Source organism: Agromyces sp. Marseille-P2726, assembly GCF_902809835.1.
Lineage (GTDB): Bacteria > Actinomycetota > Actinomycetes > Actinomycetales > Microbacteriaceae > Agromyces.
Genome location: NZ_CADDWM010000010.1, coordinates 56836 through 114506, shown reverse-complemented (window position 1 = coordinate 114506; position 57671 = coordinate 56836). Strand labels below are relative to the sequence as shown.

Annotated in this window: 49 protein-coding genes and 1 tRNA gene (2 of these 50 only partly in view); 12 read left to right on the top strand and 38 right to left on the bottom strand. The window is 70.4% G+C overall.

The features are described from left to right. From HUS56_RS03610 to HUS56_RS03570, 9 genes are all read right to left on the bottom strand, one after another. Positions 1-1686, bottom strand: partial view of an FtsK/SpoIIIE domain-containing protein gene (locus tag HUS56_RS03610; protein WP_173922025.1) — the 5' portion only. Its footprint begins 1218 nt before the window's first position; 1686 of the gene's 2904 nt are visible here — the first part of the coding sequence; the start codon lies at positions 1684-1686; the stop codon falls past the left edge of the window. Between the two features lie 111 nt (positions 1687-1797). After that, positions 1798-2220, bottom strand: a complete 423-nt coding sequence (locus tag HUS56_RS03605; RefSeq protein WP_173922024.1) for a hypothetical protein — start codon at positions 2218-2220, stop codon at positions 1798-1800. A gap of 155 nt (positions 2221-2375) precedes the next feature. After that, on the bottom strand, positions 2376-4694 hold the full coding sequence (locus HUS56_RS03600) for a transglutaminase domain-containing protein (protein WP_173922023.1): 2319 nt from the start codon (positions 4692-4694) through the stop codon (positions 2376-2378). Then, positions 4691-6013: a DUF58 domain-containing protein gene (locus HUS56_RS03595; RefSeq protein ID WP_254431269.1), complete on the bottom strand. Its 1323-nt coding sequence runs from the start codon at positions 6011-6013 to the stop codon at positions 4691-4693. Before HUS56_RS03595 ends, HUS56_RS03600 begins: the two co-directional genes overlap by 4 nt. After that, on the bottom strand, positions 6010-6981 hold the full coding sequence (locus HUS56_RS03590) for a MoxR family ATPase (protein ID WP_173922022.1): 972 nt from the start codon (positions 6979-6981) through the stop codon (positions 6010-6012). Before HUS56_RS03590 ends, HUS56_RS03595 begins: the two co-directional genes overlap by 4 nt. A gap of 13 nt (positions 6982-6994) precedes the next feature. Beyond that, positions 6995-12889 (bottom strand): fibronectin type III domain-containing protein, encoded by a 5895-nt coding sequence (locus HUS56_RS03585; RefSeq protein WP_173922021.1) that lies wholly within the window; start codon positions 12887-12889, stop codon positions 6995-6997. Continuing rightward, the gene (locus tag HUS56_RS03580) at positions 12886-14319 is read right to left on the bottom strand and encodes a serine/threonine-protein kinase (RefSeq protein WP_173922020.1); all 1434 of its coding nucleotides are present in this window, start codon (positions 14317-14319) and stop codon (positions 12886-12888) included. Before HUS56_RS03580 ends, HUS56_RS03585 begins: the two co-directional genes overlap by 4 nt. 125 nt (positions 14320-14444) lie before the next feature. Continuing rightward, the gene (locus HUS56_RS03575; RefSeq protein WP_254431268.1) at positions 14445-15272 is read right to left on the bottom strand and encodes a PP2C family serine/threonine-protein phosphatase; all 828 of its coding nucleotides are present in this window, start codon (positions 15270-15272) and stop codon (positions 14445-14447) included. A gap of 25 nt (positions 15273-15297) precedes the next feature. Continuing rightward, complete coding sequence (locus HUS56_RS03570; RefSeq protein WP_173922019.1) at positions 15298-16380, bottom strand: FHA domain-containing protein; 1083 nt, start codon at positions 16378-16380, stop codon at positions 15298-15300. 128 nt (positions 16381-16508) lie between these two features. Between HUS56_RS03570 and HUS56_RS03565 the strand changes: the two genes are divergently transcribed. From HUS56_RS03565 to HUS56_RS03555, 3 genes are read left to right on the top strand one after another with little or no spacing between them, the layout of a single operon-like run. Further along, positions 16509-16991: an Lrp/AsnC family transcriptional regulator gene (locus HUS56_RS03565; RefSeq protein ID WP_173922018.1), complete on the top strand. Its 483-nt coding sequence runs from the start codon at positions 16509-16511 to the stop codon at positions 16989-16991. A 24-nt stretch (positions 16992-17015) separates the two neighbouring features. Further along, a complete protein-coding gene (locus HUS56_RS03560; RefSeq protein ID WP_173922017.1) occupies positions 17016-18488 on the top strand; it encodes an aspartate aminotransferase family protein in 1473 nt (490 codons plus the stop codon). A gap of 8 nt (positions 18489-18496) precedes the next feature. Continuing rightward, positions 18497-19939: an FAD-binding oxidoreductase gene (locus HUS56_RS03555; protein ID WP_254431267.1), complete on the top strand. Its 1443-nt coding sequence runs from the start codon at positions 18497-18499 to the stop codon at positions 19937-19939. Here the strand turns inward: HUS56_RS03555 and HUS56_RS03550 are convergent. Both HUS56_RS03550 and HUS56_RS03545 read right to left on the bottom strand, forming a co-directional pair. Next, positions 19926-21101: a DUF4192 family protein gene (locus HUS56_RS03550; RefSeq protein ID WP_173922015.1), complete on the bottom strand. Its 1176-nt coding sequence runs from the start codon at positions 21099-21101 to the stop codon at positions 19926-19928. The two genes, HUS56_RS03555 and HUS56_RS03550, sit on opposite strands and share 14 nt — an antisense overlap. Before the next feature lie 92 nt (positions 21102-21193). Continuing rightward, the gene (locus tag HUS56_RS03545) at positions 21194-22162 is read right to left on the bottom strand and encodes an aldo/keto reductase (protein ID WP_173922014.1); all 969 of its coding nucleotides are present in this window, start codon (positions 22160-22162) and stop codon (positions 21194-21196) included. Between the two features lie 150 nt (positions 22163-22312). Here HUS56_RS03545 and HUS56_RS03540 point away from each other — a divergent pair, with 150 nt between their 5' ends. Next, the gene (locus tag HUS56_RS03540) at positions 22313-22804 is read left to right on the top strand and encodes a methylated-DNA--[protein]-cysteine S-methyltransferase (protein ID WP_173922013.1); all 492 of its coding nucleotides are present in this window, start codon (positions 22313-22315) and stop codon (positions 22802-22804) included. Continuing rightward, positions 22801-23412 carry a DNA-3-methyladenine glycosylase I gene (locus tag HUS56_RS03535; protein WP_173922012.1) on the top strand — a complete coding sequence of 204 codons (612 nt, stop codon included), beginning with the start codon at positions 22801-22803 and terminating at the stop codon, positions 23410-23412. The genes HUS56_RS03540 and HUS56_RS03535 overlap by 4 nt, the downstream gene beginning before the upstream one ends. A 25-nt stretch (positions 23413-23437) precedes the next feature. On the opposite strand, the gene HUS56_RS03530 is transcribed toward HUS56_RS03535, so the two are convergent. The 15 genes from HUS56_RS03530 to HUS56_RS03460 all read right to left on the bottom strand — a co-directional run bounded on the left by HUS56_RS03530 (position 23438) and on the right by HUS56_RS03460 (position 36124). Continuing rightward, on the bottom strand, positions 23438-24199 hold the full coding sequence (locus HUS56_RS03530) for a YaaA family protein (protein WP_173922011.1): 762 nt from the start codon (positions 24197-24199) through the stop codon (positions 23438-23440). Next, positions 24200-24772, bottom strand: a complete 573-nt coding sequence (locus HUS56_RS03525; protein WP_173922010.1) for an ATP-binding protein — start codon at positions 24770-24772, stop codon at positions 24200-24202. It lies immediately after the preceding gene. A gap of 10 nt (positions 24773-24782) precedes the next feature. Beyond that, positions 24783-25043, bottom strand: coding sequence for a F0F1 ATP synthase subunit epsilon (locus HUS56_RS03520; protein WP_173922009.1), 261 nt, complete (start codon positions 25041-25043; stop codon positions 24783-24785). Between the two features lie 2 nt (positions 25044-25045). After that, positions 25046-26506 (bottom strand): F0F1 ATP synthase subunit beta, encoded by a 1461-nt coding sequence (gene atpD / locus HUS56_RS03515; RefSeq protein ID WP_173922008.1) that lies wholly within the window; start codon positions 26504-26506, stop codon positions 25046-25048. Between the two features lie 20 nt (positions 26507-26526). Beyond that, a complete protein-coding gene (locus HUS56_RS03510; RefSeq protein ID WP_173922007.1) occupies positions 26527-27423 on the bottom strand; it encodes a F0F1 ATP synthase subunit gamma in 897 nt (298 codons plus the stop codon). 40 nt (positions 27424-27463) lie between these two features. After that, on the bottom strand, positions 27464-29104 hold the full coding sequence (atpA, locus tag HUS56_RS03505; RefSeq protein ID WP_173922006.1) for a F0F1 ATP synthase subunit alpha: 1641 nt from the start codon (positions 29102-29104) through the stop codon (positions 27464-27466). Positions 29105-29164: 60 nt separating this feature from the next. Then, complete coding sequence (locus HUS56_RS03500; protein ID WP_173922005.1) at positions 29165-29956, bottom strand: F0F1 ATP synthase subunit delta; 792 nt, start codon at positions 29954-29956, stop codon at positions 29165-29167. Positions 29957-29959: 3 nt separating this feature from the next. Then, positions 29960-30526 carry a F0F1 ATP synthase subunit B gene (locus tag HUS56_RS03495; protein ID WP_173922004.1) on the bottom strand — a complete coding sequence of 189 codons (567 nt, stop codon included), beginning with the start codon at positions 30524-30526 and terminating at the stop codon, positions 29960-29962. Between the two features lie 29 nt (positions 30527-30555). After that, positions 30556-30792, bottom strand: a complete 237-nt coding sequence (gene atpE / locus HUS56_RS03490; protein WP_173922003.1) for an ATP synthase F0 subunit C — start codon at positions 30790-30792, stop codon at positions 30556-30558. A 44-nt stretch (positions 30793-30836) separates the two neighbouring features. Then, the gene (gene atpB, locus HUS56_RS03485) at positions 30837-31613 is read right to left on the bottom strand and encodes a F0F1 ATP synthase subunit A (protein ID WP_254431266.1); all 777 of its coding nucleotides are present in this window, start codon (positions 31611-31613) and stop codon (positions 30837-30839) included. Between the two features lie 184 nt (positions 31614-31797). Beyond that, a complete protein-coding gene (locus tag HUS56_RS03480) occupies positions 31798-32277 on the bottom strand; it encodes a hypothetical protein (RefSeq protein ID WP_173922001.1) in 480 nt (159 codons plus the stop codon). After that, positions 32258-33529, bottom strand: a complete 1272-nt coding sequence (locus HUS56_RS03475; protein ID WP_173922000.1) for an MraY family glycosyltransferase — start codon at positions 33527-33529, stop codon at positions 32258-32260. The genes HUS56_RS03480 and HUS56_RS03475 overlap by 20 nt, the downstream gene beginning before the upstream one ends. Further along, positions 33526-34317: an L-threonylcarbamoyladenylate synthase gene (locus tag HUS56_RS03470; protein ID WP_173921999.1), complete on the bottom strand. Its 792-nt coding sequence runs from the start codon at positions 34315-34317 to the stop codon at positions 33526-33528. Before HUS56_RS03470 ends, HUS56_RS03475 begins: the two co-directional genes overlap by 4 nt. A gap of 98 nt (positions 34318-34415) precedes the next feature. Next, on the bottom strand, positions 34416-35210 hold the full coding sequence (locus tag HUS56_RS03465; protein ID WP_173921998.1) for an ABC transporter permease: 795 nt from the start codon (positions 35208-35210) through the stop codon (positions 34416-34418). 5 nt (positions 35211-35215) lie between these two features. Continuing rightward, a complete protein-coding gene (locus tag HUS56_RS03460) occupies positions 35216-36124 on the bottom strand; it encodes an ATP-binding cassette domain-containing protein (RefSeq protein WP_173921997.1) in 909 nt (302 codons plus the stop codon). A gap of 131 nt (positions 36125-36255) precedes the next feature. Here HUS56_RS03460 and HUS56_RS03455 point away from each other — a divergent pair, with 131 nt between their 5' ends. Then, positions 36256-37254, top strand: a complete 999-nt coding sequence (locus HUS56_RS03455; protein ID WP_173921996.1) for a TetR/AcrR family transcriptional regulator — start codon at positions 36256-36258, stop codon at positions 37252-37254. Between the two features lie 20 nt (positions 37255-37274). Here HUS56_RS03455 and prmC read toward each other — a convergent pair whose 3' ends face one another. Next, complete coding sequence (gene prmC / locus HUS56_RS03450) at positions 37275-38147, bottom strand: peptide chain release factor N(5)-glutamine methyltransferase (protein ID WP_173922164.1); 873 nt, start codon at positions 38145-38147, stop codon at positions 37275-37277. A 103-nt stretch (positions 38148-38250) separates the two neighbouring features. On the opposite strand from prmC, the gene cysK reads away from it, so the two are divergent. Both cysK and epsC read left to right on the top strand, forming a co-directional pair. Then, positions 38251-39186 (top strand): cysteine synthase A, encoded by a 936-nt coding sequence (gene cysK, locus HUS56_RS03445; RefSeq protein WP_173921995.1) that lies wholly within the window; start codon positions 38251-38253, stop codon positions 39184-39186. A gap of 4 nt (positions 39187-39190) precedes the next feature. Continuing rightward, positions 39191-39769 carry a serine O-acetyltransferase EpsC gene (gene epsC / locus HUS56_RS03440; RefSeq protein ID WP_173922163.1) on the top strand — a complete coding sequence of 193 codons (579 nt, stop codon included), beginning with the start codon at positions 39191-39193 and terminating at the stop codon, positions 39767-39769. A 114-nt stretch (positions 39770-39883) separates the two neighbouring features. Here epsC and HUS56_RS03435 read toward each other — a convergent pair whose 3' ends face one another. The 10 genes from HUS56_RS03435 to HUS56_RS03390 form a co-directional block, all read right to left on the bottom strand. Further along, entirely contained in the window at positions 39884-40858 is a 975-nt protein-coding gene (locus HUS56_RS03435; RefSeq protein WP_173921994.1) for a hypothetical protein, read from the bottom strand. Positions 40859-41096: 238 nt separating this feature from the next. Then, positions 41097-41594 (bottom strand): GNAT family N-acetyltransferase, encoded by a 498-nt coding sequence (locus HUS56_RS03430; protein WP_173921993.1) that lies wholly within the window; start codon positions 41592-41594, stop codon positions 41097-41099. Further along, on the bottom strand, positions 41591-42667 hold the full coding sequence (prfA, locus tag HUS56_RS03425) for a peptide chain release factor 1 (RefSeq protein WP_173921992.1): 1077 nt from the start codon (positions 42665-42667) through the stop codon (positions 41591-41593). Before prfA ends, HUS56_RS03430 begins: the two co-directional genes overlap by 4 nt. Positions 42668-42671: 4 nt before the next feature. Continuing rightward, the gene (rho, locus tag HUS56_RS03420) at positions 42672-44978 is read right to left on the bottom strand and encodes a transcription termination factor Rho (RefSeq protein ID WP_256368773.1); all 2307 of its coding nucleotides are present in this window, start codon (positions 44976-44978) and stop codon (positions 42672-42674) included. A gap of 265 nt (positions 44979-45243) precedes the next feature. Beyond that, complete coding sequence (thrB, locus tag HUS56_RS03415) at positions 45244-46227, bottom strand: homoserine kinase (RefSeq protein WP_173921990.1); 984 nt, start codon at positions 46225-46227, stop codon at positions 45244-45246. Further along, complete coding sequence (thrC, locus tag HUS56_RS03410) at positions 46224-47321, bottom strand: threonine synthase (protein WP_173921989.1); 1098 nt, start codon at positions 47319-47321, stop codon at positions 46224-46226. The genes thrB and thrC overlap by 4 nt, the downstream gene beginning before the upstream one ends. Then, positions 47318-48628 carry a homoserine dehydrogenase gene (locus HUS56_RS03405; RefSeq protein WP_173921988.1) on the bottom strand — a complete coding sequence of 437 codons (1311 nt, stop codon included), beginning with the start codon at positions 48626-48628 and terminating at the stop codon, positions 47318-47320. The genes thrC and HUS56_RS03405 overlap by 4 nt, the downstream gene beginning before the upstream one ends. After that, positions 48625-50085 carry a diaminopimelate decarboxylase gene (lysA, locus tag HUS56_RS03400; RefSeq protein WP_254431265.1) on the bottom strand — a complete coding sequence of 487 codons (1461 nt, stop codon included), beginning with the start codon at positions 50083-50085 and terminating at the stop codon, positions 48625-48627. The genes HUS56_RS03405 and lysA overlap by 4 nt, the downstream gene beginning before the upstream one ends. 155 nt (positions 50086-50240) lie before the next feature. Next, the gene (locus HUS56_RS03395; protein ID WP_173921986.1) at positions 50241-51074 is read right to left on the bottom strand and encodes a DUF2993 domain-containing protein; all 834 of its coding nucleotides are present in this window, start codon (positions 51072-51074) and stop codon (positions 50241-50243) included. A gap of 12 nt (positions 51075-51086) precedes the next feature. Then, entirely contained in the window at positions 51087-52760 is a 1674-nt protein-coding gene (locus HUS56_RS03390) for an arginine--tRNA ligase (RefSeq protein ID WP_173921985.1), read from the bottom strand. A gap of 39 nt (positions 52761-52799) precedes the next feature. Here HUS56_RS03390 and HUS56_RS03385 point away from each other — a divergent pair, with 39 nt between their 5' ends. The 3 genes from HUS56_RS03385 to HUS56_RS03375 all read left to right on the top strand — a co-directional run bounded on the left by HUS56_RS03385 (position 52800) and on the right by HUS56_RS03375 (position 54772). Next, positions 52800-53423 carry an iron ABC transporter ATP-binding protein gene (locus HUS56_RS03385; RefSeq protein WP_173921984.1) on the top strand — a complete coding sequence of 208 codons (624 nt, stop codon included), beginning with the start codon at positions 52800-52802 and terminating at the stop codon, positions 53421-53423. 10 nt (positions 53424-53433) lie between these two features. Next, positions 53434-54630: an ROK family transcriptional regulator gene (locus HUS56_RS03380; RefSeq protein ID WP_254431264.1), complete on the top strand. Its 1197-nt coding sequence runs from the start codon at positions 53434-53436 to the stop codon at positions 54628-54630. A gap of 69 nt (positions 54631-54699) precedes the next feature. Further along, a tRNA-Arg gene (locus HUS56_RS03375) sits at positions 54700-54772 on the top strand. A gap of 22 nt (positions 54773-54794) precedes the next feature. Here the strand turns inward: HUS56_RS03375 and HUS56_RS03370 are convergent. Next, positions 54795-56195, bottom strand: coding sequence for an MFS transporter (locus HUS56_RS03370; protein WP_173921982.1), 1401 nt, complete (start codon positions 56193-56195; stop codon positions 54795-54797). Between the two features lie 231 nt (positions 56196-56426). Here HUS56_RS03370 and HUS56_RS03365 point away from each other — a divergent pair, with 231 nt between their 5' ends. Next, positions 56427-57671, top strand: the 5' portion of a protein-coding gene (locus HUS56_RS03365; RefSeq protein WP_173921981.1) for a TPM domain-containing protein. It continues 771 nt past the right edge of the window; 1245 of the gene's 2016 nt are visible here — the first part of the coding sequence; it begins with the start codon at positions 56427-56429; its stop codon lies off the right edge, out of view.

Here is a 57671-nt window from a genome sequence, read left to right as displayed (position 1 = left end):
CACGTCGGCGATGCCGCGTCCGGGAGTGTCGGATCCGATCGAGGCTGCGGCGTCGGTGCCGACGACCGCAACGCTGTCGGCGCGCTGCATCACTCGCAGCGACACGCGGATCGGGCAGTTCGCCGTCACCTGCTCGCGGACGACGCCATTCGGTCGTTGCGAGGCCAGGACGAGATGCACGCCCAGGGAACGCCCGCGGGCTGCGATGTCGGCGATCACCGTGCCGAGGTCGGGGAAGCGCTCGATCATCGCCTGGTACTCGTCGACGACGATCACGAGACGGGCGAGGTCGACGTCGGAGCCGAGGTCGACGATGTCGCGCACCCGTGCGTCACGGAGCACACTCTCGCGATGGCGCAGCTCGGCACGCAGGCTCTGCACGGCGCGCTCGGCCTCGGCCTCGTCGAGGTCGGTGACGATTCCGGCCACATGGGGCAGCTCGCGGAGCGGCTCGAACGCCGCGCCACCCTTGAAATCGATCAGGAGGAATGAGACGCGGCTCGGTCGATGGCTCGCCGCCATGGCCGCGACCCAGGCAAGGAGGAACTCGCTCTTGCCGCTGCCGGTCGTGCCTCCGACGATCGCATGCGGCCCCTTGGCGAGGTCGATCTCGAGCGGGCCGCGTGCGGTCATGCCGACCGCCGCCCGCAGAGACGATCGCGCTTCGGGCGATGAGACGGGCTGTGGCAGGTCGCCTAGTTCGCGGCCCCCCGACAGTGCACCGTCGTCGCGGCGGAGGCCCTCGCGCGCAGCCGCCGCGCCGACCGACCGCGCCCACGTCGCGGCCTCGGCCTCGGTGAGCAGCTCGGGCACCACGACCCGAGGGGCGATGCCGCGGAACTCGACGACGGCACGTCGCGGTCCGTGCACGACGACGACCGTCTCGAGCCCCGGCGGCAGTGCCACGAGATCGTCGGAAAGGGCGATCGTCGCGGCGTCGGGCCCGCGCGGGATCATGACCGTCGGGTCGACGACGCGGATGACACCACGATCATCGCGAGCGTGATGCGGAAGCAGGCCGGCCCACTCCCATGTCGACGTACCGGGGACCTCGACGCCGGCGCCGTCGGGACGGCAGCGGTGCGCCACCTGGACCAGCAGGGACCGGGCGAGCGCCTGGGCGAGCGGTGGCGGCCCGACGATGCCGATGCCCTTCGACGGCACGCCGAGCACCGGCGCGTCGAGCAGTCGACCCGCCGTCTCGAGCACCGCCCGATCGGTCTCGTCGACCGGTGCCCCGTCGATACGCAGGATGCTCGGCACCGCGCCACGCCCCAGCACGACCGGCCCCGACGAGCGGTCGCTCCAGTCGACCGACTGGCGCTCGACGATCGTGCGGGCCGACGGAGTACGCCGCCAGGCGTCGGCTCGCTCGGCCTCGTGTCGGGCAGCGATCGAGTCCCGCAACTCCTCGAGCCGCGATGCGCGCTCGGTCGCACCGCGTCGCTTCGAACGCCGCGCCTGCCGCCGGGCATCGAACACCGAGGCGACGGCGACGACCGGTCCGAGCGCGGCGAACGCCAGCGCGATCGGCGAACCGGTGACCAGCCACAACACCACCGCACCGGCCATCGGCGCGATGGTCGCGAGCAGCGGGAACGCGGCCGGCGCGGGAGCGGGCGGGTGCGGGGGCAGGGAGAGTGGGATGGCCGGAGCGGCGGGTTCCCGGAGCGGGGCAGGGTCCACTCCGTCATCCGACCACCGGGCGAAGAGGCGCGCGCTGCGTCATCCGTTCGGGTCTCACTCGCGCACGGCCGACTCCGGTTGGGGAGGATGAGTGCCCCGGGCCGTCCGCCCTCAGACGACGGTGAAGAACTGCTCCGCGAGTTCGACGCGGCTCCCGCGTGGGACGAGGTAGCGACGGCCGGGTTCGCATCGCAGGGCGCCGTCGTCGGGGCGACGGACGATGGTCCCGTTCCCGGAGAAGCGGTCGGCGATCCAGAGCAGCCCATCGTGCTCGCCGAACTCGAGATGGGTCTTCGAAACCGACAACGTCTCATCGGCGACCTGGACCAGGTGATCGAACGTCTCCCCGGGCTGCGGCAGCGGCTTCCGACCGATGAGCCCGGTGCCGAACACCGTGCGGGTCTCGCCCGTGCTGAAGGCGAGCACGAAGCGAGGCATCCCGCCGACGAAGTCACGACCGGCGCGCGGCTCGTCGACTTCGCCGATCCGGAGCTGCCGAACGGCATGGAACCCGTCGAGCGGGACGCTGATCACCCCGCTCTTCGGAGGGGACGATCGCTCGAATGCGGTGGTGTCACCCGGCCGCGGGTCCCATCGGCGCCTCGACTCGGGGGTCGCGCTCGTCGAGCTGCCGCAGTCGCCGCAGAACATCGCGTCTTCGGGGAGCTCCGCCCCGCAGATCCGGCACGTCACGGGGTCGCTCCTCTCCGCGTGAAAGCGTACCCGGTGAGCGAGGTGAGCGAGATCGCGGCGAGCAGCCGCTCACGACGACTGCGCGGCGCCGCGAGGCGCGCCTGCAGGTCGTCCACGCTGTCCCAGACCCGGACGTCGTCGCCGTCGGCCGGCCCATCGGGAGCGAACACCGCCCGGTCGACGACGGACGCGAGCACGAGCGGCGCGAGTCCCCCGACGGTGGCGGCCTGCTCGGCCCTCGTCGTGTTCGCCCGGATCGGATACCCGAAGTCGACGGCGGCATCGGCGAACTCCTGCCAACCGCCCTCGATCCGCTCGACCGGCGTCGCGGCGCGCCGTCGGAGGCGCCGGCGTCGCAGCTTGGCCACGAAGATCGCGAGGAACGGGCTGACGACCAGGGCGAGGCCGAGGAGCACCCACCCTGCGACGGTGAGCACCGCGAGGAGCACGCTCACCCAGGGTTCGATGTCGTCATCGCGGGGGTCGAGCGCGAGGTCGGGATCCGATCCCGGGTCATCGACGAGGGTTCGGTCGGCCGGCGGCGGCAGGGCCGACTGCGGTCGCGACACCACCGTCGGTTCGTCGGGCTCGGGCTCGGGGATGTCCTTCCCGATATCGGGGTTCGGGTCGACCGAGACCCACGCGCCATCCGATGTCTGCACCTCGATCCACGCCTGGAGCTGGCCGCTCCTGAAGGCGATCGCGGCCCCCGCGTCATCCTGAGGTTCCTGGGCCGGATCGGGAAGGTACCCGACGACCACACGGGCCGGGAAGCCGATCTGGCGGGCCATCAGGGCAGCCGCGACGGCGTACTGCTCGCCGTCCCCGACCATCGGTCGATCGGTCACGAGCTCCTCGAGCCGATCGAGGGCGTGACCGGATCGGTTCGGTGGTTGTCCGTCGACGCCGTGGCTCACGTATCCCTCGCGTTGGAACCCGGCGATGACCGCTTCGAGTCGTTCACCGGCGCTGCCCGACGCTGGTGCCCACTCGTCGAGGAGGCGCACGAGGTTGACGGGCAGCTCGGGCAGCGGGGGCAGCAGGGTCTGGCCGGGGCGGAGCTCCGACAGCCGATCCCCCGCGACCGGCACGACCGAGACCGCCGTGTACCGGTCGTCGGCTCGCAGGCCGGGCGCGACGGCGCCGGTTCCCGTCTCGGCGTTGTAGAAGTACGCGTCGCCGAGCTCCTCGGCGCGGGGCCCGCTGAACACGATCCGCTCGAGGTCGCCGAGCCCCGGGACCCAGACGTCGGAGTATCCGCGCACGGTCACGTCGAGCGTCACCCGATCAACGTCCTCGCCCACCTGGCCGGCGTCGGACTGGTCGAGCCGGTACGGCACGCGCGTGAAGCGTCCGGATGCCGCGGAGCCGTCGCCACCGCCGACCGAGTACACGATGCCGTCGTAGGTGTCGAGGGTCGCCACGCGAATGCCTGCACCCTCTGGGAGCCCGCGGACCTCGAGCATGACGTCATCGACGATCTCGCGCTCGAACGCCGCCCGGAAGCCGGCAAGAGGGCTCTGCTGGGACTGCGGTTCGAACGGGGGCTGCAGTTCGGCTCGGACGACGTTGCGGGCGGCCACCGGGAGGGCGACGGATGCCGCGGTGGCGCCGATGAGCGCGACCGCGACGATTCCCGACGCGCCGAGCACCCGTCGGGCGTCCGCAAGAGCCGCTTCCACGGGCCGCCCGGCCGTGATCGCACGGCGGTTCGCGATCGCGACCCGCACCAGCCAGGCGACGACGGCGATCAGGAACACGAGCCCAGTCTGGATGGCGAGGTCGTCGTGGACGACCCCGAGCGCGATCCCGCCGATGAGCAGCAGCGTCGGCGGGAGGACGGCAGCCGACGGCCGTCGACTCCGAAGGGCGATGGTGGTCGTCACCGTCGCGGCGATGAGGCCGAGGAGGAACGGCGGCACGAGCAACGCCTGGTAGGAACCGACCGGCACGGCGATGGTCACGAGCTGCTTCCATGACAGGGCGGTGGCGGCGAGCAGTTCGACGACCCCCTGCGCGGTGGGTGCGACGCCAGCGATGGCCCGGCCGGGCACCGCGGCCGGGACGCCGAGGACGAGATAGGCGCCGAACACCATGATCGCCACCGCCCACGCCGGCCAACGGAATGCGGCACCGGCCACACCGATCCCGCAGCCGGCGAGGATCGCGATGGCCGCCGCGACCACGAAGGCCCAGCTCTCGTAGATCGGCCACCACGGCACCATCGCGGCCGCGAGCATGAACACGAGCAGCACGACGGTGACCATCGTCGGCCAGAGCCGATCGGCACCCGCTGCACGTCGATGGGGGCTCATGCCACCGACGCCGATCTGACGAGCATCGCCCGGAGGTCTTCGAGGTACCCGATGCCGAACACCGTGAGCCCGGCGATGGTGCGAGCACGCGCGGCGCCCTCGGGCGAGCACTGCACGGCGATGGCCTCGACGCCCGACGGCAATCGTGAGGCCGCGGCTCGCAACGGCGCGACACCCCGGGATGTGCCGGTGACGAGGAACGCGAGCGACACGCCCGGCAGCTCCTCGGCCGCCGTGCGCGCGACATCGGGCAGCATCACCGACGCGTCGTCGCGCTCGACGAGGCACAGGGCGTCGAGCAGCCGATCCCGGGAGACCGTGGGCAGCTCGCGCATGCCGCTGCCGCGGCTCGCACCGTCGCGACCGCGCCCCGACACCACGAACGAAACGGTTCTCGCATCCCGGATCGCCCTCGCTCCCACGGACGCCGCCGCGCTCACGGCGAGCTCGAACTCCCCGTCGTCGGCGTAGGCGCCCGGGTCGAGATCGAGCAGCACCATGAGCCGGCTGCGCCGGGTCTCCTCGAACTGGCGCACCATGAACGTGCCCGTCTTCGCCGTGCTCTTCCAGTGGATGAACCGGCGGTCGTCGCCCCGGACGTACTCTCGAAGCGCGTGGAATGCGATGTCGCTCGCAGTGAGGTCCCGGGTCGGCGAGCCCTCGAGGTCGCGGATGAATCCGGTGCTCAGTGCCTCGATGGCGATGGTGCGCGGGTGGACGTGGAGCTCCACCGTCTGCGACCAGACGATCTCGCGACGGATGAGGCCGATGGGATCGGCGCGTACCGTCCGTGCAGGCCCGACCGGGATCACACCGCGCCGATCGGTCGGAATACGGAACTGCTCGTCGAACTCCCCGCCCCGCGGAAGGCCGGGAAGCACGCGCTCGATGATGCGCGGTCCCACGGGAACCTCGAGCTGCACGCCGCCGAAACGGCGCCGGCCCGGGTTCGTGGCCGTGATCCGCGCTTCGGCCTGATCTCCGACGACCACCCGGGGCGTCGGCAGGGCGAGTTCGATCGTCGACGCCCCGCGACCGATCAGCCAGACGGATGCCACGACGACGAGCACCGCGAGGCCCCATCCCACCGCGACGAACTCGATCCACCCCCACGTGTAGCCCACGAGGAGTGCGGCGATCGACCCGGCAACGACGGTCCATCCGAGCGGAGTGACGACGCCCTGCACCGCTCGCGCCCAGTGGACGAGCACGGCGGCGGCCGCGGCCATCCCGCGCACGGCGCGCGCGATCACGACCGCGAGCAGACCCTCTTTCCTGGGGTCCTCGGGGATCGCCGTTCGCGTCTGGATGAGGGTCACATGGCCTGCCTACTGGATGGCGGCGGCGTCTCGATGAGCACCTGCGCGATCATGTTCGATGCGGTCACACCGTCGAACTCCGCCTCGGGATCGAGGATCAGCCGGTGGGCGAGCACGGGCTCCGCCAGCGCCTTCACGTCGTCGGGAACCACGTAGTGGCGGCCGCGACCGGCAGCGTGCGACTTCGCCGCCCGGATGAGGGCGAGCGCACCGCGCACGCTCACGCCGAGCCGCACCTCTCTGGCCGTGCGGGTCGCGTCGACGAGCCGCGACACGTAGTCGTGGATCGTCGGGTCGACATACACGGTCCTGGCGAGCGCCGCCATCTCGATGACCTCCTCCGCATCGAGTTGGGCGGGGACGCGATGTTCGTGCGCCCGCTGGTCGGCGCCCTCGAGGATCCGGATCGTGGACGAGTGGTCGGGGTAGCCGATCGAGGAGCGCATGAGGAATCGGTCGAGCTGCGCCTCGGGCAGGCGGTACGTGCCCGCCTGCTCGACGGGATTCTGCGTCGCGATGACCATGAAGGGGCGGCCGACGGGATGCGTCTGCCCGTCGATCGTGACCTGCCCCTCCTCCATCACCTCGAGCAGTGCCGACTGGGTCTTCGGGCTCGCCCGGTTGATCTCGTCGGCGAGCACGATGCTTGCGAAGACGGGACCTGGGTGGAACTCGAAGGCGCCCGTTCGCTGGTCGTAGACCGTGACGCCCGTGATGTCGCCGGGAAGCAGGTCGGGAGTGAACTGCACCCGGTTGCTCGTGCCCGCTACCGACTGCGCCATCGCACGCGCGAGCGAGGTCTTGCCCGTGCCCGGCACGTCGTCGAGGAGGAGATGGCCTTCGCTGAGGAGCGCGGTGAACGCGAGGCGCACCACTCGGTTCTTGCCGAGCAGCACTTCCTCGACCGCGCCGACGAGGCGGTCGAGGTTCGCGGCGAACCGCGTCGCCTCCTCAGGGGTCATCGTCATGTCCGCTCCTCGCTCATCGATTCCAGTACCGGGCCGTCACGCCCGCGATCTCCACGTCCAGCCAGACTCGATCCGCCGGTTGGGCGTTCGGGATCTGGCAGGTCGTCGCCGTCTGTGCGTTGCGGCCCTCACCCTGCCCGTCGACGCCGCACCGGAATGCGGCCGGCAGGCCGGCGTTGTCAGGGGCTGCCATCCACGACCAGGTCGCGGTCGCACCATCCCACGCCCGGGTCGGCAACGCGAACGTCAGCGACGGTCGGGCGTCGGCCGGGAACACCGCCGACCATGGTCCGCAACTGCCCCAGATCGAACAGGAGCGGACCTGGAACCGCGCCGACTCGCCGAACGGTCGGTTGAGCACCGCCCGGAGCCAGCCGGATCCGGCGAATTGCTGCGGTTGGCCGATCTGCGCCCCGTTGGCGTCGACGGCGACGATCTGGAGCGAGGAGCCGCCGGAGTCGACACGGTCGACGTAGCGGTCCCAGGTCTCGGCGTTCATCCAGTCCATGCGGCTCTGCACGCCGGTCACCGCACCCGGCGCCGGCCGCACGACGACACCCGCCACCTGCGTGTTCACGCATGCCGACCGGTTGTAGCCCCACACCACGAAGGCGTACGTCGTCGACTCCGTGACGGCGCCGGCGAACTCCACGCTCGAGGCATCGGGACCGACCTGCACGACCTCGGCGACCGTGCCACCGCTCGAAGGCGGCACCACCTGCCCGGGCGGCGGGCTCGTCACCGAGCAGGCCTGCGGCCCGGTGGGGACGCTGGTCTGCCCGTCTGCGAGCCGCTGGACGAAGTAGCCGCCGATGCCGTCGCCGTTCCCGTCGAACGGCGTCCACGACACGGTGACCGTGCCCGCCGCCGCGTTCGGGCTGACGTCGATCGCCCCGGCGATCGGGGCGCCGAAGGGCACGCCCATGCCGCCGGCCTCGGTCCATGCTGCGAGCGCGGGGTACGCCTGGTTCCGCGCGCTCACCGTGAACGGGACCTGGCTTCCGTTGAAGAGACCGTAGACCCGGGTCGAGCACGAACTGGTCGTGCAGGCACTCGCCCGCAGCTGGCTCGCGACGCCGGCGACCGTGACGACGTACGACTCCACCTCGGAGCCCGCGCCGGCCGAGACGGGAGACCACGTGATCTCCAGGCCGCCGTCGAGCGGGACCGCACGCACGTCCTGCGGCGGCGGGGGGATCACGTCCGACCAGACGGGACCCGGCGCCTCGACGGGATCGGACAGCCCGATCGCATTGCGAGCCTGCACCCGCACGAGAACCGGATTGCCCTCGCCGTTGCCGGGCGTCGGCACGGTGCACGTGGTCGCGTCGCACGTGGACGTCGCCCGAACCGCACCGTCGGCCGGATCCACGAGGGCGATCTCGTAGCCCGTGATCGGCGAGTTGTTGAATCCGCCGGCACCGAAGGTCACATCGAGGTAGCCGTCACCGAATCCCGTGACCTGCGGCCCCGTGACGGGATCGGGTCGATCCTGCACCGAGATGACCACCGTGCCCGTGGCATACCTGCTCGGTTCACCCGTCGCGTCGGCGACCTGGTAGTGGAGCGTCGTGTCGACGGGGTCGGCTCGCTCGTCGACGCGGACCGTGAGCGTCGAGCGATCGTCGCTCGGGTCGATGTGCACGCCGGGGGGCAGGTTCTGACCGAGGCCGCGCACGCCCACCACTCGCAGCGGGGTGTCGGGGAACGGGTTGGTCGCACGATCGTTCTCGAGTACGTCGATCGTCGTCGTGCGCCCACGAGCGACGACGGCATGGTCGGGTGCCGGCCGGGCGATCGGCCGAGTCGACGGGACCACCCGAAGCTCGATCCTGCCGGGCGGACCGACGCCCGCGGCATCCGCGACGGCGATCGACACGAGCCCACGGGTGCCGGTCGGGGTCGAGTCGGCGGCCGTGATGGTGAGCTCCCGGTCGTTGAGCGAGGTGCCGAATCCCTCCGCCGCGGGCGGCAGCACGCGGTACTGGAGCTCCTCGACCTTGTCGGGATACAGGTAGTTCGTGAGCTTGAGGAGATCGATCGTCTTCGATTGCCCCGGTTCGAAGTCGACCACCCCGCCGGTGAAGGCCGGCGGTTGGTCGTCGGCGGGCTTCACGTCGATGGGGATGACGATGGTGCCGGTGCGCGCCCCGGGGTCGGTCGCCGACTCACCGTCGGTCACCGTGAACGACAGCGACGCCGGCCCGTAGTAGCCGGATGCGCTGCGGAACCGGAGGGTGTCGTGATCGACGACGAGATCGGTGCCATCGCTGTGCGAGGCGCGCACGCTCGCCGTGTCGGTGATGCGCACGGGCCGCCCCGACGCCGCGATCACGAACTCCTCGAGTTCGAACTGCACCTCCTCGCCGCTGCGCACCTGCACCTTCGGTGCGTCGCGACGCAGCTGCGGCAGGGCGTCGTCGCGGCCCGGTACCCAGATGAAGGCGTGCGCGGTGTTCTCGGGGTCGTCGGGGTGGCTGACCGAGAACGGGATGATCCGCTGGCGGTCCTCCACCTCGATCCGGACGCTCCCGTCGCGGCGCACGCGGGCGCCCTCGTCGTAGCCGGGAACGAGCCCGACGACGGCGTCGGCCACATCGTCATCGGCGAGGAACACGTTGCGCAGCACCTCGACGTCGACCACCTCCTTGTCGAGGATGTCACTCAGGCTCAGCACGGTGTCGTGGGCCTCGGGACGGGCCAGCGGCGCATCCTCTCGAGCCTCCACCCTGAGGAATGCCGACGCCGTTCCGAGATGGTCGTTCGCCGCCGTGTAGATGAAGCCGAGGTCGCCCTCGGTCGGGGGCACTGCCACCTGGACCGTGTGGCCGTCGACGGTGGTCGCCTCGACGTCGCCGTGGATCGTCTCGATCGACTGCACCGAGAGTGCGTCGCCGTCCGGGTCGGAGTCGTTCTCGAGCACGCGAACCGAGATCGTGCGCCCAGGACGGACCGTGACCACGTCGTCGACGGCGACGGGCGCGCGAGCCACGCTGAGCGGGGCGGCGATGCCCACCCGGATCGACCCGACCGCGCGGGCACCGAGCGCGTCGATCACGGAGTACTGGAAGGTGTCGGTCCCGGCCGAGTAGTCGCCCGCCTGGTATTCGAGCCAGTCGGCGCCCCGATCGATGACCGTGCCTCGTTCGGGGTTCGACTCCTGGCTCAGCAACTGCACCGAGTCGCCGTCGGGGTCGACGCCGCCGAGGGGGATCGGAATCCGCACCTTGTCGCCCGCGAGCACCCGGGCCGTCACGGCGGGAGGCACGGGCGGCGAGTTCGTGTCGGGATCGGCGGGCCGCACGGAGATGCTGACGTCAGCCGGCGCGAACTGCCCATCGGAGGCGGTGACCTCGTAGCGAGCGGTGAACTCGCCGGGATCATCGGGCGCGAAGTACCGCAGCCGGTCGCCGGCGACGAACAGCAATCCCTGCCCTGACGCCGGCGCCGCGACGAGCTCGGGCGAGAGCGTGAGCGACAGCTGATCGGGATGCTCGTCGTTCGCCAGCACGGGGATGTCGACGACGTCGCCCGTCCGCGCTGCGATGGTGTCGGGGGCCGCCACCGGCGGCTGCGCGATGGCGAGGGGCGGCATCCGCACGACCGTGACCTCGCCCACCGCCTCGCCGAGTCCGTTGCTCACGGTGTAGCCGAACGCCGTGGGCCCGGTCTCATCCGGATCCATCGACGTCACCCTGAGGATCCGATGGTCGATGACCTCCACCCGGATCGCCGGGTCGACCGGTTCGACGACCCCTGACACGACGAGCACGCCACCGGTCGGATCGATGTCGGTGGCGAGCACGTCGACGTCGACCGCCTGATCCGGGCGGACGAACGCCGTGTGCGGCACCGTGATCGGCTTGGTGTTGCGGTCGTGCGGCGCCGACACCTCGACGCGCACGATGCCCGTCGCCGTCTCGTAGCCGTCGGTCACGGTGTACTCGAGGAAGTGCGTGCGCTCCACGGCGCTCGTGAACCGGAAACTCCCGCCGTCGAAGTCGGGGGTCAGCACGGCGTCGGGCTTCGCTGGCACGGCGCTGAGCCTGATCGGACCGGACCCTCCTCGCACGTGACGGAGCGGGTCGACCCGGATCTCCTTGTCGGCGGTCGCGAGGACCACGAACGGTTCCGCGATCGGCGGCACGGCGCCAGGGGCATGCACATCGATGGTGAGCGTGCCGGCCCGCTCCTCCCGGCCGTCGGAGACGACGAGCGACACGGTGTGCTCGGAGCCGGCGCCTCCGCCGCGCTCAGTGAACACGACGACCCCCTCCGCCGTCCACGACACGTCACCTGAGCCGGCCGAGGCAGACTTGAGGAAGACCGGATCGCCGTCGGGGTCGACCCAGTCGCCCAGCACGGAAGCGGTGACCCGACCGCCGCTCACGACCGACGCCCTGCTGACCCGCTGCTCAGCGGGCGCGGGCGGACCGTTCTCGTCGGGCTCGCGCACGCTCACGGTCACGACGGCCCGTACCGTCGCCTCGTGTCCGTCGCTGATGGTGTAGCCGAACGAGAACGCGCCGGATGCCGCATCCTCGAGCCTGAGCTGCAGCTGCTGGTTCTCGGCGACCCGCTCCAGGTGCGCCCACGGCGGGAGGTCGCCGTCGGTCGCCTCGATCACGAGGGCGTCGCCGTTCGCGTCGTAGTCGTTGAGCAGCACCGGCAGCAGCGTCGACCGCCCGGGGCGCGCGCCGAACTCGTCGGCGACGGCCACCGGCGGCACCTGGCTCTTCTCGACGATCGGCGGCGTCTCGGCGTCGGGCAGCTCGACGGTCTTCTCGTCGCGTTCGCTCGCAAGCAGCTCGTTCCAGTTGTCGATCACGCCGTAGTCATCGGCGGCAGCCCAGCTGACGCCGCTGCGGGCATCGTTCAGCGCGAGCGCCGAGCCGTTCACCCGGAACGCGAACTCGCCCGAACCGTCAGCGTTCTCGAGCCTGATCGGGGTTCCGCCGTCTGCTCCGTCGTCGCCGCACGACCGCCAGGCCTCACCGCTCGCCCACGCCGCGTGAAGGCAGCCGCCGTGCTCGATGGGCGCGGCGGGCGTGCCCGACACACCCTCGACGAACACCCGCGGGTCACCCCCGTCGACGTCCACGACGAGGAGGCCTCGGCGATGGGCGACGGCGACCGTGTCGCCCGACGCCGATGGGAGCTGCAGCGAAAGCAGGTCGGGCGACTCGAGCACCCGTGTGAGGTCGACGTCGGCGCGCCCCTCGAAGTGCAGCACGCCCGCGGTGGCATCCAGGACCACCCAACGACCGTTGATCGAGGTGATCTGCACCTGGTGGTGATCCTCGACCGGCGGGATCTGCCACCACGCGTCGACGGTCTCCTCATCGGCGGCGTCGACCCGAGCGATGTCGCCCGTCGTCGGCGTGTACGCGAAGAGCACGCCCGAGGGGTCGACGGAGGTCACGGTGCCTGCCCCGAACGTGAGGGCCGGATCGGACTCACTGTCGAAGTCGGCGAGCAGCTCCGCAGGGACCGACCACACGTCGCCGGCAGAGGCGACCACGACACGCGAGCCGGCGAGGGCGACCGACGGGTCGTCGGGTGGAACCGCCACGCTCTCCACGATCGTGGACGTGGCAGGATCGACGATGCCGACGCTCGCGCGATCGCGGTCGAGCACGAGCACGGTGGAGCCCTGCTGCACGACCTCGGCACTGGCACTGCCCGACAGCACCACCGAGTTGAGCTCGAGCAACGCCGTGTTGGCGCGGCCGATCGAGTTCTCGCCATCGTTGACCACCCAGACCGACGCGTCTCCGAGATCGACGCGCTGCGCGGCATACCCGCCGGAGGCGAGCGCCGCTCCGGCGACGACCGCGACGACCGCCGTGATCGCCCCCGCGGTGATGAGCGCCGACCGATGCGCAGCCAGGCGTGGCGTCCACATCATCCGACCCCCGCCTGGACCTCGACGTCGACGCATTTCTCGGCACTCGGCGCGCCGGACTTGCCGTCGCGGGTCACCGTGACGACGGCGCACACGTGGTCGCCGTCGTCGGCTGGCACCGCGATCGTCGCCATGCGCTGGGGCGGACTCGAGGTGCCGTTGATCTGCACGACGTAGGCATCGCCGGCCCGGAGGCCGGGGTCGTCCCAGGAGAACATGACCGCGGTTCCGTCGCCCTCGGCCACCATGCCCCTGAGATCGGTGACGACGGGGATCGACCGGGTGCCCTGGACCACCGCGAGCGCGCCCGCACCGACGAGCGCGACGAGGAGCGCCGCCACGATGGAGATGCCCCAGACGAGCCGCTTGGTCGTCGGCGGTGACGACCGGGCACGACCCGTCGTGACCTCGGGCGCTCGCGAGTCGACGCCGAGCGCCGTGTTGGAGCCCCGGTTCGCGGCGCGCCGGATGCGGCGGCGGGCGCCGCCGGCCTCGGAGATGGCGTGCTGGCCGCCGATGCGCGTGCGCTCGTCGAGATCGACCGCGGTGGCGAGTGCCCAGTCGTCCATCGCGACCTCGAGCGGTGTCTGCGGGAGGCCGAGCTCGTCCTCCACGGACTGCAGGTCGCGGATGAACTCCAGCGCACTCGACTGGCGGTCTTGGGGACGCTTCGACATCGCACGTGCGAGGACCCGCTCGAGGCTCGGTGGAACGTCGACACGGCCGGTGGGCGCGGGCTTCGCCTTCTCGATGCGTGCCATGAGGGCGGCCGGGGCGTTGTCGCCGCCGGGAACCTCGAACGGGCTGCGACCCGCGACGAGGGAGTAGACGGTCGCACCGAGCGACCAGACCTCGCTGGCGACCGAGCCGGAGACCTCGTCGTGGAGCACCTCGGGCGCCGACCACGGGATCGACAGTCCAACCGCGTCGGTGGTCTCGGCTTCACCGAGCGTCGCGGCGATGCCGAAGTCGGAGAGGACGGGATGACCGTACGCGGTCGTCAGGATGTTCGAGGGCTTGATGTCGCGGTGCAGCACGCCCTGCCGGTGTGCGGTCTCGACGGCGCTTGCCACGCGCACGCCGATCGAGAGCACCTCGGCCAGCGGCAGCTGCACGGCTCGGTAGCGCTGGCCGAGCGTCGACGAGCAGTACTCCATCACGAGGTAGGGCCGGCCGTCGGCAGCGACGCTCGCCTGGTAGACGGTGAGGATCGACGGATGCGACGACAGCTGCGCCATCAGGTTCGCCTCGGCCTGGAACATCTGCCGGAGCTCGTCGTTGACGACCTCGGGAAGCAGCACCTTCACGGCGACGAGCCGCCTGGGCATGTTCTGCTCGTAGAGGAACACGTCGGCGAATCCCCCCGAGCCGAGCACTCGGATGAACGCGAACCCGGGCAGGTTCGGCGGGGTGGACGGCAGACGCCTCGACACGATCCTCCCAGCGCTCGGTCCATCGAGCCGACCGTGTCACGGCGGCTCGGTGCCCCCATTGTAGATTGGGCGCGGATGCGGCATCGCCGTCTGGTGGACAGGCATCACTCGCGGCGCGGCATCCCTCAGTTCAGCTCGTCGGCCCCCGAGCGGCCGTGTCTCGGCGGGTGCCGGCGGGCGACCTTCAACACGTCGACGACGACGACGGTGATGTTGTCGCGCCCCCCGTTGCCGAGCGCCGCTTCGACGAGCTGGCGCGCAGCCTTCTCGGAGCGCTGATTGGCCAGGAGGAAATGGCGGATGCCGTAGGAGGTCAGCTCCTTCGTCAGCCCGTCGGAGCAGATGAGCAGTCGCATCCCCTCCTCGACGGCGACCGCGCGGTAGTCGGGGATGGGCGCCTCGTGGAATCCGACGGCACGCGTGATCACGTTCGAGTGGGGATGGGTGTCGGCCTCCTCGCGGGTGATCTGCCCGGCATCGACGAGCTCCTGCACGATCGAGTGGTCGACGGTGAGCTGCTCGAGCACACCCCCCACGAGGCGGTAGACGCGGGAGTCGCCGATGTTGAAGACGATCCAGGCCGGCTCGTCGGACACGGCACCGAGCGCCGCCCCGGTGACCGTGGTCCCGCTCCCCTCGTCGGTGACGCCGGCTCCTCGCCCCATGTCCTGGACGGCGAGCCGCAGGGCGTGATCGATCTCGGGCGTGCCGATGATGGGCTTGCCGCCGTACTCGGCGAGGCGAGTGACGACGGCCGCACTCGCGAAGTCGCCTGCGGCGTGACCGCCCATGCCGTCGGCGACGGCGAAGATCGGCGCCTGCGCGACGAAGCTGTCTTCGTTCACCTCTCGTCGCAGACCGGTGTCGGTCATCGCGGCCCAGGAGATGGTGATCTCCGTCTCGTCGGGCAGGATCACGCGATGCCTGGCATTGCCGTTGCCGATCTGCGTCACGCGTTGAGCCTGCTGTCTCTCTGGGTCACTCGGGGCGACGTTCAGGGGAGTGGACGATCTGGATGATCGTACCGTCTCCGAGGTCGAGGCTCGTGCCCGGTGCGACGACGATGGATTCGCCGGCCCGCATGCGCCGAACCCCCGAGGAGGGGCGGCCGATCGTGCCGTTCGTCGAGCGCAGATCGGTGGCGACGAGCCGCTCGCCCTGCACCCGGAGCTCGAGGTGGGTGCCTGAGACGACGCCGCCGGGCGACGCGACGGTGACCAGCTCGACTGGTGAATCCGGCCGATCCGGGATGCGTGGCGGCAGGGGCCGTCGCCCGACGAGCACCGGTCCGGTGACTCGCCGCACCGGGCCGGAGCCGATGCGGAACCCCGGGGGGTACGGCAGTGACGTCGCAGCCTCGGCGTCGGGCGAGCCGTCCTGCGGTTGCGAGGGGTTCGCGCTGGGGTCGGTCCTGAGGGCCGTGACTTCCGAGCGCAGGATCATCGCTTCGGGGATGACCGAGATCGGCGTCGTGGCGACCGGGCCTTCAGCATCGGCGGGATGCCGCGTGACCATGAGCTGGGTATCGGAGTCGGAGTGGCCTCGCACCATGTCGTGCTCGAGACGCGCACCGCCGCTGCCGTTCGCGCCGGGCGCCCATTCGACGGACGATGCTCGCAGGCCCGCCCGCGACTGGCGCCCCGGGTCGGGCGCGTCGCCGAGGCCGTCGAGCGGCGACTCCGCCGAGGTGATCCGCAGGGCGGTCACGCCCCCGAACTCGGCGAGGTGCCACGGGTGGATGCCGCGCGCATCGAATCGGCGCACGCCACCGGGCGAGCCCAGGTCGCCGACGGCGGTTCCGCGGACCACCGCGGTCACCTCACCGCCGGTTCGCGGCCACCAGAGGATCGCGAACGACTCGACCGCGTCGGCCCCTCCGACGGGCACGAGCCCGACGAGCTGTTCGATGCCGATGCGTTCGTCGGTCGACGCGTCGGCGAGCGCACTCGAGCAGCGATCGGGCGACGGCGCGGCGATCGCCGCGATGAATCGTTCGCCGACGACGACGTCCCACGCGGGGGCACCGGTCACCGCCGCGCTCGTGACGGATCCCGCGACCATGACGACCAGTCTGGCACTCGCGCCGCCTGTGGGCGAACCAGGCGCTGGTGCAGCGAAATCAGTTGTCGCGCGGCCTCATGGCGACGGAATCGCTTGCCAGAGGCATCCTTCACTGTCACAATCGACGAATGACGAATGCCCTCCGCAACGGTGTGCCGCGCCCGGTGAACCTCGACGACGTGTCGAAGGCGATCATCGAGCAGCTGCAGGCCGACGGCCGACGGTCGTACGCCGACATCGGCAAGGCGGTCGGCCTGTCGGAGGCGGCCGTGCGGCAGCGCGTCCAGCGACTCACCGAGGCCGGCGTCATGCAGATCGTCGCGGTGACCGACCCGATGCAGCTCGGCTTCACGCGTCAGGCGATGATCGGAATCCGTGCCGACGGCGACACCCGCGTGCTCGCCGAGCGCCTCGCCGAGATCCCAGAGATCGATTACGTCGTGCTCACGGCGGGGAGCTTCGACCTGCTCGCCGAGGTGGTGTGCGAGGACGACGACGAGCTCATCACCCTGCTGAACTCGAGCATCCGCAATCTCGAGGGCGTGCAGAGCACCGAGACGTTCGTGTACCTGAAGCTTCAGAAGCAGTACTACAACTGGGGCACCCGCTGAGCGGGACTCCGAAGGAGGAAGAAGATGACGACCCTCGACATGCCGCCGAGCCGCAACTCCGTGGCGTACGACCCCGACGACCTGCAGCAGAAGGCGAAGGACCACCTCTGGATGCACTTCGCCCGGCAGTCCACGATGGAGACGTCGGGCGTGCCGATCATCACGCGCGGCGAGGGGCACCACATCTACGACGTCGACGGTCGGCAGTACTTCGACGGGCTCTCGGGACTCTTCGTCGTCAACGCGGGTCACGGTCGTCGCCGCCTCGCCGAGGTGGCGGCGAAGCAGGCCGAGGAGCTCGCCTTCTTCCCGATCTGGTCGTACGCCCACCCGGCGGCCATCGAACTCGCCGACCGCCTGGCCGGCTACGCCCCGGGTGACCTCAACCGCGTCTTCTTCTCCACAGGCGGCGGCGAGGCCGTCGAGACGGCGTTCAAGCTCGCCAAGTACTACTGGAAGCTGATGGGCCGGCCGACGAAGCACAAGGTGATCTCGCGAGCCGTGGCCTACCACGGCACCCCCCAGGGTGCCCTCGCCATCACCGGTATCCCGGCGATGAAGGAGATGTTCGAGCCGGTCACGCCGGGCGGGTTCCGCGTGCCGAACACGAACTTCTACCGGGCGGCCGACGTCGGCGCTCCCGCCGACGACCTCGAGGCCTTCGGCGTCTGGGCGGCGAACCGCATCGAGGAGATGATCCTCTTCGAGGGCCCCGAGACCGTCGCCGCGGTCTTCCTCGAGCCGGTGCAGAACTCGGGCGGATGCTTCCCGCCGCCGCCCGGCTACTTCCAGCGCGTGCGCGAGATCTGCGACGAGTACGACGTGCTGCTCGTCTCCGACGAGGTGATCTGCGCCTTCGGTCGCATCGGGCACATGTTCGCGTGCGATGCATACGGCTACGTTCCCGACATGATCACCTGCGCCAAGGGCATGACCTCGGGCTACTCCCCGATCGGCGCCACCATCATCTCCGACCGGATCTACGAGCCCTTCAAGACCGGCACGACGTCGTTCTACCACGGCTACACGTTCGGCGGGCACCCCGTGTCGGCCGCCGTGGCGCTGGCGAACCTCGACATCTTCGAGGAGGAGGGCCTCAACGAGCGTGTGCGCGAGAACTCGCCGTTGTTCCGTGCGGAGCTCGAGAAGCTGCTCGACATCCCGGTCGTCGGCGACGTGCGCGGCGACGGGTACTTCTTCGGCATCGAACTCGTGAAGGACCGGGCGACCCGCGAGACGTTCAACGACGAGGAGTCCGAGCACCTGCTGCGCGGCTTCCTCTCGAAGGCGCTGTACGACGCGGGCCTGTACTGCCGTGCCGACGACCGCGGCGACCCCGTCATCCAGCTGGCACCCCCGCTCACGATCGGCGTGCCCGAGTTCCAGGAGATCGAGCAGATCCTGCGAGGCGTGCTGACCGAGGCCACGAACCGTGCCGCCGACTTCCGGGGTCACGAGCACGGCGGAGAACACCTCCTCGTGCCGGCGCGAGTCTGATGGCGAAGGTGGCGAGGCCTGCGCAGACGGACGGTTCGCAGGCCTCGTACCGGCGCGCGAGCTTCTGGCTCGATGACCTCGTGGTCGCCGGACGAGATCGGCTCCAGCCCAGGGCGCCGCTCACGAGCGACGCGCGGTTCGATGTCTGCCTCGTCGGCGGCGGGTTGACCGCATTGTGGACGGCGTACGCCCTCGCGAAGGCCGATCGGGCGCTTCGGATCGCGGTGATCGAGCGCGAGATCGCCGGGTTCGGCGCCTCGGGGCGGAACGGCGGATGGTGCTCGGCGCTGTTCCCTCGTTCGGCGGGGCGACTCGAACGCGACGCCGGCTTCGAGGCGGCGGTCGCCATGCGGCAGGCGATGGTCGACACCGTCGAGGAGGTCGGCCGCGTCACGCGAGCCGAGGGCATCGACTGCGACTACGAGTTGGGCGGCACGGTGGTGTTCGCGCGGAACGACGTGCAGCGGGGGGCCGCCCGCGCCGAGGCCGCCGAGGCGGCGCGCTTCGGCGTCGATCGCATCGAGTACTGGGATCAGCGCACCGTCAGCGGTCGATTCGGTGCGACCGGCCTCGACGGTGAGGCGCCCGCTGCCACGTTCGACCCCGCGTGCGCCAGGGTGCACCCCGCGAAGCTCGTGCGTGGACTCGCCGAGGTGGTCGAAACGATGGGGGTCTCGATCTTCGAACGCACGGAGGTGCTCGACTGGTCGGCGGGCAAGGTGCGGTTCAGCGCGGTCGATGGCCACCGGGAAGGCGTCGTGTCGGCTCGGCACGTGATCATCGCGCTCGAGGGGTACGGATCGCAGCTCCCTCGTGCGCGGCGGCGCGTCGCGCCGATCCACTCGCTCATGATCGCCACGGAGCCGTTGCCCGAGGAGGTCTGGGACGAGATCGGCATCCGCCACGGCCAGACCTTCAGCGACTATCGCCACCTGCTCGTCTACGGTCAGCGCACCGCGGACAACCGGTTCGCGTTCGGCGGACGCGGGGCGCGCTACCACTGGGGCAGCGCGATCGGACCGGAGTTCGAACGCGACGAGCGCGTCTTCGAGCACCTGCACGCCGCCCTGCGCGACCTGTTCCCGGCGGTGGGCGGTGCCCAGGTCACGCACCGATGGGGCGGACCGCTGGGCATCGCGCGCGACTGGCATGCCAGCGCGAGCTACAACCCCCGCACGGGCGTCGGCTTCGCCGGCGGGTACGTCGGCGACGGGCTCTCGACGACGAACCTCGCCGGACGCACCCTGGCCGACCTCGTACTGGGGCACGACACCGACCTGGTGCGGCTGCCGTGGACGAATCACCGCTCTCCCCTGTGGGAACCCGAGCCGCTGCGGTTCGCGGGTACCAATCTCGGCCTCCTGGGGATGGCCCTCGCCGACGTGGAGGAGCGGATCACGGCGCGACCGTCGCTCACCGCCCGCGTGATCGCCCCGTTCACCGGGCACTGACCGGCCCCGTCGCCCCCGACTCGGCGAATGCCCATTCCGGCAGCGCCCCGCTGCCGATGAACTCGGTCAGCAGTGCGGCCATCGTGTGCCCGGGGTCGATGGCGAGCGCCTGGTCGAGCAGTGCGCTCGCGCCCGAGCCACGGCCGATCGACCAGGCGAGCCAGGCCGCGATGCAGAGCGCGCCGCAGCGAGACTCGGTCGGCGCGGCGGCGATCGCCGTGCGCACGACGGTGAGGGCCCGCTCGACGCGTCGGACATCGGGCCGGAGCGGCGACTGGCCGAGCATGAGGCGACCGAGCAGGTCGGTCGCCTCGTCGAGCACGCCGTGCTCCTCATCGCGGCATACCAACTCGTCCACCGTGAGACCCTCCTCCTCGGCCCGGGCGGCCGTCTGCTCCGCGTCGAGGTGAGCCGCCTCGCCGATCGCGGGCCCGAACGCGAACTGCAGCAACATCGCGTCACGGATCGGCGGGCGCCCCGCGAGATGGAGGAACCAAGCCAGTCGGAGAGGGGGCTGCTTCGAGGCACCAGGTGCGACGAGCGACTCCACGAGCTCGACCGGATCCGCGTTGGCACCGAGTCGGACGAGTCGGGCCTCGAGCGTCCGCTCGTCGGCGAGCGCGGCAAGCTCCGATGCGATCGCCCCGGCCGTCGCGGCATCAGGTTCGGGAAGCTCCGCGAGGGACGACGCGGTGCCGAGGGCTGCGCCGGAATCAGGCGCCTGCCGTGCCGCCGGACTCTGATCGATCAGCTCGAGCGGATGGCCCGTCGCCGGACCGTCGCGGTCGAGCAGCGAGCCCCACGCGTCGGCCGCCCGGCACAGCGCATCGCGCACGTGGAATCCCGCCTGCTCGGCGCGTCGCACGACGAGGGAGAGCAGCGTGCGTTCGGGAATGCCCGCTGCGCCGGCGAAGGTGGCGTCGGTGTACACGATCGGCACGATGGCATCGACACCCGGCATCCGACACATCGTGCCGATGATGGCGTCGACGACCGCGGCGCGGTCGCGGGCGTGTCGTGGAAGGTCGTGCCGGAGGACGCCCGCTGAGCGGTTTCCCCGGAACGCCACGCAGACAACGGAGCGCTCGGGGAGGAAGCCCGCGAGTGCGGGGACGAGCGCGAGGAGATCGTGCGGTGCGCCGGCTCGGATGATGGTGGTCATGCCGACAGCGTGCCGCCGCGGCATCCGCCCCCTCGCCGAAGCGGTGAACCCGGGTGTGACCCGCGCGCGGCGCCACGCCTGTGGAGGACGAGTCAACCGAGCGCGAACAGCTCCGAGACCTCGGCGAGCTCGGCGGGCGTCGGCTTCCATCGGCCGCCCGCCGCGGCATTCTGTGAGACCTGCTCGGGTCGCGTCGCTCCGGCGATCACACTCGCAAGCGCGGGCTGGGCGAGCATCCACCCGAACGTGGCCTCGAGCATGGTGATGCCGCGGTCCTCCGCGAACGACCGGTAGCGGTCGAGCACGTCCCACGGTGCGTCGTCGACGATGTGCCGACGCTGCCGCATGATGCGGGTGTCGGGCGGCGTATCGTCTCGCCGGAACTTCCCAGTGAGCAGGCCATTCTGCAACGGGAAGAACGGAAGGAATCCCAGCCCGAACCGCCGGACTGCAGGCAGCACCTCCGACTCCGCGGCCCGGGCGAGCAGGTTGTACTCGTTCTGCGCCGAGATGAAGCGGTTCGCGCCGAGCTCGCGCGCGACGAACTCCGCCTCGGCGATCTGCCACCCGGCCAGGTTCGAGTGACCGATGTACCGCACCTTGCCCTCGCGCACGAGGTCGTCGAGCGCGGCGAGGGTCTCCTCGATCGGCGTCACCGGGTCGGGCGTGTGCAGCTGGTAGAGGTCGATCCAATCGGTCCGGAGCCGGCGCAACGAGCCCTCGACCGCGAGACGCACGTATCGTCGGGAACCGCGCGCCCCCCATGCGGGAATCGGCGAATGCATCTGCTCGTGGCCGAATTTCGTGGCGATCACGACCTCATCGCGGTGGCCCTGCAGCGCGTTGCCGAGGAGCGTCTCGCTCAGTCCGTACTCCCTGCCGTAGGTGTCGGCCGTGTCGAGGAGCGTCACGCCGGACTCGAGGGCCGCTGCGACCACCGCATTCGTGCCCTCCTGCGTCTCGGTGGCCGTGCCGGCTCGGCCGAAGTTGTTGCCGCCCAGGCCGACGGCCGACACGCGCAGGCCGGAGCGGCCGAGGGACCGGTACTCGAGTTCCGTCACCCCTCGAGCCTATGCCCGACGGCCGAGGAGGGTCGGATGCCGCGGACGGCGGTGCTCGCACTTCCCCTCCACAGGCGACGACCCCGGCGACCCCGTTCCGATGTCCGAATCCCGCGAGTCGATGTCGGATGCCGCGGCTACGCTCGAGACATGACCAACGTGTTCCTCACCCGGCTCGAGAGCCCGATCGGGCGCATCGAGCTCGTCGGCGACGACGTCGCCGTCACGTCCCTCTCCATCGAGCGCGACGGGGCCCTTCCCCACGACGACGAGCCAGAGCGCAGCAACGCCGTCCTCGACCGTGCCCGTGAGCAGTTGCTCGAGTACTTCGCGGGTTCCCGTGTCGCCTTCGACATCCCGGTGCGCCGTGCCGGCACGCCGTTCCAGCAGGCCGTCTGGTCGCAACTCGACCGGCTCGGGTGGGGCGAAGCCACCTCGTACGGGGCGCTGGCGGTCGCGGTCGGCAGGCCGGGGTCGGCGCGCGCCATCGGCGCGGCCGTCGGCGCCAACCCGGTGCCGATCATCGTCGGCTGCCACCGGGTGCTCGCCGCAGATGGGCGCATCACCGGCTACTCCGGTGGCAACGGCATCCCGACCAAGCTCTGGCTCCTCGGCCACGAGCGCATCGGCTTCGCCGCATGAGCGTCGTTCCGCGAGCCGAACTCGTCGAGGGCGACGACGGGCGCATCCGATGCGCCTGGGGTGCCCATGACCCCGAGTACCGCCGCTACCACGACGAGGAGTGGGGAACCCCACAGCACGATCCGGTCCGGCTCTTCGAGAAGGTCTGCCTCGAGGGGTTCCAGGCCGGGCTGTCGTGGATCACGATCCTGCGGCGCCGCCCCGCGTTTCGCGAGGTCTTCCACGGGTTCGACGTCGAACGCGTGGCCGCGATGGGCGAAGCCGATGTCGAGCGGCTGCTCGGTGATGCCCGCATCATCAGGCACCGTGGCAAGATCGAGGCCACCATCCAGAACGCCCGGGCGACGCTCGCGCTCGAGGTGCCGATCGACGAACTGCTCTGGAGCTTCGCTTCCCCGGCACGACCTGCACCTCCGACGACCTTCGCAGACGTCCCCGCGACCACTCCCGAGTCCGAAGCGATGAGTCGCAGTCTGCGCAAGCTCGGCTTCCGTTTCGTCGGTCCGACCACGATGTACGCGCTGATGCAGGCGGCCGGCATGGTCGACGATCACCTGAGCGGCTGCTTCCGGGCGCGCAACGCCGTTCCTGCCAGCGTCGCCTCCTGATCCAGGCCAGGTCGGTGGTCAGGGCTCAAGCGACGAGTTCGAGCTCGATGGGTCCGTCGGCACGTCGCGACGACCCGAGGTCGAGTGAGAATCCCGCTTCCCCGGCCCAGGCGATGAGGTCGTCGACCGTGTGCAGCGACGGGCGGTCGACGACCATCGCACGGGTGAACGCGCCTTTCGCCTGCTTGTTGAAGTGGTTGAGAGTGCGTCGCCGTCCGTCGCCATCCTCCGATACCACGCGCACGAAGGCGCTGCCGGCACGGGTCGGCGCCCGTCCCAGCGACGCGTATCCCTCCGAGCGAAGGTCGACGATGAGCCCGCGGCGCTCCGCCAGACACGCCTCGAGGGGCGCCTGCCACAGCGAACGAAGCCGAACACCGGGCACCCGCGAATCGTGCGACAGGCGATACGCCGGGATGGGATCGAGCGCCCCGACGAGGCCGAAGAGGGCCGAATGCACCATGACCGCCTGCCCGGCGAACGCACGGGAGGCCGTGTCGAGGCGTGCGGCATCAAGGGCGTCGAAGAGCACGCCGGTGTAGCGATCGATCGCCGGCATCGTGCCCGATGTGCGCAGGCGGCGGTTCCGTTCGACCTCAGCGACCTGCCGGGGCCCGAGCTTCAAGGCGTGAAGGGCAGCGGCGACGTCGTCGGCGAGTGCGACGACCCGATCGACGAGCCCCGACCGGATCTCGGCGAGCTCGGGGTGATGAAGCGCGGCGAGATCGAGTGGTGGCCGGTCGCCGCCGTCGCGCTTCGTCTCCGACGGTGGCAGCAGAACGAGCATCTACGAGGCGATGAAGGCGAGTGCCGCCTCGACGTTCGACCCCAGCGGGTGGACGCTGTCGACCGTCACGCGCGGCAGGGCCGATGAGGGGCCCGACCACGGCGCGTACCCTTCGAGACTCTGCTCGACGGCCCGCCAGGTGGTCTCCTCGTAGTGCGGCATCCGGCCCTCCCGCTTCGCGAGACGTGCCCGGTGCAGCGCCTCGTCGGAACACACGACTTCGATCACCCGAAGACGCACGTCGGCGCGCGCGGCCAGGTCGCGCCACTGCAGTCGGGCCGCCTCGGCGGCGTTCACCGCATCGACGATGACGGTGCGGCCCGAGTCGAGCTCCTTCTGGGCGATCTCCTCGGCCACGAGGTACGCCGCGAGGCCGGTGGGCTGATCGGCATCGATTCCGGCGCGCAGGATCGCGGACTCGATCGGGTCGACGGAGACGACGGTCGCGCCCAGGCGTGCGCCGATGATCTCGGCGATCGTGGACTTGCCGGCCGCCGGCAACCCTGCCATGACGACGAGCTGGGTGACGGTCAGGTCACCGAACTGACGGTCGAACGGCTGCTCCCCCTGCATCCGGTCCTCCTCAGGCGAGTCCGGCGCGAGAGGCGACGACCTGCACGGCGTCGGACTGCACCGACAGGAATCCGTCCTCCGCGTTGGCGGTGAGCTTCTCACCGCCCGGCAGCGTCACACGCACCTCACCGCCGGCCAGGATCGCGAGCATCGGCTCGTGCCCCGGCAGAATGCCGATCTCGCCTTCAACCGTGCGAGCGACCACCATCGACGCCTCGCCCGACCAGACCTCCTGGTCGGCCGAGACGACGCTCACGTTGAGCGCGGCCATGCTCAGCCGTTCTCCTTCTGGATCTGCGCCCACCGCTCTTCGACGTCGGAGATTCCGCCGACGTTGAAGAAGGCCTGCTCGGCCACGTGGTCGAAGTCACCCCGAACGATCGCGTCGAACGACTCGATCGTCTCCTTGAGCGGCACCGTCGAGCCCTCGACCCCCGTGAACTTCTTCGCCATGTAGGTGTTCTGGGACAGGAACTGCTGGATGCGGCGAGCACGGGCCACCGTGATCTTGTCCTCTTCGGACAGCTCGTCGACACCGAGGATCGCGATGATCTCCTGGAGTTCCTTGTTCTTCTGCAGGATCGCCTTCACGGCCGTCGCCACGCGGTAGTGGTCCTCGCCGAGGTACCGCGGGTCCATGATGCGCGACGTCGAGGTCAGCGGGTCGACCGCGGGGTAGAGACCCTTCGACGCGATCTCACGCGAGAGCTCGGTCGTCGCGTCGAGGTGCGCGAACGTGGTCGCCGGCGCGGGGTCGGTGTAGTCGTCGGCGGGCACGTAGATCGCCTGCAGCGAGGTGATCGAGTGACCGCGAGTCGAGGTGATGCGCTCCTGCAGGATGCCCATCTCGTCGGCGAGGTTCGGCTGGTATCCCACGGCCGACGGCATCCGGCCGAGGAGCGTCGACACCTCGGAGCCCGCCTGCGTGAACCGGAAGATGTTGTCGATGAACAGGAGCACGTCCTGCTTCTGCACGTCGCGGAAGTACTCCGCCATCGTGAGTGCCGAGAGGGCGACGCGGAGACGCGTGCCAGGGGGCTCGTCCATCTGCCCGAAGACGAGCGCGGTCTTGTCGAAGACGCCCGCCTCCTCCATCTCGTGGATGAGGTCGTTGCCCTCACGGGTGCGCTCGCCCACACCGGCGAACACCGACACACCACCGTGGTCTTGAGCCACGCGCTGGATCATCTCCTGGATGAGCACGGTCTTGCCGACGCCCGCACCGCCGAAGAGGCCGATCTTGCCACCCTGCACGTACGGGGTGAGCAGGTCGATGACCTTGATGCCGGTCTCGAAGAGCTGCGTCTTCGACTCGAGCTGGTCGAAGGCCGGGGGCTTGCGGTGGATCGGCCAGCGCTCGGTGACCTCGATCTGCTCACCGGGCTCGGCGTTCAGCACCTCGCCGATCACGTTGAAGACCTTGCCCTTGGTGACGTCGCCGACGGGCACCGCAATCGCCTCGCCGGTATCGGTGACCTCCTGGCCGCGCACGAGCCCGTCGGTGGGCTTCAGTGCGATGGCGCGCACGAGGTCGTCGCCGAGGTGCTGCGCGACCTCGAGCGTGAGGACCGACGTCTCGCCGCCGATGGTGATCTCGGTGCGGAGAGCGTTGTAGATGTCGGGAATCGAGTCGTGCGGGAACTCGATGTCGACGACAGGGCCCGTCACCCGGGCGATGCGGCCGACGGCACCGGTGGCCTGTTCGGCGACCGGCGCAGTTGCGGTGTCAGTCATTGTGCTCTCTCTTTTCTGGATTACTTCTTCACGACGAGCGCATCGGCGCCGCCCACGATCTCGGCGATCTGCTGCGTGATCTCGGCCTGTCGAGCCTCGTTCGCGAGGCGGGTGTAGTCGGTGATGAGCTTGTCGGCGTTGTCGGATGCCGACTTCATCGCCTTCTGCGTCGCAGCGTGCTTGGCGGCCGCCGACTGCAGGAGCGCGTTGAAGATGCGGCTCTCGATGTACACCGGAAGCAGGGAATCGAGGACCGTCTCGACGTCGGGCTCGAACTCGTACAACGGCTGAACCGCGGAGTCGGGCTCCTCGACGCCCTCGACGACCTCGAGGGGCAGCAGGCGCACCACCTCGGGTGTCTGCACCATCATGCTGACGAACCGGTTGTACACGATGTGGATCTCGTCGACGCCACCGTCGGAGCTGTCGCGAAGGAACGCCTCGAGCACCGCATCGGCGATGTCTTTGGCGAGCTCGAACTCGGGGTTCTCGGAGCTGCCGGTCCACTGCCGCTCGGACGCCCGGCGGCGGAACTGGAAGTAGCCCACCGCCTTGCGGCCCGCGAGGAAGTACACGACCTCCTTGCCCTGGGACCGGAGGAGTTCGGTGAGCTCCTCGGCCTCACGCAGCACCTGCGAGTTGAATGCGCCCGCAAGTCCGCGGTCGGACGTCAGGATCACCACTGCCGCGCGCTCGATGCGCTCGGGCTCCGTCGTCAGCACGTGATCGACGTTCGAATACGTCGCCACCGCCGACACGGCACGCGTGATCGCGCGCGAGTACGGCGTCGAAGCGGTCACGCGCGCCTGCGCCTTCTGGATGCGCGAGGCGGCGATGAGTTCCATCGCCTTCGTGATCTTCTTCGTCGTCTGGGCAGACCTGATCTTCTGCCGGTAGACCCGAAGTTGCGCTCCCATGTCTCTCCTGTATCCCTAGAATCCGATCGGTGGTCGCGGCCTAGCGGCGGGACTTGACGATCTTCTCCTGGTTGACGTCCTCTTCGGCGATCGCCTCGAACTCCTCGCGCCCGACCGAGGCGAGCGGCTTGCCCTCACCGGTCTGGAACTCGAGCTTGAACTTGTCGACCTCCGCCTCGAGCGTCGCGATGTTCTCGTCGGACAGCACGTTGGTGTCGCGGAGCTCGCTGAGCACCGTGGTGTTCCGGCCGAGGTAATCGAGAAGCTCACGCTCGAAGCGCAGGATGTCCTCGACGGGAACCTCGTCGAGCTTGCCGTTGGTGCCGGCCCAGATCGAGACGACCTGCTCCTCGACGGGGTAGGGCGAGTACTGCGGCTGCTTGAGGAGCTCGGTCAGGCGGGCGCCGCGGGCGAGCTGACGGCGGCTGGCCGCGTCGAGGTCGCTCGCGAACATCGCGAAGGCCTCGAGCGAGCGGTACTGCGCCAGCTCGAGTTTCAGCGTGCCGGAGACCTTCTTGATCGACTTGACCTGCGCGTCGCCGCCGACCCGGGACACCGAGATGCCCACGTCGACCGCCGGACGCTGGTTGGAGTTGAACAGGTCGGACTGCAGGAAGATCTGGCCATCGGTGATCGAGATCACGTTGGTCGGGATGTACGCCGAGACGTCGTTCGCCTTGGTCTCGATGATCGGAAGGCCCGTCATGGAGCCGGCGCCCAGTTCGTCGCTCAGCTTCGCGCAGCGCTCGAGCAGACGCGAGTGGAGGTAGAACACGTCGCCGGGGTAGGCCTCACGGCCCGGCGGGCGGCGGAGCAGCAGCGAGACGGCGCGGTAGGCCTCGGCCTGCTTCGACAGGTCATCGAAGATGATGAGCACGTGCTTCGAGTCGTACATCCAGTGCTGGCCGATCGCCGAGCCGGTGTAGGGCGCGAGGTACTTGAAGCCGGCAGGGTCGGAGGCCGGGGCCGCGACGATGGTCGTGTACTCCATCGCACCGGCGTCTTCGAGGGCGCCCTTCACCGAGGCGATCGTGGAGCCCTTCTGGCCGATCGCGACGTAGATGCAGCGGACCTGCTTGTTCGGGTCGCCCGACTCCCAGTTCGCCTTCTGGTTGATGATCGTGTCGATGGCGATGGCGGTCTTGCCGGTCTGGCGGTCGCCGATGATCAGCTGGCGCTGGCCGCGGCCGATCGGGATCATGGCGTCGATGGCCTTGATGCCGGTCTGCAGCGGCTCGTGCACCGACTTGCGCTGCATGACGCCGGGAGCCTGGAGCTCGAGCGCACGGCGGCCCTCGATGCCGGTGATCTCGCCGAGGCCGTCGATGGGGTTGCCGAGCGGGTCGACGACGCGGCCGAGGTATCCCTCGCCGACGGGGACCGACAGGACCTCGCCGGTGCGGGTCACCTCCATGCCCTCTTCGATGCCGGTGAACTCGCCGAGCACCACCACGCCGATCTCGTCTTCGTCGAGGTTCAGCGCGAGGCCGAGCGTGCCGTCGGCGAAGCGCACGAGCTCGTTCGCCATGGCCGAGGGCAGGCCCTCGACGTGCGCGATGCCGTCGGCCGCGTCGGTGACGTATCCGACCTCGGTCTTCTGCGCCTGGTCGGGTTCGTACGATGAGACGAACTCCGAGAGAGCCGAACGGATCTCATCGGGGCTGATGGAGAGTTCTGCCATTGCCTTTTCCTTTTCTGGGGCTGGGTCGCGGCGCAGGACGCCGGTCGTGTTCAACCGGCGTCAGCCGGCAAGCTTCTGCCTCAGCGAGCTGAGACGCGAGGCGACGCTGCCGTCGATGACGTCGTCGCCGATCTGCACCCGGACCCCGCCGAGTACGGAGGGGTCGACGATGGTGTCGAATCGGATGCGGCGCCCGTCTTGTGCGAGCCCCTGCTCGAGGCGGGAGAGCTGCGCGTCGCTGAGCGGAACCGCCGTGGTGACGGTCGCGATGTCGAATCCACGCTGGTTCGCGATGACGGATGCCGCGTGGCGCAGCATCTCGCCGATGCGACGACCGCGGGGTTCCTGCACGAGGTGCCGCACGATCGCGATGGTCTGCGGGGTCGCCTTGCCGTCGAGGAGCCGATCGACGATCTTCGTCTTCGCCTCGGGCGCACTGAGCTTGCTGCCCAACGCGAGTTCGAGCTCGGAGTCGGAAGCGACCGCGCGCTCGAAGGCGAACAGCTCGGCGTCGATGTCGACGCCCTCGGGCGCGGACTCCGCGGCGGCCCGGTAGGCGAGCTCCTCGATGCCGGCGAGGAAGTCCTGGTCGTCGGACCACCGGCTGGAGGACGCGCCCACGAGCAGGGTGACCGCATCGGGCGCGATCCTCGAGCCGAAGACCGCACCGACGAGGGCTCGCTTCTGGGCCGCGTCGGCCTCGGTGTCGGTGAGCGCCGCGCGCAGCTGGGACGAACCGCTGATGGTGCGCTCGGCGGCGAGGAGGTCCTCGGCGACCTTCAGGTCGGCCCGGCCGAGCTCCGCGAGTGCGGCTCGCGAACCGGCGAGGGCCTGCCTCGTAGCACTACCCATGGATTACTTCTTCCCTCCGGCGGCGGCCTCGGAGGCCTCCAGGTCGGCGAGGAATCGGTCGACGACGGCGGTCGCCTTCGCGTCGTCGGAGAGCGACTCGCCGATGACGCCCGACGCGAGGTCGATCGCCAACGTGCCCACCTCGGAGCGGAGCGAGACGAGCGCAGCCTGTCGCTCGGCCTCGATCTGGGCCTGCGCGCTCGCAGTGACACGAGCGGCCTCGGCCTGCGCGGCGTTCTTCGCCTCTGCGACGATCCGCTTGCCGTCTTCACGGGCGGACTCGCGGATGTTTCCCGCCTCGGCCCGTGCGTCGGCGAGCTGCGCCGTGTACTCCTCGAGCGCAGCCTCGGCCTTGCGCTGGGCCTCGTCGGCCTTCGCGATGTTGCCCTCGATCGCCTCGGCACGCTCGTCGAGGAGCTTCTGCATGCGCGGCAGCACGTATCGCCAGAAGAAGACGAGGATGATGACGAAGCAGACCGACGACCAGATGATGTCGTACCAGGCGGGGATGATGGGACTCGGGCTCGCCTCGCCACCCTCGGCTGCAGCGCTCAGTACTGCATGAAGCACGTTGGCCTCCTATATCGCTGCGGAAGGGACTAGCTGGTGAAGATGAAGTAGGTGGCGATACCGATCAGGGCCAGCGCCTCGGTGAAGGCGATACCGATCCACATCAGCACCTGCAGTCGGCCGGCGAGCTCGGGCTGCCGGGCGATGCTCTCGATCGTCTTGCCGACGACGATGCCCACGCCGATGGCCGGGCCGATCGCCGCGAGACCGTATCCGACCGTCGCGATGTTGCCGTTGATCTCGGCGAGAACGGTGGTTGCGTCCACGTTGGGTTTCCTTTCCTAGGGAGGTTCTGGGCGGGCGCCCGGGCTCAGTGCTCCTCGGCCACCGCGAGCTGGATGTAGACCGCGGTGAGGAGCGCGAAGATGTAGGCCTGCAGCACGGCGACGAGGATCTCGAAGACCGTGAACGCGAGGCCGAAGGCCAGCGTGCCGACGCCGAGTGCCGTGTACCATCCGCCGAGCTGCACGACGAAGAACTGGGTCGCGGCGAAGAAGAGCACGAGCAGGATGTGCCCGACCATCATGTTCATCAGGAGTCGGAGCGTGAGCGTGATCGGACGGAGCACGAATGTGGAGATGAACTCGATCGGGGTGACGATGAGGTACAGGACCCACGGCACGCCCGCGGGGAAGAGCGAATTCTTGAAGAACCCTGCAGGGCTCTTCTTGATGCCGGCGTAGATGAACGCCACGTAGGCGACGACCGCGAGCACGAGGGGCACGCCGATGACCGACGTGCCGGCGATGTTCAGGAACGGGACGACGCCCGTGAGGTTCATGAACAGGATCATGAAGAAGATCGTCATGAGCAGCGGCAGGAACCGCTTGCCGTCTTTCTTGCCGAGCAGGTCGTCGGCGATGTTCACGCGAACGAGGTCGAGGCCCATCTCGACGAGGCTCTGGAACCGGCCGGGGACGACGCTCATGCGGCGGGTGCCGAGCCAGAACACGAGCAGCAGCGCCGCGACCGCCACGAAGCGGACCAGCATGATGCGGTTGACCTCGAACGGCGTGCCCTCGAGGAACAGGGGCCCGGGGAAGAACTCCGTGACGGACGGCCCGTGGAACTCGTCATCTGTTGACATCGGAACCAGCAGGTTCAAGGCGTGAGCTAGCAGCGCTGTCTCCTGTTTCGGGGCGTCGAGTGGGACTCTCGCGACGACGAACATCGGGAACGGATTCCACACAGGCGTGAGCCGGGTGGAGGCCGTCGGGGATCCCCAACACTCTAGCAATACTTCGCGTCGGCGAACGAATCGCCGAAGGTCGTCAGTCGTCGGTGGGAGCCTTCGGAAGCTCGACGTCGCTCGCGTACGGCATGCGCGATCTCGCGACCACGAGGACGTCGACGACGAGGGACGCGATCACTCCGGCCACGAGACTGAGGAAGAGCACGGTGGGATTGAGCCACGACGCGTCGCGCAGCACCACGACGAGCACGAGGAAGACGACGAACTTGATGATCCATCCGCCGAGCACGATGCCGAAGAACACGCCGACGAACACGTCGCTCGAGGCGAACCGGTTCGCGAGCAGGATGCTCGCCGCCGTGATGCCCATGAACACGACCGCCATCAGCGTGCCGAGGAGTGCGCTCACGAGCCCCTCGGCCCCGGCGAAGACGAACCCGAGGATGCCGCTGACGACGAGGACGACCGCGGCGAGGATCCCGCCCCACGCGAGCGCCCGGCGCAGCACCGGGTTCGATGTGGGCGTGCGGTCGACGGGGTCAGGACGTCGGTCGGTCATCGTGCTCCAATCCGGGGGTGCGGGAATCTCGCGGGCTCCCGCCGGGAACGGCCGTGGGTTCCAGCTCATCGAGTGACCCGGCACCTGCGCGCGACGCCTCGGCCTCGGCCGCCACCGTGAGCCGCTTCCGGCGTCCGAGGGGCGCGAGGGTGAGGGCGGCGCAGATGAGGAACCCGATGCCGAGCAGCAGGAAGGCCCAGCCCGAGTCGATGTCGAAGTACACGGGGAAGACATACGTCAGGAGGCATCCGACCGAGGCGACCGCCGTCCAGGCGTAGAAGATGAGCACCGCGTTCAGGTGCGAGTGCCCCATGTCGAGCAGCCGGTGGTGCAGGTGCTTCCGGTCGGCGGCGAACGGCGACTTGCCCGCCCGGAGTCGTCGCACGACGGCGAGTCCGAAGTCGAGCAGCGGGATCACGAGCACGGCGAATGGCAGCAGGATCGGGATGAACGCCGCGAAGAGCTGGTCGAAGCCGACGCCCGTGGGATTCAGCTGGCCCGTGACCGAGATCGCCGACGTCGCCATGAGCAGGCCGATGAGGAGCGCACCCGCGTCGCCCATGAAGAGCTTGGCCGGGTGCCAGTTGAGCGGCAGGAACCCGGCGCAGGCGCCGACGAGGATGATCGCGAGCAGCGACGCGAGGTTGAAGTAGTTGAGCGGCGACGTCTCCTGCACGAGCAGGTACGTGTAGAGGAAGAAGACGCCGTTCGCGATGAGGGCGACGCCGGCCACGAGCCCGTCGAGGCCGTCGATGAAGTTGATCGCGTTCATCACGAGCACGATCGCGAACACCGTGATGGTGGCGCTCATCCACGACGAGCCCACGGTGATGCCGCCGATGGGCAACGAGACGATCGACACGCCCTGCCAGGCGATGAGCCCCGCCGCGATGAACTGCCCGGCGAGCTTCGTCGTCCAGTCGAGGTCCCAGATGTCGTCGGCGACGCCGATCAGCACGATCAGCAGCGCCGCGCCGAGGATCGCGAGGATCTGCGCCGGGTTCTGGAACACGATCGACACGTTCGAGAACCTCGTCGATCCGAGCGACGAGACGAATGCGGCCGCCCCGATCGCGGTCAGGATGCCCACGAACATCGCGATGCCCCCGAGTCGCGGGGTCGGGCGCGTGTGCACGTCGCGCTCGCGGATCTTCGGATACAGGCGGTATTTCAGGCTCAGCTTCCACACGAGCACCGAGCCGCCGAAGGTGACGAGCGCGGCCACGAGGGCGAGCACGAGGAAGAGGGTCATGACGCGGCGGCATCCCCATCGGCGTCGGATGCCGCGGGTTCGCCGGCTCTCGATGCGGCCGCATCGGCGGCTGCAGCGACATCGCGGGGCGCTGCAGGCTCGGCGAGGAGCTCCTCGCCGATGACCTGCGCGATGCGCCCGCGCGAGACGACGCCGCTGCGGACGATCCGGAGCACTCCCCCGTCGTCATCGAGCCCGGTCGCGTCGACGATCGTCGACGAGGTGTCGCCGGCACGTTCGCCGATCGCCTCGTAGCCCTCACCCGCGGGGCCACCGTCGAGATACACGGTCACGGAGTCCCCGAGCATCGCCTCGGCATCGGCGGCGGTCGTGGCCGACGGCTGACCCGACACGTTGGCCGACGACACGGCCAGCGGACCCGTCTCGGAGAGGAGTTCGAGCGCGATCGGATGCGCGGGCATGCGCAGGGCGACCGTGCCGCGCGTCTCGCCGAGATCCCACTGCAGCGACGGCTGGGCGCGGAGGATCACCGTGAGCCCTCCGGGCCAGAACTCGGCGACGAGCCGGCGCACGGGTTCGGGCACCTCGCTCGCGAGGGCGTCGAGCGTGGGGATGCCGGGGATGAGCACGGGTGGCGGCGACGTGCGCTCGCGTCCCTTCGCCTCGAGCAGGCGCGCAACGGCGGCGGGGGTGAACGCGTCGGCCGCCACGCCGTAGACCGTGTCGGTCGGGATCACCACGAGTTCGCCGCGACCGATGGCTGCGCGGGCGAGCCGCATGCCGGCGAGCAACTCCGTGTCGACCGAACAGTCGTAGATGGGTGTCATGACCTGCACGATTCTATGCTGGTGCGGCAGTCCCCGCCCGCCTCCGCGGATGCCGCGGGCCCGTGCAGCCCGCGGCAGCCGTCGATCTGCAGTCGCCGTCAGCGGCGCCCGGCCTTGCGCCGGAAGAGCCACGCGCCCCAGACGACGCTGACCGCGACGATCGCGACGCACCAGACCACGGCCCAGAGGACGTTGTCGCCGACCGGCTGATCCATGAGCAGGGCGCGGATCGCCTCGATGACCGGCGTGATCGGCTGGTACTCGGCGATCGGCTGCAGCCACTCGGGCATCGTCTCGACCGGCACGAACGCGCTCGACACGTAGGGCAGGAACAGGAGGATGAACCCGTAGCCCACCGCCGCCTCGGGCGTCGAGGCCGCGAGTCCGATCGCCGCGAACAGGTAGGTGATCGCCAGGATGTACAGCGCGACGACCCCGAACGCGCCGAGCCACTCCAGCGGGCCGGCGCTCGGACGGAAGCCGACGAGCAGGCCGACCGCGATCACGACCGCCGTGGCGAAGAGGTTGCGCACGAGGCTCGCGACGACGTGGCCGGTGAGCACGGCACCGCTGCGGAGGGGCATGGTGCGGAAGCGGTCGATGATGCCGGTGGTCATGTCGCGCGAAACCGAGACGGCCGTCGACGAGGCGCCGAAACCCGCGCAGAGCAGGATGATGCCGGGCACGACGTAGTCGACGTAGCCGCCCGACGGGTCGATCGCGTTGCCGAAGATCCACGTGAACATGAGCATGAGCATCACGGGGAGCATGACGGACATGAGCAGCGCCTCGACGTCGCGCAGGGAGTGCCGCATGCTCCGGGCGATGAAGGTCGACTCGGCGGTGAGGGCGCCGAGACGGGGACGGGCGGGGGCGAGCGCGGTGGCGGTCATGGCATTCACTTCGATTCGATGAGCTCTGGTGCGGGCGCCGCCGCACGGTCGGTGATCGCGAGGAAGACGTCGTCGAGGCTGGGACGACGGATGGAGACGACGCCGCCGGGTGCGCTCGCGACCGGCAGGCGGTCGAGCTCGTCGATCGCGGCTCGGAGGCCGTGCACGGTGCCGTCGGTGGGCAGCTCGACGAGCAGCAGGCCGTCGGCGTCGCGAAGTTCGACGACATCACCGCCGATGCGGGCCTTGAGCTCGCCGGCGGTTCCCTCGGCGGCGACGCGACCGCGGTCGAGCACGGCGATGCGGTCGGCCAGCCGGTCGGCCTCCTCGAGGTACTGCGTGGTGAGGAACACCGTCGTGCCGTCGTCGGCGAGCGAGCGGATGACGCTCCACAGTTCCTTGCGGCTGCGCGTGTCGAGGCCGGTGGTCGGCTCGTCGAGGAAGAGCACCGAGACGGGAACGACGAGGCTCAGCGCGAGGTCGAGGCGCCGGCGCATGCCGCCCGAGTAGGTGCCGACCCGTCGTCCGGCGGCATCCGTCAGCTCGAAGCGCTCGAGCAGCGCGGCGGCGCGCGAGTGCGCCTCACGACGGGACAGGCCCGAGAGCCGGCCCATCATCACCACGTTCTCGGTTGCGGTGAGCACCTCGTCGACGGCGGCCGCCTGCCCGGTGAGGCTGATCCGCCGCTTGACGTCGTCGCCCTGCTCGACGACGTCGTACCCGGCGACGCGGGCACTTCCGGCATCGGGTCGGATGAGCGTCGTGAGGATGTTGATGGTCGTCGTCTTGCCGGCGCCGTTCGGGCCGAGCAGGGCGAAGACGGTACCAGAAGGCACCGCCAGGTCGAGCCCCGCGAGCACTTCGGTGCGGCCGAAGCGCTTGCGAAGGCCGCGAGCGTCGATGGCGAGCGTCATGGCCGTTTCCTTTCGATCGGTGTACTCTGTGTAGGACGCAAACTGTTTATAGCATCCACTGCCGTTTAAGTAATACACAGTTCTAGACTGAGCGTCAACACCCGCAGGAATCTCGATGAGAACGGGAGCCGATGCAGAACTCCACGCCCACTCCCCCGGCGCAGCCCGACCCCGAGCTTCCGCGTGCAGTGGCGCTCGCCTGGGGAATCGCGGCGAACCCGCAGCGTGGGCCCAAGCGCGAGCTCTCCATCGAGCGCATCGTCGAGGCGGCGATGGAGATCGCAGACGCCGAAGGACTCGGCGCCGTGTCGATGAGCCGGGTCGCCGCCAACCTCGGCTTCACCACGATGTCGCTCTATCGCTACGTGACGAGCAAGGACGACCTGATCCTGCTCATGCAGGAGGAGGCGAGCCTCGTCGCCGTCCCGCCCGACGACTCCGTCGAGCGCAACTGGCGCGATGGGGTGACGGCCTGGGTGCTCGCCATGCGCGCCGCCTACCGGGAGCACCCGTGGCTCGTCGACATCCCGATCTCGGGCGCGCCGATCACGCCGAACAGCTTCACGATCGTCGACTGGTTCCTCCGCGAGGTGCGCGACCTCCCGTTGACCGACGGCGAGAAGATGTCGGCGCTCCTGCTCGTCACGAGCTATTCGCGAGCCACGAGCGCGCAGGATCGCGACCTCAGGGCCGCTGCTGCGGCATCCGACCCGGCGGACGTGTCGGGCGAGAACGCCTTCGCGGCGCTCGCCGAATTCGTGACTCCCGAACGGTTCCCCTATCTCGCGCCCCTCTTCGCGGCCGGAGGGTACGTCGCCGAGCCCGGCAGCCGCTCGGGCGACATCGACGCGATCGACACCCAGGAGGATTTCGAGTTCGGGCTCGAGCGCATCCTCGACGGCATCGCGTTCCATGTCTCCCGAGTGGAGGCCGGCGAGGCGCCGGCGAGGCGTGCCGCACTCCCGCCTGAACTCGAGCCGCCCCGCGATCCCAAGGTCAGGGAGGCCGCCAAGGCACGGCGAGAAGCCGAGAAGGCGCTGCGCGAGGCCCAGAAGCGCGAGCGCGAGGCGATCAAGCGTGCGCTCGAGCGGGAGAAGCAGGCCCGCGAGAAGGCCGAGCGGTCGGGCTGATCACCCGCCCTCGGGTCCGGTCAGCGCACCGCGGTCGTCGCGCGGTCGCGCCCGGTGAGGTCCCGGTGGTGCGCGATCGCACGCCAGCCGTCGCGCTCGAGGAGCCCGGCGATCGCCACGGACTGCGTCTCGGCGTGCTCGAGCACGAGCATGCCGCCGGGATGCAGCAACTCGGCCGCCCGGCCCGAGATCACCCGCACGACGTCGAGCCCGTCGACTCCGCCGTACAGGGCTGCATCGGGATCGTGGAGCCGCACCTCCGGGTCGGGCGGGAGCTCACCCGACGGCACGTACGGCGGGTTCGAGATGACGACGGCGGCGCGGCCGACGAGGGAGTCGAGCGCGGTCGCGAGATCGCCGAGCACGAGCTCCAGGTTCGCGACGCCGACCTCGTCGACGTTCCGCCGCGTCCACGCGAAGGCGTCGGGCGAGTTCTCGACCGCCCAGACGCGCGCGTGCGGCACCTCGGTGGCCATGGCGAGCGCGATGGCGCCGCTTCCGGCGCCCAGGTCGATGGCGATCGGCTCGGGTTCGGCGGCAGCGCGGAGGGCGTCGATCGCCAGCTGCACGACCTGCTCCGTCTCGGGACGCGGCACGAACACCCCGGGCCCGACGGCGAGTTCGAGCGACCGGAACGCAGCGCGTCCGGTGAGGTGCTGGAGGGGCTCGCGCGCCGCACGCCGGGCGACGAGCGGCGCGAGCTCTGCGGCATCCGCTGCATCGATCTCGGCCCCCAGGACGAGCCTCGCCTGCACGCCCCCTCGGGAGAGCCCGAGCACGTGTCCGATGAGCAGCTCCGCGTCGACCTCGGCGTCGGGCACGCCGGCGGCGGAGAGCCGCGCCACCGTCTCGTCGCGCACCGTCCGCAGCGGTCGCGCGCCGGCCTGCGGCATCCGTTCACCCACGACTTGGAGGGTAACGCAGTCGCCCGCTCGCGACGCCGGTCGTAGGCTGAACGAGGCACCCGACGCACCCGAACCTCGAGAGGAACCCACGATGGCCAAGGTCTACGACAACATCACCGAGGTCTTCGGCGGCACACCGCTCGTGCGACTCCGTCGGGTGACCGACGGAGCGGATGCCACGGTGCTGGCCAAGCTCGAGTTCTACAACCCGTCGGCGAGCGTGAAGGACCGCCTCGCCATCGGCATCGTCGATGCCGCCGAGTCATCGGGTGAGCTGCAGCCCGGCGGCACGATCGTGGAGGCGACGAGCGGCAACACCGGTATCGCGCTCGCCATGATCGGCGCCGCCCGCGGTTACGAGGTCGTCATCGCGATGCCCGAGACGATGAGCCGCGAGCGGCGCGGACTGCTGCGCGCCTACGGCGCGGAACTGGTGCTGACGCCCGGCGGCGAGGGCATGAAGGGTGCGGTCGCCCGGGCCGAGCAGATCGCCGCAGAGCGGCCCGGCGCGGTGCTCGCTCGCCAGTTCGAGAACCAGGCGAACGTCGACATCCACCGACGCACGACGGCCGAGGAGGTGTGGGCCGACACCGACGGCGGGGTCGACATCTTCGTGTCCGGGATCGGAACCGGCGGAACGGTCACGGGAGTCGGCCAGGTGCTGAAGGAGCGCAAGCCCGAGGTGCAGGTCATCGGCGTCGAGCCTGCCGAGTCGCCGATCCTGAACGGCGGCCAGCCAGGTCCGCACAAGATCCAGGGCATCGGCGCGAACTTCGTGCCCGCGATCCTCGACCGCGACGCCTACGACGAGATCATCGACGTCGACATCGAGCAGTCGGTCGCGACGGCTCGGCGGCTCGGCGTCGAGGAGGGCATCCTCGGCGGCATCTCGTCGGGCGCCACGGTGTATGCGGCCACGCAGGTCGCCAAGCGTCCCGAGAACGCCGGCAAGACGATCGTCGTGATCGTCGCGAGCTACGGGGAGCGCTACCTGTCGACCGTGCTGTACGAAGGTCTGCTTGACTGACCGGGTGGGAATCCTCGGCAGGCTCAGGGAAGACATCGCCACCGCGCGCGCGCATGATCCCGCCTCGCGGAGTTCGACCGAGGTCGTCCTCGCGTACTCGGGCCTGCATGCGATCTGGGCGCACCGGCTCATGCATCGTCTCTGGACGGCCGGTTTCCGCCTTCCGGCGCGAGTCGGCTCGCAGCTCGTCCGCTTCCTCACGGGAATCGAGATCCACCCCGGGGCCAGGATCGGGCGGCGGTTCTTCATCGACCACGGAATGGGCGTGGTCATCGGCGAGACCGCCGTCGTGGGCGACGATGTCATGCTCTACCACGGGGTCACGCTGGGCGGGAAGGCCCCGCGGGGTGCGCCCCGCGGAGCGAAGCGGCATCCGACCCTCGAAGACGGCGTCACCGTCGGTGCCGGCGCCAAGGTGCTCGGCGACGTCACCATCGGGGCATGGAGCGCGATCGGCGCCAACGCGGTCGTGACGAAGGATGCCCCGGCGCACTCGCTCATCGTCGGCATCCCGGCGACCTTCAAGCCGCTCTCCAACGCGACGGCGGACGCCGCGCGCGGCGTGCACGACTGGCACATCTGAGCGGCGGCCCGTCGGCTCCCCCGCCCCGCCCGGCTGCGCCACTTCGGCGGCCTCTGCGCCAGCTGGACTGGCGGAGAGGGCGCACAAGTGGCGCCGCGAGGCCCGGAGGCGGAATCAGCGCCGTCTCGCTCGCACCAACGGGAGGCCTGCCTGGAGCAGGATGCGACGGAGCGGCCCGCCCGTCCAGGCCTCGTCCCAGTCCCATCGCCCGCACGCCCATCGCGTCACTGCCCGCACGTCGTTCTCGCGCATCTTCTCGTCCCGAACGATCTCGCCGGGCGAGCGCCGATCGCCCTCGGAGAGGGCGCTGCCCAGGTACTTGCCCGCTCCGTCGGCCTCACCCCAGACACCATGGTGGGGCCACGCGAAGTCCAGGAACGCCGGCCCACGCCCTCCAGGGCGGTTCACGAGCACGTGGAGTTCTGGTCGTGGGAAACCGAACTCCTCGATCCGGACCCGGCTGAGCGTCTCGAGGGGTGTCTCGGCACGTGTCGTCGCACGGTCGAGCACCGCGGCGACCTTGCGGCTGCCCGGGAACGGCAGGAGCGCCTCGAAGGCTGAACGGAGATCCTCGATCGTGGTCACCGCCTTCGTCGCGCCGAATCGCGGAACCCAGAGCGCAGCATCTGTCATCGTGAGCGCGGTGAGCAGAGGCCGGCTGCGTGCCACCTCGATCAGCGTGTCGACGATCGGGGTCACCGCGACGCCGTCGTCGGTGAGTATCGGGGCTCCCGTTCGCCGAACGATCTCGACCACCCCGTTGCGGCGTCGACCGGAGGTGCCCGACGCGAGCACCGTGACATCGCGCGACACGCCACCGACGACCGGCATCCCCGAGAGCAGGGCCGCAGTGAAGCCGGCGAACACCACGCCGGGCCGTTGGTGCGCGACGGCGAATGCCATTTCACGATGTCGATCGACCGCCGAGAGGTCGTCGCGTCCCGCCGCAGGAACGTAGATGCCACGCCGTACCGCGACGAGGTGGCCCGCGTCCCGCGCCGTCAGGAGCGTCGCCGAGACGCCGACGGCACGTGCCTGCGCGGAGGGGATCCCGTCTCCACCCGCTCGCGGCAACGAATCGAGGTCCATGACGACAGGATGACCGCCTCTGCGGCGGGCGGATGCGGCATCCGCCCGCACCTCGAACGCGCCGGGCATCGTTCGACCTGTTGAGGAACGGTGGACGGGCTCCTTCTGCGCCAGTTGGCAGCGTGTTGCGCCAGTCATGATGGCGCAGACGAAGTCGAAGTGGCGCAGCGAACGCGGTGGCTACCGGATGCCGCGGCGAGCGTCAGAGCGCGATGGCGACCGGATGCCGCGGCGAGCGTCAGAGCGCGAGGAACATCACGTGCAGGCCGACCCGCCCGTGGCGCGGTGAGCGGAACGCGTTCGGCACCGTTCCGACGATCTCGAAGCCGAGCGACGTCCAGAGGCGAACGGCCGCCTCGTTCGATGCGACGACCGCGTTGAACTGGATGCCCTCGTAGCCCTCGCGCCGGTGCCAGTCGACGACGTACTCCCCGAGACGCCGGCCCACACCGGCACCGCGGACGGTCGGGTCGACCATGAACGACGCGGTGCCGATGTGGTCGCCGTGGCCCGGCCGGTTGGGGCCCATCTTGGCCGTGCCCACGATCGCGCCATCGAGCTCGGCGACGACCGTGTGCCCGGGCGGCTCCTCGATCCACAGGTCGCGTGCGGCATCCGATGACAGGGACCCGGGGAGGGCGTACGTCTCGCCCTCGCGCACGACCTGCTGGATGATCGCGTAGATCTGCGCCCAGTCGGATGCCGCGGCCGACCGGATCACGAGCTCGCGGCTCATTCGTCGCCCAGCTGGGCGAGGCGCGCCTCCTCGTCGGCCTGGACGGCCGATTCGATGAGCGCGTCGAGCGCGCCGTTCATGACCTGGTCGAGGTTGTACGCCTTGTACCCGGTCCGGTGATCGGCGATGCGGTTCTCGGGGAAGTTGTAGGTGCGGATGCGCTCGGAACGGTCCATCGAGCGAATCTGCGACTTGCGGGCATCGGATGCCGCGGCGGCGAGTTCCTCCTGCTGGCGCGCGAGCAGGCGCGCTCGGAGCACGCGCATCGCGGCCTCGCGGTTCTGCAGCTGGGACTTCTCGTTCTGCATCGAGACCACGATGCCCGTCGGCAGGTGCGTGATGCGCACCGCGGAGTCGGTCGTGTTCACCGACTGGCCGCCGGGCCCCGACGAGCGGTAGACGTCGATCTTGAGGTCGTTCTGGTTGAGGTCGACCTCCTCGGGCTCGTCGACCTCGGGGAAGACGAGCACGCCCGTGGTCGAGGTGTGGATGCGGCCCTGGGTCTCGGTGACGGGCACGCGCTGGACGCGGTGCACGCCCCCCTCGTACTTGAGGTGCGCCCAGACACCCTGCGACGGATCGGTGGCGTTCGACTTGATCGCGACCTGCACGTTCTTGTATCCGCCGAGGTCGGACTCGTCTCGCTCGAGCAGCTCGGTCTTCCAGCCCTTGGACTGCGCGTACTGCAGGTACATGCGCAGCAGGTCCGCCGCGAAGAGGGCGCTCTCCGCGCCCCCTTCGCCGCCCTTGATCTCCATGATCACGTCACGACCGTCGTCGGGGTCGCGAGGGATCAGGAGCCGCCGCAGCCGCTCCTGCGCCTCGGCCAGGCCCTGTTCGAGCGACGGGATCTCGTCGGCGAAGGCATCATCCTCCTTGGCCAGCTCGCGGGCCGCCTCGAGGTCGTCGGCGGCCTGCCGCCACGCCTCGTGGGCGGCGACGATGCGGCTGAGCTCGGCGTATCGCCGGTTCACCCGCTTCGCGCGTCCGGCGTCCGCATGCAGGGCAGGGTCGGCGAGCTCCTCCTGGAGCTCCCCGTGCTCGTCGAGCAGGGCCTGGACGGACTCGAACACGCGATCACCGATGGTCGGACTCGTGCCCGTGCGAGTGCGCCGCGCCGTTGGCCACGGGCATCGACTTCTGCATGAGCATGAGGAACTCGACGTTCGACTGCGTCTCCTTCAGGCGACCGAGCACGGCCTCGAGCGCCTGCTGCGGCTCGAGTCCGGCCAGGGCGCGCCGGAGCTTCCACGTGATCTTCACCTCGTCGGGCGAGAGCAGCATCTCTTCACGGCGCGTGGACGACGCGTTGACGTCGACGGCCGGGAAGATGCGCTTGTCGGCGAGCTGGCGGGAGAGTCGGAGCTCTGAATTGCCGGTGCCCTTGAACTCCTCGAAGATGACCTCGTCCATCTTCGAACCGGTCTCGACCAGGGCCGTCGCGAGGATCGTGAGCGAGCCGCCGTTCTCGATGTTGCGCGCCGCACCGAAGAAGCGCTTCGGCGGGTACAGGGCCGAGGCGTCGACGCCGCCCGAGAGGATGCGACCGGATGCCGGAGCCGCGAGGTTGTACGCGCGGCCGAGGCGAGTGATCGAGTCGAGCAGCACGACCACGTCGTGGCCGAGCTCGACGAGGCGCTTCGCGCGCTCGATCGCCAGCTCGGCGACCGTCGTGTGGTCTTCGGCCGGACGGTCGAACGTCGACGCGATGACCTCGCCCTTCACCGTGCGCTGCATGTCGGTGACCTCTTCGGGGCGCTCGTCGACGAGCACGACCATGAGGTGCACCTCGGGGTTGTTGATCGAGATGGCGTTCGCGATCTGCTGCAGGACGATCGTCTTGCCCGCCTTCGGAGGCGCCACGATCAGCCCTCGCTGGCCCTTGCCGATCGGGGCGACGAGGTCGATGATCCGCTGGGTGAGCTTGGTGGGCTCGGTCTCGAGCCGCAGGCGGTCCTGCGGATACAGCGGCGTGAGCTTCTGGAACTCGACCCGGGTCGACGACTCTTCGGGCGTCTGGCCGTTGATCGAGTCGACCTTCACGAGCGCGTTGTACTTCTGGCGGCTGTTCGACTCGCCCTCGCGCGGCTGCTTGATCGAACCGACGACCGCGTCGCCCTTGCGCAGGTTGTACTTCTTCACCTGTCCGAGCGAGACGTACACGTCGCTCGGACCGGGCAGGTAGCCGGTGGTCCGCACGAACGCGTAGTTGTCGAGCACGTCGAGGATGCCCGCGATGGGGATCAGCACGTCATCGTCGAGGATCTCGGGCTCGATCTCGTCGCCGCCACCCTGACCGCGGCGCTTGCGATCGCGGTAGCGGTTGCGGCGGCCGCCACCCTCGCCCTCGGGCTGAGGCTGCGCGTCGCGGCCCTGCTGGCCACGGCCGCCATCCTGACGGCTGCCGTCGCCGTCGCCCTGGCGCTCGCGGCCGGACTTGCCACCCTGCTCGTCGCCCTTGCGCGTGTCGCGCTCGGAACCGTTCTGCCGGTCGCCGCGCTCGCCGTTCTGGCGGCCCTGCCGCTCGTCTGCGGACTTCTGCGCGTCGTCACCGCCGCGATCAGCGCGGTCGCCGCCTCGACGGCCCCGGTTGCGGCTGCGGCCCTGCCGGGGCTGCTCGGCAGCCGGCTCGCCATCGCCCTCGGTCTGCTGCCCGTCGCGGGCGCCCTCGCCCGTCGCGGCCGCGAGCTCCTCGCGGACGGCGGCCCGCGCGGCCTCGCGCGCGTCGGCGTCGGTGCCGGCATCGGCGCCGGCGTCGGTGCCGGTCGGCACGAGGTCGACCCCGGCTCCGCCGCGGTTCACGTGCAGCGTCGCGGCCGTGCCGGCGCTCGTCGCGCGGCGCGGCTGGCGGCCCTGGCGAGTCCGCGGCGCCTCGGGCGAAGCGGCCTCGGGCGAAGCGACCTCGGCGGTCGCGGCCTCGGGCGAAGCGACCTCGGCGGTCGCGGCCTCGGGCGAAGCGGCCTCCGGCGAAGCGGCCCCGGCGGTCGCCGCCGCATCAGGCGCGGGTGCCGGCGTCGTCTCGACGAGGCGTGCCGAGTCGACGACCGCCTCGGTCTCGGTTGCTGCCGCCGCCTCGTTCGTCACCTCGGCCGGGGTGTCGGGCCCGGCTTGGGGCTCGGCCGTCTCGCCCGTCGGGGCAGCGTCGGGACCCGGGGTCTCGACGGCCTCGACGGCGGCGGCCGCATCGGACTCGGCGGGAGCCTGAGCCGTGGCATCGCCGCTCTGGTGGGCGGAGATCAGGTCGACGAGTTCTCCCTTTCGGCGCTTCGAAGCACCCGCGATGCCGAGGGATGCGGCAAGCTCCTGGAGCTCGGCGACCTTCATGGCGCTGAGGCGGGTGCGATTCGCCACACTCACGTCGGCGTGGTCGGTTGCGTTGGTCACTGGGTATGTTCCTTTCCCCTGGTCGCGAGAATGCCGACCCAGGAGAGCTTGATCGCCGGCACGAGCGATGTCGTGCGCGGTGGCGCAGACATGCGCGAGAGCGAAAGCAATGGATTGCTGGAAATTGCACGATTGGCGGGGAACGCCAGGAGTTGCGTCGCCTGCCGGGTGCGAGTCAATCCTAACACCCAACCGACGGGGCCTTCGACGCATGACGCGCCGGACGCATCGGGGCCGGCCGCACCTCGACGACCTCGTCGCCGCGTCAGTCGGCGGGCACGACCGTGGCGCCCTTGAAGTCGACCGCGAGCGGCAGCGCCTGCCACGCCGTGTCGGCCGCCTCCTCGACGAGGCGCACCGCGTCGGCTCGTGTGCTCGGATCGTTCGCCAGCACGAGGATCGACGGACCGGCCCCGGAGACCACGGCGGGATGCCCCGCCGCCCGCAGCACGCCGATGAGTCGATCGGTCTCTGGCATCGCCTGCGCACGATAGTGCTGGTGCAGCTTGTCCTCCGTGGCCTGGAGCAGCAACTCGGGGCTCTGGATGAGTGCGGCGATGAGCAGGGCCGAGCGCGACACGTTGAACACCGCATCCTCGTGCGGTACCGACTCGGGCTGCAGCGACCGGGCGAGCGCGGTCGACATCTCGTGCTCGGGCACCAGCACGAGTGGCGAGACGCCGCGGTGCACGATGAGCTTCTTGTGCCTCGGGCCCTCGGGTGTCACCCAGGCGATCGTGAGTCCACCGAAGAGCGCGGGCGCGACGTTGTCGGGATGCTCCTCGAGCTGGGTGGCGAGCTCGAGGAGCTCGTCGGGCCCGAACTCCACGATGCCCTCGAGGAGCCCCTTCGCGGCGACCACGCCGGCGACGATGGCGGCGCCGGACGAGCCGAGGCCTCGCCCGTGCGGGATGCTGTTGCGGGCGACGAGACGAAGGCTCGGCAGCGGGATCCCAGCGTGCGCGAAGGTGTGGGCGATCGCGCGAACGACGAGATGCGACTCGTCGAGCGGAACCTCCCCTTCGCCGACCCCGTGCACCTGGATGTCGTGGGTTGCGGCATCCGTGGCCTCGACGTCGAGCTCGTCGTACCGGGCGAGCGCCAGGCCCAGCGTGTCGAAGCCGGGACCGAGGTTCGCGGAGGTGGCCGGCACCTTGACGTGCACGGCGCGGCCGATGACGGACCCTTCGACGGGGCTCAGGGGAGCTGCCGAAGCGCCCGCGTCGGGGGCGACGGTCGCGCTGGTCATGACACCAGCCCGAGCACCCGGGCCACCTGTGCGGTGTCGACGGGCACGACCGTCGGCTGCACGTCGGAGCCGTCGGCGGTGCGGAGCGCCCACTGGGGGTCCTTCAGGCCGTGACCGGTGACGGTCAGCACGACACGTGCGCCGGCGGGCACGACTCCGGCGGCGGCCCGCTCGAGCAGGCCCGCCACGCTGATGGCCGACGCCGGCTCCACGAAGATGCCGACCTCGGCCGAGAGGATGCGCTGCGCCTCGAGGATCTTGTCGTCGTCGATCGCGCCGAAGTAGCCGCCCGACTCGTCGCGCGCCTGGAGCGCGAGCTCCCACGACGCCGGGTTGCCGATGCGGATGGCGCTGGCGATCGTGTCGGGGTCGCGCACGATCTCGCCACGGACGATGGGGGCGGAGCCCGACGCCTGGAAGCCGAACATGCGCGGCAACCGCGTGGCGTTGCCCGCGTCGATGTCCTCGCGGTAGCCGCGGGTGTACGCCGTGTAGTTCCCGGCGTTGCCCACGGGGATGAAGTGGAAGTCGGGGGCGTCGCCGAGCACCTCGACGACCTCGAAGGCGGCCGTCTTCTGCCCCTCGATGCGGTCGTTGTTCACCGAGTTGACGAGGTGCACCGGGTAGTTGTCGGCGAGGTCGCGGGCGATGTCGAGGCAGTCGTCGAAGTTGCCCTGCACCTGGATGAGCTCGGCATCGTGCGCGATGGCCTGGCTGAGCTTGCCCATGGCGATCCTGCCCTCGGGCACGAGCACGGCGGCCGTGATGCCCGCGTGGGTCGCGTAGGCGGCGGCCGAGGCCGAGGTGTTGCCGGTCGATGCGCAGATCACGACCTTCGCGCCGCCCTCGACGGCCTTGGTCACGGCCATGGTCATGCCGCGGTCCTTGAACGAGCCCGTCGGGTTCATCCCCTCGAACTTCACCCACACGTCGGCGCCGGTGCGGCGCGAGAGCGCCGGCGCGGGCAGGAGGGGCGTGCCGCCTTCGCCGAGGGTGACGATGGGCGTGGCATCCGTCACGTCGAGCCGGTCGGCGTATTCGCGGATGACACCGCGCCACTGGCGCGAGGATGCCTTGGGGGTGGCGTGGTTCACAGTGCTCCTTCGACTCGGAGGACGGACGCGACGGATGCGACGACGGGACTCTGCTCGAGGGAGGCGACGGTCTCGGCGAGCGCGGACTCCTTCGCCTCATGCGTCCCGATGACCAGCGTAGCCCGCTGCGAGCCGTCGGCCACGGTCTGCTGGAGCTGCTCGACCGAGACGCCGTGCTCGGCGAAGACCCGCGCGATCTGCTCGAGCACGCCGGGCTCGTCGGCCACCTCGAGCGTGATCGAGTAGCGGGTGGTGATGCGGCCGATCGCGAGCACGGGCAGTTCCGCGTGCGTCGACTCGGCGGTGCCCGGGCCGCCGATGACATGCCGGCGCGCGATCGCGACGAGGTCGCCGAGCACTGCCGAGGCCGTCTGCACGCCGCCCGCACCCGCACCGTAGAACATGAGCGGGCCGGCGGCGGCGGCCTCGACGAAGACCGCGTTGTTCGCGCCGTGCACGGCGGCGAGCGGATGGCTGCGCGGCACGAGCGCCGGGTAGACGCGCGCCGAGACGCCCTCGTCGCCCGTCTCGCCATCGATCAACCGCTCGCAGATCGCGAGCAGCTTCACGACGAAGCCGGCGCGCCGAGCTGACTCCACCTGATCGGCGCTGACGCTCGTGATGCCCTCTCGATGCACCGCCTCGACCGGGACGCTCGTGTGGAACGCGAGGCTCGCGAGGATCGCCGCCTTCTGCGCGGCGTCGTACCCGCCGATGTCGGCCGTCGGATCGGCCTCGGCGTAGCCGAGCTCGGTCGCCGTCGCGAGGGCGTCCTCGAGCGACGCGCCCGTCGTGTCCATGCGGTCGAGGATGAAGTTGGTGGTGCCGTTCACGATGCCGAGGATGCGGTCGATGCGGTCGCCCGCGAGGCTGTCGCGCAGGGGACGGGTGATCGGGATCGCCCCGCCGACCGCAGCCTCGTACGAGAGCTGCGCACCGACCTGCTCGGCGGCGGCGAACAGCTCGGGCCCGTGGCCGGCCAGCAGCGCCTTGTTGCCCGTGACCACGTCGGCTCCCGAGGCGATCGCTTCGAGCACGAGGGTGCGCGCGGGCTCGATGCCGCCCATGAGCTCGATGACGATGTCGGAGCCCGTGATGAGCGTCTCGGCATCGGTGGTGAAGAGCTCGCTTGGCAGGTCGACGTCGCGCCTGGCGGCGGGGTCGCGAACCGCAATGCCGACGAGCTCGATCCGAGCGCCGATGCGCTGGGTGAGCTCGTCGGTATGGTGCAGGAGCAGCCGAGCCACCTGCGAGCCGACCGAGCCCGCCCCGAGGAGTCCGACGCGGATGGTGCGGTACTCGATCATGCGGGGGCCCCTCCAGCGGCGTCGGATGTGTCGGATCTCTCTGGTGACTCGGTTTCGATCGATGACCCGGATGCCGCGAGCTCCGCGTCGCGCGAGAGCAGGTCGTCCTCCGTCTCGCCGTGCACGATCACTCGCGCCATCCCATCGCGGACGGCGACCACCGGACGGCGCGGCACGTGGTTGTAGTTGTTCGCGAGCGACCAGCAGTAGGCGCCCGTCGCCGCGACGGCGACGAGGTCGCCGGGGCCGACGTCGTGCGGCAGGTAGTCGGCGTCGACGACGATGTCGCCCGACTCGCAGTGCTTGCCCGCGACTCGCACGAGCGATGGCGTCTCGTCGGAGACGCGGCCGGCCAGGCGCACCGTGTAGTCGGCGCCGTACAGCGCGGTGCGGATGTTGTCACTCATGCCGCCGTCGACCGAGACGTAGTGCCGCCATGGGCCGCCGTCGAGCGGCACGGGCTTCACCGTTCCGACGGTGTAGAGGGTGACGCCCGCGGGCCCGATGATGGCACGACCCGGCTCGAAGGCGAGCTTCGGCACGGGCACGCCGTGGTCGCGGCATCCGTCTGCGACCGCGGTCGCGATGCCGAGCGCGATCTGCTCGATCGGGGCGGGCTCATCGGCCGAGGGGTACGCGATCCCGAAGCCTCCGCCGAGGTTCAGCTCGGGCAGGGGCGCGAGGCGCGCGAGCTCGGCGTGCGCGACGAGGAGGCGTTCGGCCGATTCGGCGAACCCGGCGGAGTCGAAGATCTGGGAGCCGATGTGGCAGTGCAGCCCCACGAGGTCGAGCGAGTCGAACCCGCGGATCCGGGTGCCGATCTCGACGGCGCGCTCGAGCGTCACCCCGAACTTCTGGTCCTCATGGGCGGTGGCGAGGAACTCGTGCGTCGACGCGTGCACGCCGCTGTTCACCCGCAGCCGAACGCCCTGCACGCGGCCGGCGCGCGCCGCGGCATCGGCGACCCGGTCGATCTCGATCTCGCTGTCGATGACGATGGTGCCGACGCCCGCCTCGACCGCGCGCTCGATCTCGGCGACGGACTTGTTGTTGCCGTGGAATCCGATGCGGGCCGGGTCGGCTCCGGCCGCGAGCGCGACGGCCAGCTCCCCGCCGGTGCAGACGTCGACGCCGAGCCCGGCCTCGGTGACCCAGCGCACGATGGCGCCCGAGAGGAACGCCTTGCCCGCGTAATACACCGTCACGGAGGTGCCGACGGATGCCGCGGCCGCCTCGAACGCCGCGAGCATGCGTGCCGCCCGCGCCCGCGCGTCGGACTCGTCGACGACGTAGAGCGGCGTGCCGAATCGCTCGGCCAGTTCGGCGGCGGAGACGCCGCCGACGACCAGCCGGCCATCATGGTCGCGGTGCGCGCTCGAGGGCCAGACCGACGGGGCGAGCGCGTTCGCGTCGTCGGGCGCCCGGAGCCACCCGGGGACGGGTTGGATGGATGCCACGGGAAACCTCACGGGACGGACGACGACGGAACGCTCACGGCGAGCGAACCCGGGTCGGTTCCTGAAGCCTTACGCGTGCCGCTCTTGTGAAGCGGCCTCCCCGGAGTCTACCGAGCGTGCCGAGCCCCGCCGAAATCGGGAACGGGTCGCGGTGCTCAGCCGCAGCTGCCGAGCGTGGAGAGGCTCTGCTCGTCGAAGCTGAGCCCGGCGGCGCCCAGCGTGACGGTCGCGGCATCCGGTTCGACCACGATCTGCCGCACCTCGACGCCCTCGGGCAGGTAGCCGGCGACGCAGACGGGAACGGGGTCGTCGCCGAGCAGCCGGTCGGCGAGGCCCGACACGTCGATCGCGCCGCCACCTGCGCCCACCTCGACACCGATCGGCTCGAGCAGCACGGTGTCGCCCGCGGCCATCGGCCGGGCGGTGACGGTGTACTCGATCGGAAGGCCGAGCAACCGCACCGTGTCGGAGTACGCGACGGCGTCGGTGTCGAGGGCGACGTCGCCCTGCACTCCGGGGATCTCGATGAGGGCGTTGATCGCCGCCTCGTCGGCCTCGATCGTCGCGGTCGCCCGACCGACCGGGGCGTCGAGCGCCGGCGGTACGTCGCGCGCGTCGACCTGCACCGCGATCGGCACGCCGTTCACCATGAGCTCCGGTGCCGAGAGCTCGACATGATCCATCGATCCGGCGAGATACTGCGCGATCACCGAGAACCCGCCCAGCCGCACCTTCACGTCGCCCTCGATGCCCGCCGGAAGGTTCTGCTCCAGCTGCTCGGCGACCCGCTGTTCGGCGACGTTGCGAACGACGAGATCGGCTGCCACGACGAGACCGGCCAGCACGGCCAGCATCACGAGGACGGTGATCCATGCCCGCGCCGCGCGGTTGCGTCGGCGCGGAGCGGGGGCTGTGGCATCCGTACCCGACCCCAGCACCTCGGTGGGGTACACCTCGGTGGGGCGGGCATCGCGCGAGGCATCCGTCATCGAAGCACCGGGCTACATGCGCTCGGGCGCCGAGACGCCGAGCAGGTCGAGTCCGTTGCGGATCACCTGCCGCGTCGCGTCGTTCAGCCAGAGGCGGGTGCGGTGCAGGTCGCCGATCGGCTCGTCGCCGAGGGGCAGCACGCGGCAGTTGTCGTACCAGCGGTGGTAGAGGCCGGCGAGCTCCTCGATGTAGCGCGCGATGCGGTGCGGTTCGCGCAGCTCGGCAGCCTGGGCGACGATGCGCGGGAACTCCTGCAGTGCCCCGAGCAGCGCCGATTCGGTCTCGTGCGTCAGCAGCTCGGGCGCGAAGGACGAGCGGTCGACCCCGACGGATGCCGCGTTGCGGTCGACCGCGGCCGTGCGTGCGTGCGCGTACTGCACGTAGAACACCGGGTTGTCGTTCGTGCGACGCTGCAGGATCTCGGGGTCGATCGCGAGCGGCGAGTCTGCGGGATACCGGGCCAGCGTGTACCGCAACGCGTCGGTGCCGAGCCATGCCTGCAGGTCGTCGAGCTCGATGATGTTGCCCGCGCGCTTGGAGAGCTTGGCGCCGCTGATGCTCACGAGCTGGCCGATGAGCACCTCGATGTCGCGCTCGGGGTGATCGCCGGCGGCGCCGGCGAGCGCCCTGAGACGGTGCACGTACCCGTGGTGGTCGGCGCCGAGCAGGTAGATCTTGTGCTCGAAGCCGCGGTCGCCCTTGTCGAGGTAGTACGCCGCGTCGGCGGCGAAGTAGGTGTACGCGCCGTTGGCCCGGCGGATCACGCGGTCTTTGTCGTCGCCGAAGTCGGTGGTGCGCACCCACACCGCGCCGTCCTTCTCGAAGATATGCCCCTGCGCGCGGAGCCGCTCGATCGCCGTGTCGACGTCGGACAGACCGTCGGGCGCCTTGTCGTGCAGGCGCCGCTCGCTCGTCCACACGTCGAAGTGCACGTTGAACCGCTCGAGCGATTCTCGGATCTCGGCCAGCTGCAGCTCGTAGGCGATCTCGGTGGCCGTGTGCAGCGCCACGGCCTCGTCGAGCTCCAGCAGGTGCGGCTCGCGCTCGAGCACGCGGGCGGCGAGGTCGGCGATGTAGGTGCCGGGGTACCCGCCCTCGGGCGTGGGCTCGCCCTTCGCCGCCGCGAGCACCGAGGCGCCGAAGTTGTCCATCTGGGTGCCGGCGTCGTTGATGTAGTACTCTGTCGCGACCTCGGCACCAGCGGCTCGGAGCACCCGACCGATCGAGTCGCCGAGCGCGGCCCACCGGGTGTGGCCGATGTGCAGCGGGCCGGTGGGATTCGCCGACACGAACTCGAGGTTGATCCTGCGGCCGGCGAGCGAGTCGCCGTGACCGTACCGGTCGCCCGCCTCGACGATCGTCTTCGCCAGCACGCCCGCGGCTGCGGCGTCGAGCCGGATGTTGATGAAGCCGGGCCCCGCCACCTCGGCGCTCGCGACGCCGTCGACCTCGGAGAGGCCTGCGGCGAGCTCGGTCGCGATCTCGCGGGGGTTCTGCCCGAACGGCTTCGCGATGCGCATCGCGACGCTCGAGGCCCAGTCGCCGTGCTCGCGGAGCTTCGGCCGCTCGAGCACGATCTGCTCTGCCCGGAGGTCGAGCGAGATGTCGTCGCCGCCCGCACGACGCCGCTCGACGAGCCCGTTCACGAGATCGAACAGGGCACGCGAGAGATCGTCGGGAGTCACCCGCAAATCCTACCCGGCGGCATTGATAGGGTTCGTCACATGCCGCGCCTGCTCCGCCCCTCCCTCGCTCGTTCTGCCGGCCTCGCACTCGTGGCTGCGGCATCCGTCGCCATGCTCAGCGGATGCACCCCTGGAGCCGCGGCACCGTCCGAGACGGCGGCGCCTCCGAACGCATCGGCGTCGCCGACGCCCGGTGCGACGGCCGCACCCACTGAGGAGCCCGAGGAGCCCACGCCCTTCTCGATCGGCTGCGACGAGCTCCTCACTCCCGACCAGTTGTACGAGTTCAACCCGAACTTCGGCACGCATCCCGATTACGAGCCGGCGTCGGCCGAGGTCATCACGATCGTCGAGGAGGACGCCGGCACCGCGTGCGGGTACCTGAACCAGACCAGCGGCGAGGTGATCGAGGTCGGCGTCGCCACCCCGTCGCCGAAGGCCGGGGAGACGCGGCGGAACGAGGCCGCGATGACGAGCCACGTCGTGCCGACGTACGGCACGCCCCCCGACATCGAGGGGTACTTCACCCAGGCCGGTGGCGGCGGGGTCGCTCAGGTGTTCCATGGGCCGTACTGGATCGTGATCGAGTCGGCTGCCCTCTTCGAGCCGGGCGATGCCGCGCAGCTCGTCGCTGCGGTCATCGGCAACCTCCCCGAGGCCTGATCGGGGCATCGTGACGGCGAACTCCGCGACAGGGACGCCCTCGTGGCTCGGCGCGGTGAACGACCGCGCCGGCCTCGCCGTGCTGCTGGAGCACGGTCCCCTGACGCGCAACCGCATCCGCGAGCTCGTCGGCGTCTCGAAGCCCACCGCCTCGCAGATGGTGGCTCGGCTGCTCGCGGGCGGGTTCATCGAGGAACGAGGTCGCACGTCGGGATCCCAGGGCCGCAGCGCCGTGGTCTACGGGGCCCGCACCGACCGGCCGCTCGGCGTCGCCCTCGACCTCGACGCGTTCGAACTCCGCGCCACGGTGGTCGACGCCACCGGCGCCGAACGACCCGTGATCCGATTCGACCTTCCTCGCGACCCCACCGAGCGCTCGCCCGTCGACGAGGTCACTCGCGCGATCGTCGAGGGGTGTGCGGCGGCCGGCACCGACCCCGATGCCGTCCACTCGGTCTGCATCGGCATCCCCGGTTACGTCGATCCCGGCGAGACCGGCGAGCTCTTCAGCGAGACCCTTCCAGGATGGCCGGTTCGCGGGCTTCGGCGCATCCTCGAAGACGGACTGCACCGGTCGGTGCTCATCGAGAACGACGTGAATCTCGCGGCGCTGGCCGAACGGGAGTACGGCGAGGGCGCCGACGCCGACGTCTTCGTCCTGCTCTGGCTCGGCAACGGCGTGGGCGCCTCGTTCGACGTGGCCGGTGACCTGCACCGCGGCAGCTTCGGCGGTGCCGGCGAGATCGGATTCCTCCCCCTCTCCGTCGACGCCGCGGCGACGGACCCGACCGCTCGCACCGTGCAGGACCTCGTCGGCGGCCGGGCCGTCGCACAGCTCGCGCGACAGCACGGCATCGATGCCGGCGGATATCACCCCACCCGCGCGGCTCTCGCAGAGCCCGGTGCGGAGCGCACGCGCGAGGCCGTCTTCCGCGACCTCGCCGAACGGGTCGCCCACGTCGCACTCCCGCTCCTCGCGACCCTCGACCCCGCCCTCCTCGTGCTCGCCGGGCCGTCGTCGAGCCTCGGCGGGCCGGCGTTCGCCACCGAGGTGGGGCGCGGCATCCGTCGCATCAGCCGGTGGTCGCCCGAGGTCGTCGCAACCGGCGTCGACCAGGACCCCGTGCTGCGGGGTGCCCGACTCCTCCTCGCGGGCCGGGTGCGCGACGAACTGCTCGACACGGTCGCGACGGTGAGCCTGGCCTGACGGCCCTACCCGAGCGACTCCCCCGTGTCCGACGCAGGGGCGCCGGAGTGGTAGTCTCTTGAGCTGTGCGCCTCCGTAGCTCAGGGGATAGAGCGCCGGTTTCCGGTACCGTAGGTCGGGGGTTCGAATCCCTCCGGGGGCACTTTCCGAAGCGTCGAGTCGATTCACTTCGTTGACGGCTCGGCAGCCGGTTCCTCCCGCGGCAAGCGCAGACCGAGCACGACTCCGAGAAGCCCGAGGACCCCGAGCACGATCATCGCGAGCGCGTACGACCGGGATGGGTCGACGAGTCCCGCGACGAGGATCGTGCCGGCGACCGCAGTGCCGAGCGACGAGCCGAGGTTCGACACGGCCCGCGAGACGCCCGAGATCTCACCCTGCTGCCCCTCGGGGAACGCCGACTGCACGAGGTTGACCGAGGGCGTGAGCATCAGCCCGAGTCCCAGCCCGATGCCGAGCAGACCCGGTGCGAACGCCCACGCGCCCGGCAGCACCGCGACGGTGAAGATCAGCCCGGCGATGCCGGCCGACGTGAGTGCGAATCCCGCGACGACGAGGGTGCGCTGCGCGAAACGGCGCACCAACCGACCGACGGAAAGCGATGAGGCAAGCAGGCCGACCGTGGCGGCCGTGAAGATGATGCCGGTTTCGATCGCGTTGTAGCCACGGACCACCTGGAGGTAGGCCGCGACGACGAACGACACGCCCATCAGCATCATCCACTGCAGGACCTGCGTGAGCAGGGCCGTGTTGGATCCGCGGTTGCGGAAGAGCGCCGGCGACACGAGCGGTTCCCGCCCGGCGCGCTCGAGCCGACCCGACCGGAACATGAACCATGCGAGCATCGCGGCACCGAAGACCAGCAGGGCGATGGCGAGCGGCAGGGCGTCATCGAGGGCGAGGATCCCCATGACGAGCGCCACGAGTCCGATCGCTGACAGGAGCGCCCCGAGGACGTCGAACGACCGCCCGGGGTCGGGAGCGATGGGGTCATCGACCCTGCGGGCCAGCACGATGATGAGCACGATCACGAGGGCCTGGAACACGAAGGCGGCGCGCCAGTCGATCGCGGTCGTGATGATGCCGCCGATGAGGGGGCCGGCCGCGGCGCCCATGCCGCCGAGCGCACTGATGACGCCGAAGGCCCTCGCGCGCTCCCGGAGGTCTTGGAAGCGCAGCGTCGTCAGGATGTAGACGGGCGGGATCAGGAGGGCGGTCCCGATGCCCTCGAGCAGCGAATTGCCGAGGATGAGCACGCCGAGGTTGGGCGCGATCGCGCTGATGATCGCTCCGACACCGTAGACCCCGAGACCCACGATGAAGAGGCGCTTGCGACCGAACCGGTCGGTGAGTTTGCTGGCTGGGATCATGAGGGCGGCCATCACGAGCAGGAACAGGGTGATGGCGACCTGGATCCCCTGGACCGTCGTGTCGAGGTCCTCGCTCATGTCGTTGATCATCACGTTCATGTTCGAGCCGGCGAAGCTGCAGATGAACTGCGCGAGCGCAAGCGGCGCGAGGATGCGCCGTGCAGCGGCACGAGTGCCGACAGGCGTCTGTGCCATCACCACCTCACCTCCCGATCGACGGCTCGCACCGAGAAGCCCGGCTCACCGCTCAGCCGCAGCATACGCCCGTGGCGCAACGCGGCGAGCGGCGCACCGGCGACGCGGCGGCATCCGCTCCCCCACTCGTGTGCGCGATCGAGCCCGACGCCCGGTGTCCGCGTGGACGTCGGCTCGCTGCGGCCCATAGACTCGAATCCGTTCGCTCGGGCACGGGAAGGGCACTGGTGCATGGCGTCGGTACGTCGTAGGTCGGCAGTTCTGGCCGTCGCCGCGGGCGCGTTGCTCGCGCTCAGCGCACCGGGTGCGGCCTGGGCCGAAGACCCCGTCGACTTCGGCTCCAGCCCGATCGTCGACACGGTCGGCGCGCTCGGCGACCAGGCCGCCGAGGTCGAGGCCGCCATCGATCGCGCGGCGGATTCGAGCGGCCGACAGCTCTTCGTCGCCTACGTCGACGAGTTCACGAACCCCGAGGCGCCCGATGCCTGGGCCAACGACACGGCCATCGCCAACAGCATGGGCACCGAAGACTACCTCCTCGCCGTCGCCGTCGACGGGCGGGTCTACTATCTCTCGGCCGACGGCTCCGCGTCGCTGACCGACGCGGAGCTCAACCGCATCTCCACGCAGGTCATCGAGCCCCGGCTTCGCGACGAGGACTGGGCCGGTGCCGCGATCGCCGCTGCCGACGCCCTGGCCGGCGACTCGGCGGGCGGCGGATCCGGCTTCGGGTGGGGCTGGGTCTGGTTCCTCGTCATCGCCGCGGTCGTCATCGTCATCATCGCGATCGTCCTGGCGCGACGCCGTCGGAAGGGCGGCGGCGCGGGCACGCCCGAGGGTCCGCCCCAGCCCTCGATCGAGGAGCTCCGCCGCGAGGCCGGCGGAGCGCTGGTCGCCGCCGACGACGCCATGAAGACCAGCGAGCAGGAGCTCGGCTTCGCCGTCGCCTCGTACGGCGAGGCGGCCACCGCCGCGTTCCGCGAGGCGCTCGAGGGAGCCAAGGCGAAGGTGCGGGAGGCGTTCGCGCTGCAGCAGCAACTCGATGACGCCGAGCCCGACACCGACGAGGAGCGGAGGGCGTGGTACGGCGGCATCATCCGCCTGACGGGTGAGGCTGAGGCCATGCTCGACGAGCAGGCTGAGCACTTCGACGAACTGCGCGACCTCGAGCGCAACGCCCCGGCGGAGCTCGAGCGGGTCAGGGCCGAAGCCGATGCGGCCGCACCGGCCGTTCCCGCAGCTGCAGGCCGGTTGCAGAGCCTCACCGCCCAGTACGCCGCGACGGCCGTGGCTCCCGTCGTCGACAACCCCGAGCAGGCGGAATCCCGCCTCGCGTTCGCGCGCGCGTCGCTCGACGAGGCATCCGCCGCGATCAGCGAGGGACGCACGAGCGACGCGGCAGTCGAGCTCCTCGCTGCCGAGGAGGCCGTCGACCAGGCCAAGCTCCTCACGCAGGCGGTCGAGCGCCTCGCCACC

What these genes read in the sequence shown, in the direction of transcription:
- HUS56_RS03600 (WP_173922023.1), bottom strand. Translation starts at nt 4,694, where the DNA reads ATGAGCCCCCATCGACGTGCAGCGGGTGCCGATCGGCTCTGGCCGACG.
- HUS56_RS03590 (WP_173922022.1), bottom strand. Translation starts at nt 6,981, where the DNA reads ATGACGATGACCCCTGAGGAGGCGACGCGGTTCGCCGCGAACCTCGAC.
- HUS56_RS03585 (WP_173922021.1), bottom strand. Translation starts at nt 12,889, where the DNA reads ATGATGTGGACGCCACGCCTGGCTGCGCATCGGTCGGCGCTCATCACC.
- HUS56_RS03570 (WP_173922019.1), bottom strand. Translation starts at nt 16,380, where the DNA reads ATGGTCGCGGGATCCGTCACGAGCGCGGCGGTGACCGGTGCCCCCGCG.
- HUS56_RS03565 (WP_173922018.1), top strand. Translation starts at nt 16,509, where the DNA reads ATGACGAATGCCCTCCGCAACGGTGTGCCGCGCCCGGTGAACCTCGAC.
- HUS56_RS03560 (WP_173922017.1), top strand. Translation starts at nt 17,016, where the DNA reads ATGACGACCCTCGACATGCCGCCGAGCCGCAACTCCGTGGCGTACGAC.
- HUS56_RS03550 (WP_173922015.1), bottom strand. Translation starts at nt 21,101, where the DNA reads ATGACCACCATCATCCGAGCCGGCGCACCGCACGATCTCCTCGCGCTC.
- HUS56_RS03540 (WP_173922013.1), top strand. Translation starts at nt 22,313, where the DNA reads ATGACCAACGTGTTCCTCACCCGGCTCGAGAGCCCGATCGGGCGCATC.
- HUS56_RS03535 (WP_173922012.1), top strand. Translation starts at nt 22,801, where the DNA reads ATGAGCGTCGTTCCGCGAGCCGAACTCGTCGAGGGCGACGACGGGCGC.
- HUS56_RS03530 (WP_173922011.1), bottom strand. Translation starts at nt 24,199, where the DNA reads ATGCTCGTTCTGCTGCCACCGTCGGAGACGAAGCGCGACGGCGGCGAC.
- HUS56_RS03525 (WP_173922010.1), bottom strand. Translation starts at nt 24,772, where the DNA reads ATGCAGGGGGAGCAGCCGTTCGACCGTCAGTTCGGTGACCTGACCGTC.
- HUS56_RS03520 (WP_173922009.1), bottom strand. Translation starts at nt 25,043, where the DNA reads ATGGCCGCGCTCAACGTGAGCGTCGTCTCGGCCGACCAGGAGGTCTGG.
- atpD (WP_173922008.1), bottom strand. Translation starts at nt 26,506, where the DNA reads ATGACTGACACCGCAACTGCGCCGGTCGCCGAACAGGCCACCGGTGCC.
- HUS56_RS03510 (WP_173922007.1), bottom strand. Translation starts at nt 27,423, where the DNA reads ATGGGAGCGCAACTTCGGGTCTACCGGCAGAAGATCAGGTCTGCCCAG.
- atpA (WP_173922006.1), bottom strand. Translation starts at nt 29,104, where the DNA reads ATGGCAGAACTCTCCATCAGCCCCGATGAGATCCGTTCGGCTCTCTCG.
- HUS56_RS03500 (WP_173922005.1), bottom strand. Translation starts at nt 29,956, where the DNA reads ATGGGTAGTGCTACGAGGCAGGCCCTCGCCGGTTCGCGAGCCGCACTC.
- atpB (WP_254431266.1), bottom strand. Translation starts at nt 31,613, where the DNA reads ATGTCAACAGATGACGAGTTCCACGGGCCGTCCGTCACGGAGTTCTTC.
- HUS56_RS03480 (WP_173922001.1), bottom strand. Translation starts at nt 32,277, where the DNA reads ATGACCGACCGACGTCCTGACCCCGTCGACCGCACGCCCACATCGAAC.
- HUS56_RS03475 (WP_173922000.1), bottom strand. Translation starts at nt 33,529, where the DNA reads ATGACCCTCTTCCTCGTGCTCGCCCTCGTGGCCGCGCTCGTCACCTTC.
- HUS56_RS03470 (WP_173921999.1), bottom strand. Translation starts at nt 34,317, where the DNA reads ATGACACCCATCTACGACTGTTCGGTCGACACGGAGTTGCTCGCCGGC.
- HUS56_RS03465 (WP_173921998.1), bottom strand. Translation starts at nt 35,210, where the DNA reads ATGACCGCCACCGCGCTCGCCCCCGCCCGTCCCCGTCTCGGCGCCCTC.
- HUS56_RS03460 (WP_173921997.1), bottom strand. Translation starts at nt 36,124, where the DNA reads ATGACGCTCGCCATCGACGCTCGCGGCCTTCGCAAGCGCTTCGGCCGC.
- HUS56_RS03455 (WP_173921996.1), top strand. Translation starts at nt 36,256, where the DNA reads ATGCAGAACTCCACGCCCACTCCCCCGGCGCAGCCCGACCCCGAGCTT.
- prmC (WP_173922164.1), bottom strand. Translation starts at nt 38,147, where the DNA reads ATGCCGCAGGCCGGCGCGCGACCGCTGCGGACGGTGCGCGACGAGACG.
- cysK (WP_173921995.1), top strand. Translation starts at nt 38,251, where the DNA reads ATGGCCAAGGTCTACGACAACATCACCGAGGTCTTCGGCGGCACACCG.
- HUS56_RS03435 (WP_173921994.1), bottom strand. Translation starts at nt 40,858, where the DNA reads ATGGACCTCGATTCGTTGCCGCGAGCGGGTGGAGACGGGATCCCCTCC.
- HUS56_RS03430 (WP_173921993.1), bottom strand. Translation starts at nt 41,594, where the DNA reads ATGAGCCGCGAGCTCGTGATCCGGTCGGCCGCGGCATCCGACTGGGCG.
- thrB (WP_173921990.1), bottom strand. Translation starts at nt 46,227, where the DNA reads ATGACCAGCGCGACCGTCGCCCCCGACGCGGGCGCTTCGGCAGCTCCC.
- HUS56_RS03405 (WP_173921988.1), bottom strand. Translation starts at nt 48,628, where the DNA reads ATGATCGAGTACCGCACCATCCGCGTCGGACTCCTCGGGGCGGGCTCG.
- HUS56_RS03395 (WP_173921986.1), bottom strand. Translation starts at nt 51,074, where the DNA reads ATGACGGATGCCTCGCGCGATGCCCGCCCCACCGAGGTGTACCCCACC.
- HUS56_RS03385 (WP_173921984.1), top strand. Translation starts at nt 52,800, where the DNA reads ATGCCGCGCCTGCTCCGCCCCTCCCTCGCTCGTTCTGCCGGCCTCGCA.
- HUS56_RS03370 (WP_173921982.1), bottom strand. Translation starts at nt 56,195, where the DNA reads ATGGCACAGACGCCTGTCGGCACTCGTGCCGCTGCACGGCGCATCCTC.